Origin of the sequence: Mycobacterium intermedium (assembly GCF_002086275.1) — a bacterium.
GTDB lineage: Bacteria > Actinomycetota > Actinomycetes > Mycobacteriales > Mycobacteriaceae > Mycobacterium > Mycobacterium intermedium.
In genome coordinates this window covers 1-57,671 of record NZ_MVHT01000018.1, presented here as the reverse complement: position 1 = coordinate 57,671, position 57,671 = coordinate 1, and the positions used below count along the sequence as shown (strand labels likewise).

General features: G+C 66.2%; 36 protein-coding genes and 1 pseudogene (1 of these 37 running past the window's edge). 29 read left to right on the top strand and 8 right to left on the bottom strand.

The window, feature by feature from the left end; all coding sequences use genetic code 11:
• On the top strand, positions 1-469 hold the end of the coding sequence (locus BST27_RS09150; RefSeq protein WP_069417134.1) for an MFS transporter. 947 nt of this gene lie to the left of the window's left edge; only the last 469 of its 1,416 coding nucleotides appear in the window; its start codon lies off the left edge, out of view; its stop codon occupies positions 467-469.
• Here the strand turns inward: BST27_RS09150 and BST27_RS09145 are convergent.
• The gene (locus BST27_RS09145) at positions 458-2,242 is read right to left on the bottom strand and encodes a mannosyltransferase (protein ID WP_372515541.1); all 1,785 of its coding nucleotides are present in this window, start codon (positions 2,240-2,242) and stop codon (positions 458-460) included. The two genes, BST27_RS09150 and BST27_RS09145, sit on opposite strands and share 12 nt — an antisense overlap.
• A 146-nt stretch (positions 2,243-2,388) precedes the next feature.
• Here BST27_RS09145 and BST27_RS09140 point away from each other — a divergent pair, with 146 nt between their 5' ends.
• Positions 2,389-2,829, top strand: a complete 441-nt coding sequence (locus tag BST27_RS09140; RefSeq protein WP_069417135.1) for a universal stress protein — start codon at positions 2,389-2,391, stop codon at positions 2,827-2,829.
• A gap of 20 nt (positions 2,830-2,849) precedes the next feature.
• Here BST27_RS09140 and BST27_RS09135 read toward each other — a convergent pair whose 3' ends face one another.
• Positions 2,850-3,527, bottom strand: a complete 678-nt coding sequence (locus BST27_RS09135; RefSeq protein ID WP_069417235.1) for an MBL fold metallo-hydrolase — start codon at positions 3,525-3,527, stop codon at positions 2,850-2,852.
• A 95-nt stretch (positions 3,528-3,622) separates the two neighbouring features.
• Here BST27_RS09135 and uvrA point away from each other — a divergent pair, with 95 nt between their 5' ends.
• Positions 3,623-6,538 (top strand): excinuclease ABC subunit UvrA, encoded by a 2,916-nt coding sequence (gene uvrA, locus BST27_RS09130; RefSeq protein WP_069417136.1) that lies wholly within the window; start codon positions 3,623-3,625, stop codon positions 6,536-6,538.
• A 59-nt stretch (positions 6,539-6,597) separates the two neighbouring features.
• On the opposite strand, the gene BST27_RS09125 is transcribed toward uvrA, so the two are convergent.
• The 5 genes from BST27_RS09125 to lysX all read right to left on the bottom strand — a co-directional run bounded on the left by BST27_RS09125 (position 6,598) and on the right by lysX (position 13,649).
• Positions 6,598-7,680 carry a winged helix DNA-binding domain-containing protein gene (locus tag BST27_RS09125; RefSeq protein ID WP_232007118.1) on the bottom strand — a complete coding sequence of 361 codons (1,083 nt, stop codon included), beginning with the start codon at positions 7,678-7,680 and terminating at the stop codon, positions 6,598-6,600.
• 124 nt (positions 7,681-7,804) lie between these two features.
• Positions 7,805-9,565: a serine/threonine-protein kinase PknH/PknJ gene (locus BST27_RS09120; RefSeq protein WP_069417138.1), complete on the bottom strand. Its 1,761-nt coding sequence runs from the start codon at positions 9,563-9,565 to the stop codon at positions 7,805-7,807.
• Positions 9,558-9,836 (bottom strand): hypothetical protein, encoded by a 279-nt coding sequence (locus BST27_RS09115; RefSeq protein ID WP_069417139.1) that lies wholly within the window; start codon positions 9,834-9,836, stop codon positions 9,558-9,560. The genes BST27_RS09120 and BST27_RS09115 overlap by 8 nt, the downstream gene beginning before the upstream one ends.
• 9 nt (positions 9,837-9,845) lie before the next feature.
• Positions 9,846-10,286, bottom strand: coding sequence for a DUF6653 family protein (locus BST27_RS09110; RefSeq protein ID WP_346242998.1), 441 nt, complete (start codon positions 10,284-10,286; stop codon positions 9,846-9,848).
• 51 nt (positions 10,287-10,337) lie between these two features.
• Positions 10,338-13,649, bottom strand: coding sequence for a bifunctional lysylphosphatidylglycerol synthetase/lysine--tRNA ligase LysX (lysX, locus tag BST27_RS09105; protein ID WP_197518048.1), 3,312 nt, complete (start codon positions 13,647-13,649; stop codon positions 10,338-10,340).
• Positions 13,650-14,128: 479 nt separating this feature from the next.
• On the opposite strand from lysX, the gene infC reads away from it, so the two are divergent.
• From infC to BST27_RS09080, 5 genes are all read left to right on the top strand, one after another.
• Positions 14,129-14,719 (top strand): translation initiation factor IF-3, encoded by a 591-nt coding sequence (gene infC / locus BST27_RS09100; RefSeq protein WP_079219521.1) that lies wholly within the window; start codon positions 14,129-14,131, stop codon positions 14,717-14,719.
• Positions 14,720-14,755: 36 nt separating this feature from the next.
• On the top strand, positions 14,756-14,950 hold the full coding sequence (gene rpmI / locus BST27_RS09095; RefSeq protein WP_069417142.1) for a 50S ribosomal protein L35: 195 nt from the start codon (positions 14,756-14,758) through the stop codon (positions 14,948-14,950).
• Between the two features lie 83 nt (positions 14,951-15,033).
• Complete coding sequence (rplT, locus tag BST27_RS09090; RefSeq protein WP_069417143.1) at positions 15,034-15,423, top strand: 50S ribosomal protein L20; 390 nt, start codon at positions 15,034-15,036, stop codon at positions 15,421-15,423.
• A 19-nt stretch (positions 15,424-15,442) separates the two neighbouring features.
• Positions 15,443-16,228 carry a TrmH family RNA methyltransferase gene (locus tag BST27_RS09085; protein WP_069417144.1) on the top strand — a complete coding sequence of 262 codons (786 nt, stop codon included), beginning with the start codon at positions 15,443-15,445 and terminating at the stop codon, positions 16,226-16,228.
• A gap of 123 nt (positions 16,229-16,351) precedes the next feature.
• Entirely contained in the window at positions 16,352-17,269 is a 918-nt protein-coding gene (locus tag BST27_RS09080; RefSeq protein ID WP_079219516.1) for a PE family protein, read from the top strand.
• Between the two features lie 120 nt (positions 17,270-17,389).
• On the opposite strand, the gene BST27_RS09075 is transcribed toward BST27_RS09080, so the two are convergent.
• Entirely contained in the window at positions 17,390-18,433 is a 1,044-nt protein-coding gene (locus tag BST27_RS09075; RefSeq protein ID WP_069417146.1) for an oxygenase MpaB family protein, read from the bottom strand.
• Between the two features lie 252 nt (positions 18,434-18,685).
• Between BST27_RS09075 and BST27_RS09070 the strand changes: the two genes are divergently transcribed.
• The 21 genes and pseudogenes from BST27_RS09070 to BST27_RS08955 all read left to right on the top strand — a co-directional run.
• Positions 18,686-19,780: a PE family protein gene (locus BST27_RS09070; RefSeq protein ID WP_079219517.1), complete on the top strand. Its 1,095-nt coding sequence runs from the start codon at positions 18,686-18,688 to the stop codon at positions 19,778-19,780.
• Positions 19,781-20,024: 244 nt separating this feature from the next.
• Complete coding sequence (locus BST27_RS33580; protein ID WP_232007113.1) at positions 20,025-20,897, top strand: PE family protein; 873 nt, start codon at positions 20,025-20,027, stop codon at positions 20,895-20,897.
• A gap of 184 nt (positions 20,898-21,081) precedes the next feature.
• Entirely contained in the window at positions 21,082-21,960 is an 879-nt protein-coding gene (locus BST27_RS09060; RefSeq protein ID WP_269149696.1) for an adenylate/guanylate cyclase domain-containing protein, read from the top strand.
• Between the two features lie 9 nt (positions 21,961-21,969).
• Positions 21,970-22,746: a rhomboid-like protein gene (locus BST27_RS09055; RefSeq protein WP_069417149.1), complete on the top strand. Its 777-nt coding sequence runs from the start codon at positions 21,970-21,972 to the stop codon at positions 22,744-22,746.
• Between the two features lie 312 nt (positions 22,747-23,058).
• The gene (locus BST27_RS09050) at positions 23,059-25,158 is read left to right on the top strand and encodes a PE domain-containing protein (protein WP_083148440.1); all 2,100 of its coding nucleotides are present in this window, start codon (positions 23,059-23,061) and stop codon (positions 25,156-25,158) included.
• A 179-nt stretch (positions 25,159-25,337) separates the two neighbouring features.
• A complete protein-coding gene (pheS, locus tag BST27_RS09045) occupies positions 25,338-26,381 on the top strand; it encodes a phenylalanine--tRNA ligase subunit alpha (RefSeq protein WP_069417151.1) in 1,044 nt (347 codons plus the stop codon).
• Positions 26,381-28,867, top strand: coding sequence for a phenylalanine--tRNA ligase subunit beta (pheT, locus tag BST27_RS09040; RefSeq protein WP_069417152.1), 2,487 nt, complete (start codon positions 26,381-26,383; stop codon positions 28,865-28,867). Before pheS ends, pheT begins: the two co-directional genes overlap by 1 nt.
• Before the next feature lie 320 nt (positions 28,868-29,187).
• Entirely contained in the window at positions 29,188-30,660 is a 1,473-nt protein-coding gene (locus tag BST27_RS34455; RefSeq protein WP_069417238.1) for a PE family protein, read from the top strand.
• Between the two features lie 330 nt (positions 30,661-30,990).
• Positions 30,991-32,853 (top strand): PE family protein, encoded by a 1,863-nt coding sequence (locus BST27_RS09030; protein ID WP_069417153.1) that lies wholly within the window; start codon positions 30,991-30,993, stop codon positions 32,851-32,853.
• An 859-nt stretch (positions 32,854-33,712) separates the two neighbouring features.
• The gene (locus BST27_RS33100; RefSeq protein WP_197518053.1) at positions 33,713-40,411 is read left to right on the top strand and encodes a PE family protein; all 6,699 of its coding nucleotides are present in this window, start codon (positions 33,713-33,715) and stop codon (positions 40,409-40,411) included.
• 150 nt (positions 40,412-40,561) lie between these two features.
• Positions 40,562-41,621 (top strand): annotated as a pseudogene (gene argC, locus BST27_RS09005) (N-acetyl-gamma-glutamyl-phosphate reductase).
• A complete protein-coding gene (argJ, locus tag BST27_RS09000; protein WP_069417156.1) occupies positions 41,618-42,832 on the top strand; it encodes a bifunctional glutamate N-acetyltransferase/amino-acid acetyltransferase ArgJ in 1,215 nt (404 codons plus the stop codon). The pseudogene argC and the gene argJ overlap by 4 nt, the downstream one beginning before the upstream one ends.
• Complete coding sequence (argB, locus tag BST27_RS08995) at positions 42,829-43,710, top strand: acetylglutamate kinase (RefSeq protein WP_069417157.1); 882 nt, start codon at positions 42,829-42,831, stop codon at positions 43,708-43,710. The genes argJ and argB overlap by 4 nt, the downstream gene beginning before the upstream one ends.
• Complete coding sequence (locus tag BST27_RS08990) at positions 43,707-44,897, top strand: acetylornithine transaminase (RefSeq protein ID WP_069417158.1); 1,191 nt, start codon at positions 43,707-43,709, stop codon at positions 44,895-44,897. The genes argB and BST27_RS08990 overlap by 4 nt, the downstream gene beginning before the upstream one ends.
• A complete protein-coding gene (gene argF / locus BST27_RS08985) occupies positions 44,894-45,820 on the top strand; it encodes an ornithine carbamoyltransferase (RefSeq protein WP_069417159.1) in 927 nt (308 codons plus the stop codon). Before BST27_RS08990 ends, argF begins: the two co-directional genes overlap by 4 nt.
• Positions 45,817-46,326: an arginine repressor gene (locus tag BST27_RS08980; RefSeq protein ID WP_069417160.1), complete on the top strand. Its 510-nt coding sequence runs from the start codon at positions 45,817-45,819 to the stop codon at positions 46,324-46,326. Before argF ends, BST27_RS08980 begins: the two co-directional genes overlap by 4 nt.
• Before the next feature lie 50 nt (positions 46,327-46,376).
• The gene (locus BST27_RS08975; protein WP_069417161.1) at positions 46,377-47,573 is read left to right on the top strand and encodes an argininosuccinate synthase; all 1,197 of its coding nucleotides are present in this window, start codon (positions 46,377-46,379) and stop codon (positions 47,571-47,573) included.
• A 93-nt stretch (positions 47,574-47,666) separates the two neighbouring features.
• Positions 47,667-49,079, top strand: a complete 1,413-nt coding sequence (gene argH / locus BST27_RS08970; RefSeq protein WP_069417162.1) for an argininosuccinate lyase — start codon at positions 47,667-47,669, stop codon at positions 49,077-49,079.
• 112 nt (positions 49,080-49,191) lie between these two features.
• Positions 49,192-50,253, top strand: a complete 1,062-nt coding sequence (locus BST27_RS08965; protein WP_069417163.1) for a type III polyketide synthase — start codon at positions 49,192-49,194, stop codon at positions 50,251-50,253.
• Between the two features lie 57 nt (positions 50,254-50,310).
• The gene (locus tag BST27_RS08960; protein WP_069417164.1) at positions 50,311-56,706 is read left to right on the top strand and encodes a type I polyketide synthase; all 6,396 of its coding nucleotides are present in this window, start codon (positions 50,311-50,313) and stop codon (positions 56,704-56,706) included.
• A 20-nt stretch (positions 56,707-56,726) separates the two neighbouring features.
• Positions 56,727-57,671: beta-ketoacyl synthase N-terminal-like domain-containing protein (locus BST27_RS08955; protein WP_139805078.1), on the top strand; the 945-nt coding region annotated here is incomplete at its 3' end.

Here is a 57,671-nt window from a genome sequence, read left to right as displayed (position 1 = left end):
ATCGCTGGCCATCGGCTGGACGTTCAGCGAGATCGTCAGCGCATCATTGAACAGTCGCCGCGTCATCGGCTACGTCGTCTTGACGGCACCGCTGGTCATGGCGGCCGGACTTGGGCTCACCGCCGTCACGCAACGCGGCAACGCGCCGATCGAACTCGTCGTGCTCTGGACCCTCGGCTTGTTGGTGGCCGGGACCGGCATCGGCATGGCCTGGCCGCACCTCTCGGTACGCGCCATGGAAAGCGTTGACGACCCCGCGGAGGGCGGCGCCGCCGCCGCGGCCATCAACACGGTGCAGGTGATCTCGGCGGCCTTTGGCGCGGGGATTGCGGGCGTCGTGGTCAACACGACCAGGGGCGGCGAGGTCGCCGAAGCACGGTGGTTGTACGTCGTATTCACCGTGTTAGCCGCCGTCGGCGTCATCGCCTCCTCCCGGGCGACCCGCCGCGACCGGCTTTCAGCGCGTTGACTTGACCACCTGGGCACGGTTGAACTGCCAGCGCTCGACGATGTGGAACCCAAGGTAGCTCGGGAACTGGTAGACGGGGGCGCGCCCGAAAGCCGAACCTGGCGGCAACTTCTGGCCCACCTGATGCTCCGGCAGCGACTTATCCCGGTTGGTGATCGTCCACAGCGTGGAGCACTTGTTGATCTTGGCCGTCGTCAGCCAAACGGCCACGTGTCCGTCCCACAGCGCACCCACCTTGGGGCCGTAGAAGCCGCGTTCGACGTCGATCAGCGACCGGAATGAGTCCGGCCGCGTGGCCAGCAACGCGCGGATCGGTCCCGGGCGCCACGGCACGGTGTTGTCGACCAGCAGACAGTCCCCGGGAGCCGCATGCGCGCTGATGAGATCAGCCACCTGGCTGTAGTCCCAGCCCTCCTTGGCGTAGGGCCCGCGCTGGTTGAAGTAGTAATTGGGAAACGCCGCGGCGGCGAAAAGGGCCAGGACCACAGCGATTCCGGCTCGTGGCCACGGTTTGCGGGTGACGGTCACGACGCAGATCGCCAAGACGACGGCCGCCCCAGGCGAGGTCTGGATCAGGTACCGGGGGAAGTAGATCGGTTCGAAGAGCGCCGAATAGATCAGGACGATGGCAGTCGGAATGACGACCCACGCCACCGCGGCCAGCAACAGCCGGCGGCCGTCCGGGGTGCTCGTCCGTACCGAGCGTGTCGCAATGGCGGTGCCGATGGCGGCGAGCACCACTACCCCCGCCAGGATCGCGAACGGAACGCTGTAGTCGAAATACTGGCGGTGAACGACGTCGAGGAAGACGCTGCGGTGCAGCCCTTTGATCCACGCGACCTGGAAGATCTGCCCGTGGGCGAACAACACGAACGGCGTCATCGTCCCGAGCGCGACCGCGCAGCTGACAGCCCACCGAATGGCCGGCGATTTCCGAGATCCGGCGGGCGCGACCAGCGGCAGCAGGGCGCCATGAAACGGCACCAGTAGTCCCAGGTTGATGCTGATCAGGATCGACACCATCAGCAGCAGCGCGTAGCTCACCCACAGGCGCGGCCGGTTGCGCCGTACCGCGGCGATGAACAACACCGTCAACCAGGCCGCAGCGGTCACCGACAGCGCTGAGGAACGGGCCTCGATCCCGGCCCAGGTGATCCGGGGCAGGATGGCGAAAATCACCCCCGCGCACAGCGCGAGGGTCCGGGCGGATTCCGGCGGCGCCAACTGCTTGGCGAAGACCACAACGGCGGCCGCGGCCGCACCTACGGCCAGGGCACTGGGCGCCCGCGACCAGAACTCCGTCGGCGGGAAAATCGCGAACCACCCGTGCATCACCAGGTAGTAGAGGCCGTGCACCGCGTCGATGTGGCTCAGGAGCTTCCAGAGCTCCGGCAAGGTCCTGCTCGCCGCCGCCGAGATCGTTGCTCCCTCGTCGTACCAAAACGAGGGCCTGCCGGCCCACGCGCCGCTGATCAGCGTGGCCAGCACAGCAACTGCGAACGGGTCCAGCAGCCGGCCGCGCTGTGGCGACCGGGCGGACGCGCCCGTCTGCGCCGGTCCGGAGGCCGACTCCGGCTGCGCAAGGATCTCGGTCGACATGATGCTTGTCACCTTATTGTTTCCGCGGTGATCCTGATCGCCGCCGATATCCGGGGGCCCGTGGCGACCCTTTGGCGCGATATTGGGTCGGCCATGTGGGCGCTCCCGAAAAGCCCTGCACAGCAAAGCTTTCCGGGTCGGGCATGGCGACTTGAGCGTGCTGTCATCGGGCATATTGTCGGTTGGGCGCGCGCCACCCGGCAAATGCAGGGCGATTCAGGGTTGCGCCACGCCGTTGCTGTGTGGGTAATCTGACGCATCTTGGTCCGGGAACGCGATACTGTCTTGGGTTGGCTGAGCAACCGACACTTGGAGGGTCAATGGGCGCCTATTCGACCGTGGTGGTAGGAACCGACGGATCGGACTCGTCGCTGCGCGCGGTAGATCGGGCAGCCAAGATTGCGGGGGCAGACGCCAAGCTGATCATCGCTTCGGCGTACCTCCCTCAGCACGAGGATGGCCGGGCGGCCGACATCTTGAAGGATGAGAGCTACAAGGTGACGGGCACCGCCCCGATCTACGAGATCTTGCACGACGCCAAGGAGCGTGCCCATCTCGCCGGCGCCAAGAATGTCGAAGAGAAGGCCATCGTCGGCGCGCCCGTTGACGCGCTGGTGAACCTGGCCGAAGAGGAGAAGGCCGATCTGTTGGTGGTCGGCAACGTGGGCCTGAGCACGATCGCGGGCCGGCTCCTGGGTTCGGTTCCGGCGAACGTGTCGCGGCGCGCCAAGGTCGACGTGCTGATCGTGCACACCACGTAAAGGCGTCTAAACGCGGGCTTTCACCAGCCGCGTTCACGCCACTCGTCGAGGTGTGGGCGCTCGTTGCCGAGTACCGTGTCGTCCCCGTGCCCCGGGTAGATCACGGTGGAGTCGTCGTACACGTCGAACACCTTGGCGGTGACGTCGCCGAGCAATTGCTCGAAATCGCCGGGTTGCCAGGTTTTGCCGACGCCGCCCGGGAACAGGCAATCCCCAGTGAACAGCTGCGTCGTGCCACCGGCCGCCGGTCCCTGCAGAGCCAGCGCGACCGATCCTGGGGTGTGTCCGCGCAGGTGGATGACGTCGAACTTGAGCTCCCCGATCTGGATGGTGTCGCCGTCGGTCAGCAAACGCTCGGGCTTGACCGGCAGGGGACCGGCGTCGATCTCGTGGGCGGCGGTCGGTGCGCCGGTAGCCGCGGCAACCGCTTCCAGCGCCTGCCAGTGGTCGAAGTGCTGGTGGCTGGTGACGATCAGCGACAGCTTCGGGGCGTGCTTCCGGATCAGGTCAAGGAGGGTATCGGCGTCATTGGCCGCATCGATCAACAGCGTTTCCCCGGTCGCGGAACAGGTCACCAGGTAGGCGTTGTTGTCCATGGGGCCTACCGACGCCTTCACAATGGTGGCGCCGGGCAGGGTGCGGCGGGCCGCGGTGCCGGGCTCGACGTGCCCGGTGTAGTTGTCATCGACGACGGTCATGACGGTCACGTTACTTGGTTTGACTGCGGGCCCGGGGTGCTTGTCGGCGTGGCCACATAGCATGGGGAACGAGCTCTGTCTGTGAAGGGAATCCATTGGCTGATCGCCTAATCGTCAAGGGGGCGCGCGAGCACAACCTGCGCGGCGTCGACCTCGACTTACCCCGCGACGCACTGATCGTTTTCACCGGGCTGTCCGGCTCGGGCAAGTCGTCGCTGGCTTTCGACACCATTTTTGCCGAAGGCCAGCGACGCTACGTGGAATCGCTGTCGGCTTATGCCCGCCAGTTCCTGGGCCAGATGGACAAGCCCGACGTCGACTTCATCGAGGGTCTGTCCCCGGCGGTCTCGATCGACCAGAAGTCGACCAACCGCAACCCGCGGTCGACGGTCGGGACCATCACCGAGGTATACGACTACCTGCGCCTGCTGTACGCCCGTGCCGGCACCCCACACTGCCCTACCTGCGGTGAACGCATCGCCCGTCAGACGCCTCAGCAAATCGTCGACCAGGTGCTCGCGATGGAGGAGGGCACCCGATTTCTGGTGCTCGCGCCGGTGGTACGCACCCGTAAGGGCGAGTTCGCCGACCTATTCGACAAGCTCAACGCGCAGGGCTACAGCCGGGTGCGCGTCGACGGCGTGGTGCACTCGCTCACCGATCCGCCGAAGCTGAAGAAGCAGGAAAAGCACGACATCGAAGTGGTGGTCGACCGCCTCACGGTCAAGGCCTCCGCCAAGCAGCGACTCACCGATTCGGTGGAGACGGCGCTGAATCTCGCCGACGGCATCGTGGTGCTGGAATTCCCCGACGATCGCGAGCACGAGCACGACCGCCCCCGCGAGCAGCGGTTCTCGGAGAAGTTGGCCTGCCCCAACGGGCATTCTTTGGCCGTCGACGACCTGGAACCGCGCTCGTTCTCGTTCAACTCGCCGTACGGCGCCTGTCCCGAGTGCGTGGGCCTGGGCATCCGCAAAGAGGTCGACCCCGACCTGGTGGTGCCCGATCCGGACCTCACGCTGGCCGATGGGGCGATAGCCCCGTGGTCGACGGGACACACCGCGGAGTACTTCACCCGCATGCTCGCTGGTCTGGGCGATGCGATGGGCTTCGACGTCAATACCCCCTGGCGCAAGCTGCCGGCCAAGGCGCGCAAGGCGATTCTCGAAGGCTGCGACGAACAGGTGCACGTGCGTTACCGCAATCGATACGGACGCACGAGGTCGTACTACGCCGACTTCGAGGGTGTGTTGGCCTTCCTGCAGCGCAAGATGGCCCAGACCGAGTCCGAGCAGATGAAGGAGCGCTACGAGGGCTTCATGCGCGACGTGCCCTGCCCGGAGTGTCAGGGCACCCGGCTCAAGCCGGAGATCCTGGCCGTCACGCTGGCGGCGGGGGATCAGGGGCCGAAGTCCATCGCCGAGGTTTGTGAGTTGTCGATCGCGGAATGCGCCGACTTCTTGAACGCGCTGACCTTGGGCGTGCGCGAGCAGGCTATCGCCGGGCAGGTGCTCAAGGAGATCCAGTCGCGGCTCGGCTTCCTGCTGGATGTCGGGTTGGAGTATCTGTCGCTGTCGCGGGCGGCGGCCACGCTGTCCGGCGGTGAGGCGCAGCGCATCCGGCTGGCCACCCAGATCGGCTCCGGATTGGTCGGCGTGCTCTACGTGCTTGACGAGCCGTCCATCGGCCTGCACCAGCGCGACAACCGGCGGCTTATCGAAACCCTCACTCGCCTTAGGGCTTTGGGTAACACGCTGATCGTCGTCGAACACGACGAGGACACCATCGAGCACGCCGACTGGGTTGTCGACATCGGCCCGGGCGCCGGCGAACATGGCGGCACCATCGTGCACAGCGGGACATACGCCGACCTGCTGCGCAACAAGAATTCGATCACGGGCGCCTACTTGTCGGGACGGGAAAAAATCGAAATCCCGGCGATAAGGCGGCCCACCGACCCACGTCGTCAACTCACCGTCGTCGGGGCCCGGGAGCACAACCTGCGGGGAATCGACGTGTCCTTCCCGCTCGGCGTGCTGACCTCGGTGACCGGCGTGTCCGGTTCGGGCAAGTCGACCCTGGTCAACGACATCCTCGCCGCGGTACTGGCCAACCGGCTCAACGGCGCCCGTCAGGTGCCGGGTCGGCATACCCGGGTCACTGGGTTGGAGCACCTGGACAAGTTGGTGCGGGTCGATCAGTCACCCATCGGCCGCACGCCGCGGTCCAACCCCGCCACCTACACCGGCGTCTTCGACAAGATCCGCACCCTGTTCGCCGCCACCACCGAAGCCAAAGTCCGTGGCTACCAGCCGGGCCGATTCTCGTTCAATGTCAAGGGCGGTCGGTGCGAGGCGTGCACCGGCGACGGGACCATCAAGATCGAGATGAACTTCCTGCCCGATGTGTATGTGCCGTGCGAGGTGTGCCAGGGTGCCCGCTACAACCGGGAAACCCTGGAGGTGCACTACAAGGGCAAGACGATCTCCGAAGTGCTGGACATGTCGATCGAGGAGGCCGCGGAGTTCTTCGAACCGATCAGCGGCATTCATCGGTACTTACGCACCCTCGTCGACGTCGGCCTGGGCTACGTTCGGCTCGGGCAGCCCGCGCCGACGTTGTCCGGCGGTGAGGCGCAGCGGGTCAAGTTGGCCTCGGAGCTGCAGAAGCGCTCGACCGGACGCACCATCTACATCCTCGACGAGCCCACCACCGGGCTGCACTTCGACGACATTCGAAAGCTGCTCAATGTCATCAATGGTCTTGTCGACAAAGGCAATACGGTCATCGTCATCGAGCACAACCTGGACGTGATCAAGACTTCGGACTGGATCATCGACATGGGCCCGGAAGGCGGTGCCGGTGGTGGAACCGTCGTCGCCGAAGGGACCCCCGAGGACGTCGCCGCGGTGCCGCAGAGCTACACCGGGAAGTTTCTCGTCGACGTCGTCGGGACCGGTGAGCGGACCCCGGCCAGTTCGCCTCGTAAGCGCCGGAAGGTCAGTGCCTGACCCGTTGATGCTGCGCTGACGGCGGTGTCTTCTCGTACTTTTCCGCCCTAGACGCAGTGTCAATCGCAAAAAGGCCCGTATCCACCCAAGGATTTGGCCAATGGCGACGGGAAACGTGGCTTGATCCGGACACCGTCCAGCCACGACGTCAGCTCGTCGGCACGTCGCTGCAGGGCACGTCGCCCGTCGCGGCCAGGGTCTTCCAGGAGCTGCAACCGCACCCGAGCATCGTCGTCCTGGGTCCAGCCGCCCACGATGCGGCCGTTCCACCAGGCGGTGGGACCGGCATTGCCGTTGCTGTCGAAGACCTGAGCGCGGTGTTCGCCGACATACCAATCGCGGTCAAACCAGCCCATTGTCGTGGCGTCCAGCCCCGGCAGCAGCATGCCCCACGGCGGCGCGTCCGGTTCTGACTCCAGGTCGTCCGGCAGCACATAGCCAGGATTGCCGTCCAGATCGACCTCCACCGCGCCGATGGCGGACAAGGCCTTTCGGACAACGGTCAACGTCGTGCCGAACCACCACTTGACGTCGGCGACGGTCGCGGGCCCAAAGGTGCGCAACCACCGACGAATCAATTCGGCTTGAGCGTCGGCCGGCGCATCCAGCGCGCCGAGCCAGTCGGCGGTCGCGACCCAGCGTGGCCGCGACGTGGTCCAGGTTCCGTCATTGGGCCCCCGCACGATGTCGCCCCGCGCCGAAAGCACCGTCAGCACCCGCGGCGCGATCGGAGTCGCGCCGCCCCAACGCTTTCCGGGGGCGGGATCATAAGTGCCGGCCAGTTCGGGCAGCGCCGCCCGCAGTTCGGTGCTGCTGGCCGGCCCGTGCCCACTCAGGTGACGCAACACCACCGCGCAGGCCCGCTCCAGCCACTGTTCGCCATCGGTGGTCAGCCCTGCCTTCACCACGTCGGCGACCAGCCGACGACGTTCGTTGTCGGCAACCCGGTCGGCGGCCGCCGCCTGAACCATCGCCAGGTCATCGGTGTTGACCAGCCACAGGGTCCGACGCATCGCCAGATGCTTTACCGCGGAACGATTCTTGTAGAGCTCCTGCTCCAGGTGAGTGGTTGCGAAGTCCCCGCATCGCGCCCACAGCGACAGGTATGGAGTTGCGGGGTCGGTCGCGTGCAGTCCGACCAGTCCGGCCATGACTTGAGCGACAGGTCCGGTTTCAGCGAGAAAGTGCCTGCGCGCCAGGCGGTTACGCCGCTCCTCAACGGTGAATCGCCGCGGCCTCACGAAAGACTTTCTGACGGGCCGCGCATCAACGCGGCACCTTCGTGCCCATTTGGTTGGCGATCAGCCTGGCTTCATTGTTTGTCCCGGGACCGCAGACGTTGACGTCGAAGACGACGTTGGAAACTGCGGCCAGGTTGTGCTGGCATACCACCGGACTGTCGGCCAACGTCCGCTGCAGGGCGATATTGGGCGGATTTCCGCTCAGCTCGCGGAAGGTCCAGGTTGTGGACTTGCCGTTGTTGACCTGGGTCACGGTTTTTCCGGCGCAGTATCGCCACGATTCCGCTTGCGCGGCGATGAACGCATTGGCCTGGTCGGCGGATGTGAAGAGCACCGCCCCTTGGACCACGACGCGACCCGGGTCGGCGTTCGGCACCTTCAGCAACTGCGCAAACATCCCCGTGTAACCGCTGCTCTTATAGGTCGGAGTCTGAAAGCCGATGAGCGCTCCGAGGCACTTCTCGTCGGACAAGCTGTTTTGCGGGCTGCGGTCCGTCATTTCGGTGACGTTGTGGTCGACGACGAAGCCGGTGGTGCCGACGGTGATGTCGATCTGTCGCGCGCTGAGCAGGAACGATTCCAGTTGTGCGGCGGTCACCGTCGGCGCGGTTGCTGGCGCGGTACTTGTGCTGGCCGACGGGGACCGCGTGGCGGTGGTTGTGGTCGCGCCGATGGACCGCCCAGCGTCGCTCTTGTCCAGCACCAACCACAGCGTGGTCCCGACGACGAGGACGATCACCGCCGCGACCGCGCTCACGATGAGCCACGGACCGCGCCTGGACTTCCGGGCAGGGGGAGAGTGCCAGGGTGGCGGCGGCCCGGGTGTCCAGGGGCCGGACGGCATCGGACCCGACGGCAGCGGGCTGGACGGCAGCATCGGGCCCGACTGCGGTGGCGGCGGGAATCGCTCACTGTCCGCGATGATGGTGGTGGCACGGTCGCGGTCGGGAGCGCTGAGGGCGTCCTGGGCGGCACGCGCCAGTTCTCCTGCCGTTGCATGGCGCTGGCCCGGGTCCTTGGCCATGCCCCGGGCGATGACCTCGTCGAAAGCCGTCGGAATGCCCTGTCGTTGCAGACTTGGCCGCGGAATCGGCTTGTTGAGATGCGCGCCGACCAGCGTGCTCAGGTTTTGGCTCGGGTAAGGCGTTGTGCCGGTGAGGCATTCGTACAGCACGCACGCCAGGCCGTAAATGTCGGAGCGGTAGGTGACTTCGTCGTCGCCGAACCGTTCGGGCGCCATGTAGCTCCAGCTGCCCACGGCGTGGCCGGTCTTGGTGAGGTGTTGATCGGTGGCGGCCGCGGCGATTCCGAAGTCGACGAGGTACGCAAAGTCGTTGCCGGTGATCAGGATGTTCTCCGGCTTGATGTCGCGGTGGACCACCCCGGCGCGGTGAGCGGCATCGAGCGCCTCGGCAATCTGGCTGATGATGGCAACCGCGCGGGGCGGGGACAACGATTCCTCACGGCGCAACAAAGCGCTCAGGTCGGTGCCTTCGATGAAGCGCATGTCGATGAACAGTTGGCCGTCGATCTCACCGAAGTCGTGGATCGGCACCACGTGGGGTTCCTGCAGGCGGCCGGCGGTGTGCGCCTCGCGTCGCATGCGGCGACGGAATGCTTCGTCGGAGTTCAACTCCTGGGACATGAGTTTGAGGGCGACGGTGCGGTCCTTTACGGTGTCGTGCGCTTCGTAGACCTCGCCCATCCCACCGCGTCCCAGTAGCCGCAACAGGCGGTAGGGCCCGAACTGGGTGCCGGCCCGCGAGGTCGGCACCGTGTCACTCATCGGTGCGCATGGCCTCGCGGATCTGCGCCAGGCGCTCTGCCGCAGCGCGCTGACGCTCCTCGTACTGCTCCTCGACCGCGCGGCCCTCGGCGGTCTCGGCGGCGAGTTCACTCGCTCCCAGAGCCGTCGTGTACCGGTTCTCGATCTTCTCGCGGACCGATTCGAACGTCGGAACACCGCTCTCGTCGTAACTCGGGTCAGGCGCCGGGTCAGGCACTGCGGGCGGTGTGGCCTGCCGCGCCGGAAGGGGAGTCTTCTGTTCGTCGGGCATGCCGCCACGTTACTTTGGCCGCGCGTCACTCCGTTGCCGCGTGCGCTCGAAATAGCGCACCATCAGGGCCCAGTACACCATCGTCAGCGCCATCTGCAGTGCCGTCGCGATGACGGCAGGCCAGAGTCTTCGACGGCGAGCGGCAACCAGCCCACACAGCGAAATTGCCGAGGTCAGAATGCTGACAAGCATCGCCGCATCCTTGGGCCTCTGAATGATCCAGCGTTCTTCGCCGAGCATGGCGCGGGTGGCCCAACTGTTCTCGTCGGAAGGCTTGCCGAAGACGAACGGGTTCAGCGCCAGCCATAGTCCGACCCACACCGCATGGCTCGGCCGCCGGGTCCATACCGGAACCAACGTCAGCGGGGTGCTCGCCCAGCGCGTCCAGGCGCTCCAAGGATGGCAGTGGCGCGCGAACATGGCCCTGCGGACCCGAGCAACCGGCCGCACGGCACCACCTTAGTTCGACGGGCCGCACGCCCAGGCCGACTGAGGGAACAGCTAATGCGGCTTCGCCAACGGGAACGGCAGCGTCTCGCGGATGCTGCGTCCGGTGATCAGCATGACGACCCGGTCGATCCCCATGCCCAGGCCTCCGGTGGGCGGCATCGCGTACTCCATTGCCTGCAGGAAATCCTCGTCGAGCTGCATCGCCTCGGGGTCTCCACCGGCTGCCAGCAGGGATTGCTCATGCAGGCGGCGTCGCTGTTCGACCGGGTCGGTGAGTTCGCTGTAGGCGGTGCCGAGTTCCACACCCCAGGCCACCAGATCCCACCGCTCGGCCACCCCCGGGTTCTTCCGATGCGGGCGTGTCAGCGGGGACACCGAGGTGGGGAAATCGATGTAGAACGTCGGATACTCGGTCCGGTCCTCGACCAAGTGCTCGTACAGTTCCAGCACGATCGCGCCGGCGTCCCATTGCTCCCGATAGGGGATGCGTGCCGAGTCGGAGAGCTTGCGCAGGGTCGCCAGGCTGGTCTCGGCGTCGATGTGCTCACCGAGGGCTTCGGAAACCGCGTCGTGGACCGTCTTCACCGGCCAGACGCCCGAGATATCGACCGGTTCGAGACCGCCGTCGGTGTTGGAATCATCGCGAGTCTTCGGTCGCATCACGATGGGTGCGCCGTTCGCCGCCTCGGCCGCGTTTTGAATGAGCTCGCGGCAACCGTCCACCCACACCCGGTAGTCGGCGTGAGCCTGGTAGGCCTCGAGGAGGGTGAATTCCGGATTGTGGCTGAAGTCGACGCCCTCGTTACGGAAGGCGCGCCCCAACTCGAAGACCCGTTCCACACCGCCGACGCACAGCCGCTTCAGGTACAGCTCCGGCGCGATGCGCAGGAACAGGTCCATGTCATAGGCATTGATGTGGGTGATGAACGGCCGGGCCGTGGCTCCGCCGTGGATCTGCTGCAGGATCGGCGTTTCGACCTCGACGAAGCCCTTGGCAAACAACGTGTCTCGCACGGAGCGCAGGACGGCACTGCGGGCGGTGATCAGCGATCGGGACTCGGCGTTGACCGCGAGATCGACGTAGCGGGTCCGCACCCGGGCCTCGGGGTCGGTCAGCCCTTTCCACTTGTTTGGTAGGGGCCGCAGACACTTACCGATCAAGCGCCAGTTCGTCACGATCAACGAACGGGTCCCGGCCTTGCTCGAGCCCATGTGCCCGGTCACTTCCACCAGGTCGCCGAGATCGATGGCCTTGTTGAAGTCCGCGGCACGTCCCTGCTCGAGCTGCGAGTTATCCAGCAACAGTTGCATTTCGCGCGTCCAGTCCCGCAGGTGCGCGAACAGGACGCCACCGTAATTGCGGATCCGCAGGATGCGGCCGGACACCGAAATGGTTGCCTGGTCGTCGGCGTCCATTGCCTGCGCAACCGTGTGACTTGGTGGCCGGCCAACGGGATATGCGTCAATACCGTTGTCGCGCAGCTTCTTCAGCTTCGCCATACGGACCCGCACCTGTTCGGGCAGGCGACGCCCGTTCCCGTCGTGCGTAGCCGGTTCGTCCTGCTGCAGCCCACTCACATCCGGCGCCGAACCGTCGGCATGCAGGAGGCCGGTGGCCACTAGACGTTCGGGCACCGCGGAATGGTGGCCGGTATGCACTTTGTTGCGTCGACTGAACGGCAAGACCAGGAAGCCTTCGGCGATCACCGAGGCGACACCCACCTTGGGCATCAACCGCGCGTCGTCGTAACAGGCGTAGCGGGGCACCCATTCGGGCTGATACTTCTGGTTGGAGCGATACAGCGTTTCCAGCTGCCACCAACGTGAGAAGAACACCAGCAGCCCCCGCCACAACCGGGCGATCGGACCGGCTCCCAGCTGCGCACCCTGCTCGAACGCGGCCCGGAACACCGCGAAGTTCAGCGAGATACGGCTGATACCAAGGTTTTCGGCGTGCAGGACGAGTTCGCTGACCATCAGCTCGATGGTGCCGTTGGGTGATTGCGGGGATCGGCGCATGACATCGAGGGACACACCCGTGTTCCCCCACGGCACCAGCGAGAGCAACGCCACGACCTGGTTGTCGGGCGTGACCGCCTCCACTAGCAGGCAGTCGGAATCGGCCGGGTCACCCAGCCGACCCAGTGCCATCGAGAAGCCGCGCTCGGATTCGGTGTCGCGCCAGGTATCAGCACGTTCGATGGTTTGCGACATTTCCTCCTCGGAAATGTCGCGGTGCCGACGGATGCGCACCGTCAGACCCGCTCTGCGGGCACGTGTCACGGCTTGGCGCACCGCCCGCATGTCGGGACCCGACAGCTTGAATTCGGCGGGTCGCAGGATCGCCTCGTCGCCTAATTCCAGTGCGTTCAGGCCCGCTTCGCGATAAACCTGGGCGCCTCGTGAACTGGCTCCCATCACGCCGGGTGACCAACCGTAGGTCTGGCACAGCTCCAGCCATGCGTCGACCGCCTGGCGCCACGCTCTGGGATCGCCGACGGGGTCGCCGCTGGCCAGACACACACCGATTTCGACGCGGTAGGTGACGGCGGCACGACCGCTGGGGGCGAACACGACGGACTTGTCACGCCGGGTCGCGAAATAGCCCAGAGAGTCGTCTTTTCCGTACAGCTCGAGCAATCCGCGGATAGCCGATTCGTCCTCACCGGTCAGTGCGTTGTCGGCGCGCTGGGATTGGAACAGCACGATCGCCGCGGCGATGAGAGCGAATGCGCCGAACAATCCGAAGACAGCATTGAGGAAAACGTGCGGCTTGCCGGTGAACAGCTCGGGATCGGCGATGGCGAATCCGATCACCCGGTCGGCGACGTACGGCAACCGGTCCGACGGGGCAAGGGATCCCGGGAAGAGCTCGACCAGGCCCCACGACACCAAGATCCCGATGGCGCCGCCCACTAGGAGGACACCGGCGGCCTTGAACAGCGCGCCGCGGCGAACCTTCGCCCAGAATTGCCGGTAGCTGAGGATCAGCACAATGCTGCCCGCCACATGGAAGGCCGCTCCGAGGTTCTCGCCGAAATTCTCGGCTGGTGTGTTATCGCCGGCGGCGATATCGGCGATGTTCAGAGCCGCACCAAGGATCATGTTGCCTAGCAGCACCAGCCAGGCAATCCGCTTACGAGCCGCCAGCGCCCCGGCCAGCAATGCCAGCACGAACGACCACGCGAAACTGGTATCGGGAAAGTTGAACAGGTAGCTGTTGATGAATTCCCGCGGCACCTTGATGAGCCACCGGATCAGCGGCGAGACGCTTGCCAGCAGCGACAAGGTCGCGATGACTCCGACCACCCAGCCCGCGGCGGCCGGGACCCAGTAAAACCGGGAGGTGGCCCTGCTCGGCATCGAGCGAGGCTTTGCAAGTGTCACAGACCGCGAGGATATTCGCTTAACCCAGGAAAATCCCGGCAAGGGGGCGCCGCACGGCAGGTTTATGGCAGGTTCACAGCGGGTTTGTGGACGGAATCCGCGCGGCTCTGTGGCGCCCGGGGCGCTGCCGGAGGCGGAGCGATGCCCGATTTGGGAGTTATGGCTGTTAAACTGACTCCTGCGACCATCCCGGCGAAAGCCAGGGACAGTTAAGTGGAGTCCCACTCCCACCGTTAGCCACGAAGATTTTCACGGCGAAACGGTCCGGTCACAGGCATAGTGAAATGCCTGTTCTGCGCGTGGCGCAGGTGCCCTGAGCACTTCAAGGCACGATCGGTCGGCATTGGGCCCTGCTTGTGCAGGGCTTTTTTGCTCACGGTTGGGTGTCTCTCCCGCTGCCCCGGTTGGATTCAGGCTCTGGTTGCGCCGAAACATCAGCCAACAAGGGAGGCCCCATCAGCACTGAGACCCGCGTCAACGAGCGCATTCGCGTACCTGAAGTCCGTTTGATCGGCCCAGGGGGAGAGCAGGTAGGCATAGTGCGTATCGAAGACGCACTCCGCGTTGCCGCGGACGCCGATCTCGACCTTGTCGAAGTTGCGCCGAACGCCAGACCACCGGTCTGCAAGATCATGGACTACGGCAAATACAAGTACGAGGCGGCTCAGAAAGCGCGCGAATCCCGCAGGAACCAGCAGCAGACCGTCGTCAAGGAACAAAAGCTGCGTCCCAAGATCGACGATCATGACTACGAGACCAAGAAGGGCCACGTCGTCCGCTTCCTAGAAGCGGGTTCGAAGGTCAAGGTCACCATCATGTTTCGCGGCCGGGAGCAGTCGCGGCCGGAGTTGGGTTACCGACTCCTGCAACGCCTTGGTGCAGACGTCGCCGAATACGGATTCGTCGAGACGTCGGCCAAGCAGGACGGACGCAACATGACGATGGTGCTGGCACCGCATCGCGGCGCGAAGACTCGCGCCAAGGCGCGGCACGAGGGTGAAGCTGGGGCGAAACCGGCCGGCGAAACGAAGCCGACGGCCAACTGACCTGCACCGAACGAAGAACTGAGAGAACGAGGAAATATGCCCAAGGCCAAGACCCATAGCGGAGCCTCCAAGCGGTTCCGGCGCACCGGAACCGGCAAGATCGTCCGGCAGAAGGCCAACCGTCGGCACCTGTTAGAGCACAAGCCCTCCAAGCGCACCCGGCGACTGGACGGCCGAACGACAGTGGCGGCCAACGACACCAAGCGCGTCAAAGCGCTGCTGAACGGCTGACCAGCGCCGCTGTAAAGCCCGGTATTGAAAGACCGGTCGGCACCCCGACCATCGACGTACGAACGAAGAATAGGAACTAGTCCATGGCACGCGTAAAGCGGGCAGTAAACGCCCACAAGAAGCGGCGCTCGATCCTGAAGGCTTCCAAAGGCTACCGCGGTCAGCGATCCCGGCTCTACCGCAAAGCCAAAGAGCAGCAACTGCATTCGCTCAACTACGCCTACCGCGACCGTCGCGCACGCAAGGGCGAGTTCCGCAAGCTGTGGATCTCGCGAATCAACGCCGCCGCGCGTGCCAACGACATCACCTACAACCGCCTGATCCAGGGCCTCAAGGCCGCCGGGGTGGAAGTGGACCGCAAGAACCTCGCCGACATTGCGATCAGCGACCCGGCGGCGTTCACTGCGCTCGTCGACGTCGCACGGGCTGCACTGCCCGAGGACGTCAACGCCCCGTCCGGAGAGGCTGCCTAACTCGGCGACCGGGCCCGCGGTGCTCACCGAACGCTCCGGCCGGGTGGTCGCGGCGGTCAAATTGCATCGTCACGTCGGCCGGCGGCGCAGCGGAACGTTCCTCGCGGAGGGTCCTAACCTGGTCGAAGCCGCCGCTGCGTGCGGCCTGGTTCGGGATGTGTTCGTCACCGAGGCGGCATCGGAGCGGTACCGATCCTTGCTCGCGGTGCAGCAGGCGCCGACGCATCTGGTGACCGAGCGGGCGGCCAAAGCGTTGTCCGACACGGTGACCCCGTCCGGGTTGGTAGCTGTCTGCGAGATGCCGTCGACCGGCCTCGACGATGTGCTGAGGGGCTCACCTCACCTCGTCGCGGTGGCCGTCGAGATCAACGAACCGGGTAATGCGGGCACATTGATCCGCATCGCGGACGCCATGGGCGCGGCTGCCGTAGTCCTGGCCGGGCACAGCGTCGATCCCTACAACGGAAAGTGTCTGCGAGCGTCGACGGGCAGCATCTTCACGATCCCGGTCGTCGTTGTCCCCGACACCTACGTCGCGGTGACGGCCCTGCAGGGGGCGGGTCTGCAGGTGCTGGCCACCACCTTGGACGGTGAGATGTCGTTGGATGAAGCCGACCTCGCCCCGCCGACCGCGTGGCTGTTCGGACCCGAAGCGCACGGTCTGCCGGCCGATATCGGTGCCAAGGCCGATCACCGCGTGCACATCCCGATGGCCGGTAATGCCGAGAGCCTGAACGTCGCCGCCGCCGCGGCGATCTGCCTGTATCAAAGCGCCCGGGCGATGCGGATCGAGTCCCGAGGCTGACGTCTGACCCTGCGATCTCTACCCCTGCCCGAAAAGATCTGAGAAGTCGTCTCTGGCAATATCGCTGGTTGCTACTATTCGGCTCTCGCCTAATAGCGACCGCTCTTCTGCAGGGGGAAGGCCATGTCATCATTCCCGGTGGGACCTGAGGCTCTGGCCGCGGCCAGGGCTACTTTGGAAGATCTCGGGTCCGCGCTCCGGGGGGCGAGCGTTTCGGCGGTGCACCAAGCAGCCGCGATTACGCCGCCCGCAGCCGACGACGTTTCTGTAGCGATCACGGCGCTCTTCGCTTCGCACGTTGACGAATTTTCCGCGGTGAACGCAAAGGCGTCGGCTTTTCACACCGAGTTCGTGAAGATGCTGAGCGGTGGCGCGGGCCTGCATATCGAGGTCGCCAACCCGCAGCAAAGGCTGGTGGCAATCGACGGGCAAGCTCGGGCGTTGCTCGGCAATCCGCTGTCCGGACTTGGCGGCGTAGCACCGGTAGCCGCCATGACTGAAGTTAGTTATTTAGATACTCCCTTCGGCCGACTCGAGGTGGTGCGGAAGGTAACCGCGTCCGCCGACGACGGCACCGGACCGGTGAGTGTGCTCATATCTGCGACCACTCCCTTCGGGGACGCGTCGTGGTCGATAACTGGCTTTGCCCCCGCCGGTGAGACAGAGGCGACAATTGGTGTCACTGGTGGAAGCAACCAACTTTCACCTCGATTCCGGCTACTTGTCGCCGCAGGGGGATCAATGTTCACCGGGGGGTTCTCCCTACTCGATGGTGTCAGCGAATTTTCTTCCGCGTTGGGCAGCGGTGATTTCCTGGGCAACGCAGCCGACGGCACCGACACGGTCGAGCGGCCGATTGGGTCGTTCGCAGACTCTGACGGGCCAACCGTCAGCATGCACCCTCCGTTTGGCGGTTTCGCCATGCCTCCTGCGCCGGTGATGTTGTCCATGCAGGGTTGCCCCAGCACCGACGACAGCGGCTCACTGATGACCTACCCAGTGGCAACTCCGCCTTCCAGGGCTAGCGGATCTGCGGGTTGACTGCCGATTTCTGCGACGTCTTCACCGCCCAGTTGTAGGCCGGATGCCGTGGGCTGAAGCCCTTGGGTGTGTGGGTCGAGATTTCGGGACCGGAGAGTTACGACGTGTACCGTCCGGCCGTCAAGCGGCTCGGCCTCGACCTCGGTTCGGACGCAGGCCGGCCAATGAAAGCGTGCCGTGCACCAGCGATCCCGCGCGTTCCATCATGACGCGGGCGGGTTCGAGCGGTGACTTCGGGCGCGGTGGGAAGTAGTGCATCGGCAGTCCGCGGCGATCCCGGGGCGGCGCCACGAACGCGGGCGCTTCGACCAACGGAGCGTCGCTGGGAATGCGTCCCTGCGCACGCCGGTAGGCGGCCAGCGCGCGAGGGTGCAGCCGGATCTCGTCGGGAACCGCCACAAAAGCCAACTCGACCAGTTTTCCGAACAGCCGCAACAGGATCTCGTCGCCCGGCGTCCAACGCATACCCGCCTTCTCGCGGACCGCGGGTTCGAACAGGCCCGCCGCGATCCAGCGTTGACCTGCCACCAGCGGCTTGAACATCTGGTCCCAAATGGGCGTCGGCATGAGGACGAACTTCGGCTTAGGGATCCGCATGTTGAAGATGTCCAGGGTCGCTTGATTGATCTCAAGCTCCTCGCGACCGACGCGTTCCCAGTACTCCTGGAACTCTTCCCATGATTTGGGCACCGGACGCATGCTCATGCCGTACATCCGGTACCACTGCACGTGTTCGTCGAATAACTGGCGTTTTTCTGCTTCGGTCAGACCGCCGCAGAAGTACTCGGCCAGCTTGATGACGAGCATGAAGAACGTCGCATGTGCCCAGTAGAACGTCTCCGGATTCAACGCGTGGTAGCGGCGTCCCTCGGCGTCGGTTCCTTTGATGGTGCGGTGGTAACTCTTAATCTGCTCGCCGGTATGGGCGGCTCGTTCGCCGTCGTAAACGACGCCCATGATCGGGTACACCGAGCGCGCGACCCGTTGCAGGGGTTCGCGCAGCAAGATCGAATGTTCCTCAACGCCCGCGCCCAGTTCCGGGTACATGTTCTGGATCGCGCCGATCCACACACCCATCATCCCGGTGCGCAAGTCGCCGAAGTATTTCCAGGTCAGCGAATCGGGCCCGAGCGGGTCAGCCGATGTCGTCGATGTGCCAGTCATCACGGCCTCCAGGCTCTTTATTTGCGCTCACGATAAGCGTTGACAACGCGCGTTGTCTACGGTTTTGGCCTCTGCGTCGGCATCGTGTTATCGACTGTCGATTTCGCCGTGGCAAGCGCGTGATCAGCGTTTTGTATTTCGTTGCGGCACGGGAAAGTCGGTCGGCCAGGTTTGAGACATGTGTTGACTAGTGGGGGTACGCTTTCCTTCTCGAGCGGCTCAGAGTTTTACCCTGCGTAAAGGAGACCGGCTGTGTCCTTCGTTAGCGTGGTTCCAGACATCATCTCGTCGGCAGCTGGAAATCTGGCCAGTATTGGCAACGCGATAACCGAAGCCAATGGCGCCGCGGCGATACCCATGTCCGGCCTCGGTGTCATGGGCGCGGATGAAATATCCGCCGCGATAAAAGCGGCTTTCGCCGCCCACGCGGAGCAATACCAGGCGGTCAGCGCCAGGGCGGCAGCATTCCATGCGGAGTTCGTGCGCACGTTGAGCAGTGGTCTCAACGCCTACGTCACCACCGAGCTCGCCAACGTCGAGCAGGGTCTGGCCGCAGCGGTGAATGCGCCCGTGCAGTCGTTGTTGGGAGGCGGTCCGGGTGCCGCTGCGGCGGCCGCGGCCGAGGAAGTCACGCGGAGTTTCAATCTTCCGCTGGGCCCGTTGCAACTGTCGGGGAGCTACACGGCAACCACGCTCACGGACGGATCGGCGTTCGCCAGTGGGAGTGCCGCCGCGACCCTCACGACACCGATTGGTCAGCAGGTGCTGTTTTCAGCAAGCGGGACCGGAGGCATTGACGCCAGCGGCCCGCTCTTCGCATCCATCAATGCAACCACCCCGTATGGTCCTGTGGGACTGTCGCTGAACGGGACCAGCGTGACGGGGTTGGGCCACCCGGCATACCAAATCACCGGGGGGAGCGTCACATTGCCACCCTCGCTGCCGCTGCTGCTTGCTGCCCAATATGGTCCCGCCGCCACCGGTACCGCTTCGCTGATGAACAGCACCAATAGCTTTTTCAGTGCGCTGAGCAGCGGCAACCTAATCAGTGCCGCTCAAATCGCGGTGAATTTCCCGTTCAGTTACAGCGAAGCGGTGTTGTTCGGCCACACCACTGTGTCGTTCCCGGACACGTCGCTCGCCGCGGCGTTGGGCCTTCCCCCAGTAGTGCCCCAAGTGCACATTCCGTTCGGTGGAGTGTTCGCCGATCCGCAGCCCATAACCGTGACGATCCCGACGTACAACTTCGGCGGGGCGACTCTCGTCGGTTCGACATTCGCGCTCCAAGGGACTCAGTTCGGCGGCGTGGTACCGCTCTTTAAGAACGCGCTCGGCCTGCCCTTCTAGCCCTTCTAGGCTTCGAACAGTCGCGGCCGCTCGACGTCGTCGAGACCGGGGGCGACCACCCTCTTCAGGTCCGGGTGGGGGACAGCTATTGTCTGCTCAGCGCCTCGGGCACGCCTGCCCGAGGCGAGGTTTCTGCTTTTTAAGGTCATCAAATATTTCTTAGCTAAGACACCATTGCTCGCCAGTACAGTCTGTGTTTTCATGGGTACCTGGTGATAGCTGGGGTCGGTCAGAGGGGACGGCTGTGTCATTCCTGAACGTAGCGACAGACGGGCTGTCTGCTGCGGCCAGGAGTTTGAAAAAGGTTGGCGCTGCACTGAATTCGGCCAACAAGGCCGCAGAGGCGCCGACCGTCGGGATAACGGCCCCGGCCGCGGACCAGGTTTCTGCGGCCGTGATTGCGGTGTTTGGCAAGCACGCCAGCGAGTTTCAAATCCTCGGTGCTCAAACGGTGGCGTTCAACGAGCAATTCGTCGGGGCGTTGAACAAGGGCGCGGCGGCCTACCGCAGGGCGGAGGTGGCCAATGCCCAGCAGGTTTCGGCCGAGGCAGCGGAAGCATCAGCCATGGCGCTGGGGCACCCTCTCGTTGACCCTGCGGGCGCTGCGGCACCCAAACCTCCGACGATTGATGCACCGTTGGCCGGCGCGGCGGTTGAGGTCGGCGACACCGTCAGCGTCAGCGTGCCCCTGTTCTCCGGGGGCGCCGCTACCGGAGAGCTGTGGCTGACCGGCACCGTGACGCCGACGGGCGGAATCCTGGTCAACTCGGCAACCAGCCTCACGGCCCCGCCGATCATGTACGGCGTCGGCCTGATCAATCCGTTAGGTACGGCGCTGGCGGCCGCACAAGGCAGCGGCGTGGCGTACCCGGGCACCTTTGGCGGTAGCGCTTTCGCCCAGGCGCTCGGCTCACTGCTGCGGGCTCCGGGAACCGCTGTCGGCGCCGTGGCCCTCGGTCACGGCCCGTTGGCGTGGTTGCTTCCACCCGCGGCGGATGTGGTGGACGGACTACCGGCAACCGGCGTCGCCCCCGGCCTTCGGGGTGGCTTTGGTCCCCTTCGTCCAGCAGCTGTGGCCTGGACCACTTCCGGCAGGCCGCAAACGCAATCGGTCTGAGCCGACCCGTTCACTAGCCCTGCAGACCGTCGTCATCCTGCCTGTTAGCCGACTTGTGATTGCTTGCCGGCCGGGCCCCATTGATGTGACTTGCGACAGAAGTGGGGCCACCGTCGTTGCCCGTTGCGCCCTCACCACCTACCCTTGCCACGTGGAGGTCGGGCCTGATGATTCGGAGTCCGGCGTGTCCGAGGAAACGACGACAGCGGTTGCTGAGCGCAGTTCGCCGCGACGTTCCGCCACGGAGTGGCTGCGCAGCAGGAATCGCAGTCCCGGTCTGATCTCGCTCGTTCGTAAGGCACGCCGATTATTGCCGGGTGATCCCGAATTCGGTGACCCGTTGTCTACAGCCGGCGACGACGGGCCGAGTGTTGCTGCGCGCGCTGCCGACCGGTTACTGGCCGATCGCGAAGCGGCATCGCGCGAGGTCAGCCTGGGTTTATTACAGGTTTGGCAAGCATTGTCGGAGTCCGTGTCCCGGCGGCCGGCCAACCAAGAGGTGACGTTGGTGTTCACCGATCTGGTCGGTTTCTCGACGTGGGCGCTGGAGGCTGGGGACGACGCTGCGCTGGTTCTGCTGAGGAAGGTGGCGCGCGCGGTCGAGACCCCGTTGCTCGACGCGGGCGGGCACATCGTCAAGCGGATGGGCGACGGGATCATGGCGGTGTTCCGTGATCCGACGGTCGCCGTGCGGGCCGTCGTCGCCGCCAAGGAGGAGCTGAAGTCCGTTGATGTGGACGGTTATACGCCGCGAATGCGGGTAGGCATCCACACCGGCCGGCCACAGCGGCTGGGTGCGGACTGGCTGGGTGTCGATGTCAACATCGCCGCTCGGGTTATGGAGCGGGCCAGCAAAGGCGGGATCATGATCTCCAGCCCTACCCTGGATCTCATTCCCCAACGCGAGTTGGACGAAATCGGCGTGGTCGTCAAGCGGGCACGCAGACCCATATTCGCCAGCAAACTCACCGGAATCCCTCCGGACCTCGCGATCTACCGCCTCAAGACTGGTAGGGACTTGACAGCTGGCGATAACACAGACGTGACCAATGACGATGCATAGTGGACGACGATGATTTACGGTTTCCTATCCCGGCTTACCCGGGTCCGATTCACCGTGGGTTACGTGGCCGCCCTCATCTCGGTCAGCGCCGTCGCCGTGATGCTCACCCCCGCCGAACACGAGCGCTTGATCCGGCATGCGAGCACCAACCTGCACAATCTGTCTCATGGACGCCTAGGCACCCTGCTGGGTAGCGCATTCGTCGTGGAAGCCGGGCCGATCTACTTCTGGTTGCCCTTCCTGACCTGCCTGCTCGTGCTTGCCGAACTGCAACTGCACAGCATCCGGTTGTTGGTTGCGTTTCTGGTCGGCCACATTGGGGCGACGCTGGTGGTGGCGGCGGCACTGGCCGCCGCGGTCGAACTGGGTTGGATGCCGTGGTCGATCACCCACGCCACCGACGTCGGGATGAGCTACGGCGCGTTGGCAACGCTTGGTGCGCTGACGGCAGCCATCCCGCGCCGCTGGAGGCCGGCGTGGATCGGTTGGTGGGTAACGGTAAGTGTGACCGCCGGGTTGATTGGTGGCGAATTCACCAACGGCGGTCACGCGGTCGCGGTCGTGTTGGGAGTATTGGCGTCCACCCGCTTCCGTGCGTCGGCGCACTGGACACCGGTGCGTTGCGTGATGCTGCTGCTGTCTTCCGGCTTCGGATTCCTGATCCTGGGGCACAGCTGGTTGGCAATGGGCGCCGGGTTGGCGTTCGGCGCGGCGGGCGCCCTGCTCGCTGAGATCATTGCGCACCGGAATGGCCGCCGGGACGCGGTGGTTAGTCAGCCGGCGTGACGCGGCGGTCCCGAAACAGTTGTGGAAACTGACTATTGCTTTGATCAACTTCTGGACGAATTGATGAGAATGTCAAATGAGTCCGGGTGCAACTATTTCGGTAATTAAGTGTCGATCCCGAGCTGGACGCGGGCCATAAACCCAATCGGGCCGACCGCGAATCCCATTCTGCTGCAATGTATCTCAGTGAACTAGCGGAGCGGGGTCCGGTGCGGGCCGGCGTCGTCGCGCATACTCATAGATTTCCAAATTGAATTGCCGCATATTTTCGTGTAACTCTGATCGGACCTGATTGGCCACGCGGAGGATGGCATGTCTTTTCTGGTCGCTAATTCGGAGATAGTGGTTGCCGCGGCGACCGAATTGGAAGGCATACGTTCGACGCTGGAGGCGGCGAATGCGGCCGCGCCGACAACGCGGATCGCGGCCGCCGCCGCCGATGAGGTGTCGACCGCCATCGCATCCTTTTTCGCTACGTATGCGCAGGAATACCGTGCCCTGAGCTGGCAGGCGGCGGCCTTCCACGCGCAATTTATCCAATCGTTGACGTCGAGCGTTAATTGGTATGCCAGCGCCGAAGCGTCCAACGTGTCCTTCTTGCAGGGCCTGGAGCAGCAGGCTCTCAGCCTGCTGAATGCGCCCACCCAGGCAATGCTGGGCCGGCCGTTGATCGGTGATGGGGTTGACGCGACGGTGCCCGGCGCTCGCGGCGGAGATGGTGGGCTGCTGTTCGGAAACGGCGGCAATGGCGCGGCAGGCGCAGAAGCCGGGCAAGCCGGGGGAGCGGGCGGTAACGCCGGGTTGTTTGGAAACGGCGGCGTCGGCGGTGCCGGAGGTGCCGGCGCGCCTGGTGGAAGCGGGGGCCGCGGCGGTCTGGTAGCGGGGAACGGCGGCGCCGGCGGACAAGGCGGGGTGGGCGTCGCGGGCGTCAACGGTGGCCTTCCCGGGCGCGGCGGTAGCGGAGGTCTGGCTGGGGCATTCGGGCAAGCCGGAGCCCACGGGCCAGACGGCGCCGCTGAGAGCGGTGGCACGCCCACCGATCCTGGTGGGTCTACCGATCCGGGTGGGTCTACCGATCCCGGTGGCCCTGGTGGGGGCGGCGGAGTAGCGGCGACCTTGGAGACGACGCGTTGGGATGGCGGTTACCGCGCCAACTACCACGTCACCAACCCGGGCTCGACGGCGACGACCTGGAAGATCGAATTCGACTTGCCGAGCGGGTCGATCGGCGACATCTGGAATGCCGAACTGTCGCAGTCGGGCACTCACTACGTGCTCACCCCGAAGTATTCGCCCACGCTAGACCCGGGCGCCTCGCTCGAAGTCGGCTTCATCGTCACGCAGCCTGGCGAGTACTCGCCGCCGACGAACATCGTCATCAACGGCGAGCCCGTCACGGGTGGCTCCACGCCTACGACGCCGCCGACAGACCCACCGCCGGTAATCCCGCCCATCGTCCCGCCGCCGCACACGCCTAGCTCCACGACGGGGTTGTTCGCTCCGTACGTCGACATGACGCTGTGGCCCCAGTTCGACTTCGCCGGGGCCGCGAGCCTCGGGGACGTAGACCACGTCGTGCTTGGTTTCATCACCAGCAATTCGCAGGGCATGCCCGCGTGGGGAGGCTTTGACGCATACACGATCGGTACCGGCAACCTGCTTTACCAGATCAACGACCAGATCAATGCGATGCACAACGCCGGTATCACCGCCACCATCTCGTTCGGCGGTGCGGCGAACCAGGAACTCGCCCTGACCGAAACGAGCGTGACCGCACTGGCGGCGAAGTACCAGTCGGTGATCGACGCCTACGGGATCCGTAACCTCGACTTCGACATCGAAGGCGCGGCTCAGGGTGACGTTGCGTCCTTGACACGTCGCGCGCAGGCGATCCGAATGATCCAGGAGGCTGGGTTGGCCAGCGGCAAGCCGGTCGAGGTCACCTTCACCGTTCCGGTGCTGCCGTCGGGTCTGACCGCAGACGGCATGCGGGTCATCACGAACGCCATCGCCAATGGTGTGGATATCAGCCGCGTCAATGTGATGGCCATGGACTACTTCGACCCCAGTCTGCCGGTGGCCGGCAAGATGGGCGACTACGCGATCCAGGCAGCAACGGCCGTCCACGATCAACTCGTGCCGCTGTATCCGAACAAGACCGACGCCGAGATCTGGGAGATGGTGGCCGTGACGCCGATGATCGGCGTCAATGACAACCCGGTCGAAATCTTCACTCTGGAGGACGCCCAGAAGTTGCTTGACTTTGCCGAGGCAAAGGGATTGGGCGGCCTGCACATGTGGTCGATCAACCGCGACTACCCGGGTCCGCTGGGCACGCTGTCGAACACCAGCAGCGGAGTGGACCAAACCCCGTGGGCTTTCTCTCAGATCTTTGAGAAGTTCGACGACTGATCCCGTCCCTGACCTGGGGTCATCGGGCCACCTTGGCGATGACCTATGATCGGCACTTGCGTCATACCCGTGCCGTGAACCCACGAGCTTGGCCTGGGGGACGGACCGAGGTGCGGTATCCCCTGATCGGGGAAGCCGGACAGCCCGATCAGCCTCGTCAGCAAGGAGAGTGTCGCCGCGTGGGTGATCAACCCGTCGACTTGTCCCCGGAAGCTCTGGCAACAGCGGTCAACGAAGCCCAGCAGGCCATCGCATCAGCCGACAGTCTGGAGGCGCTGGCGAAGATCAAGACCGAGTATCTGGGCGACCGGTCGCGGCTGGCGCTTGCCCGACAGGCGTTGGGCACCCTTCCCAAGGAACAGCGCGCCGACGCTGGCAAGCGGGTCAATATCGCCCGCGCGGAGGCCCAGCGCAGCTACGAAGAACGTCTCGCGACGTTGCGTGCCGAGCGCGACGCGGCAGTTCTGGTCGCCGAACGGATCGACGTCACCCTGCCGTCGACTCGGCAACCCATTGGCGCCCGGCATCCGATCACGATTTTGGCCAATCACATCGCCGACACCTTCATCGCGATGGGGTGGGAGCTGGCCGAGGGGCCCGAAGTCGAAACCGAACAGTTCAACTTCGACGCGCTGAACTTCCCGCCCGATCACCCCGCCCGCAGCGAGCAGGACACCTTCTACATCGCCCCGGAAAACTCTCGCCAACTGCTGCGCACCCACACCTCGCCGGTGCAGGTCCGCACCCTGCTGCAGCGGGAGTTGCCCGTCTACATCATTTCGATCGGCCGCACCTTCCGCACCGACGAACTCGATGCCACCCACACCCCGGTTTTCCATCAGGTCGAAGGGCTGGCCGTCGATCGCGGCCTGAACATGTCGCATCTGCGGGGCACGCTCGACGCCTTCGCGCGCGCCGAGTTCGGGCCGTTGGCCCGGACTCGGATCCGGCCGCACTTCTTCCCGTTCACCGAACCTTCGGCGGAAGTCGATGTGTGGTTTGCCAACAAGAAGGGGGGCGCCGACTGGGTCGAGTGGGGCGGTTGCGGCATGGTGCATCCAAACGTGTTGCGGGCAGCTGGTATTGACCCGGAGGTTTACTCCGGATTCGCGTTCGGGATGGGACTGGAACGGACTCTGCAGTTCCGCAACGGAATTCCCGACATGCGCGACATGGTCGAGGGCGACATCCGCTTCTCGCTGCCGTTCGGGGTGGGTGCCTGATGCGCGTGCCCTACAGCTGGCTGCGCGAGGTTGTCTCAGCCGGAGCACCGGACTGGGACGTCGCACCAAGCGATCTCGAACAGGCCTTGGTGAACATCGGCCACGAGGTGGAGGAAGTCATCCCCCTCGGCCCGGTCGAAGGTCCGCTAACCGTGGGACGGGTAGCCGACATCGAAGAGCTCACCGGCTTCAAAAAGCCCATCCGCGCTTGCCTGGTGCATATCGGACAGGACAAACCGCAAGAAATCATCTGCGGTGCAACTAATTTCGAGGTTGGCGACCTGGTTGTGGTGGCACTGCCGGGCACCACGCTGCCCGGTGGCTTCACCATCACTTCCCGCAAGACCTATGGCCGCACCTCCGACGGGATGATCTGCTCTGCGGCCGAACTCGGTTTGGGCGCAGACCATTCCGGCATCCTGGTGCTACCGCCCAGAACCGCCGAGCCGGGAGCCGACGGCGCCGCGGTGCTCGGGTTGGACGACGTAGTTTTTCACCTGGCCATCACACCGGACCGCGGCTACTGCATGTCCGTGCGCGGCCTGGCGCGCGAGATCGCTTGCGCCTACGGCCTGGATTTCATCGACCCCGCCGATATCCCGCCGCTGCCGGTCGAGGGGGAGGCGTGGCCGCTGACGGTGCAACCCGAGACCGGAGTGCTTCGGTTCGCATTACGACCCGTCAGCGGAATCGACCCCACCGCCGTGTCGCCGTGGTGGCTGCAACGACGGCTGCTGCTGTGCGGCATTCGCGCCACTTCGCCGGCTGTCGACGTGACCAACTACGTGATGCTCGAACTGGGTCACCCCATGCACGCGCATGACCGCAAGCGAATTAGCGGCGGCTTCGCGGTCCGCTTCGCCCGCCCCGGCGAGACCGTCGTCACCCTTGACGACATCGAACGCAAGCTCGATCCGGCCGATGTCCTGATCGTCGACGACGTCGCAACCACCGCCATCGGCGGTGTGATGGGCGCCGCCAGCACCGAGGTGCGTGGCGACTCCACCGACATCCTCCTCGAGGCAGCGGTGTGGGACTCGGCCGCGGTGTCGCGCACTCAGCGGCGGTTACACCTGCCCAGTGAGGCCGCGCGTCGCTACGAGCGCACGGTGGACCCTGCGGTCTCGGTCGCCGCGCTGGACCGCTGTGCAACCTTGCTCGCCGAGATCGCCGGGGGGACGGTCGATCCGACGTTGACCGACTGGCGGGGCGACCCGCCCCGCGAGGACTGGTCCCAGCCGCCGATCCGGATTGCGCCCGACCTGCCGGACCGCTTCGCGGGCGTGGCCTATGCCCCGGGCACCACCACGCGACGCCTTGGTCAGATCGGCGCGACGGTGCACGAAGAGGGCGAGACGCTCACCGTGACTCCGCCGAGTTGGCGACCCGATCTGCGACAACCCGCTGACCTGGTCGAAGAGGTGCTGCGACTGGAGGGGCTTGAGGTCATCCCGTCGGTGTTGCCGTCGGCGCCCGCGGGTCGTGGGCTCACAGCCACGCAGAAACGCCGTCGGGCCATCGGCAAGTCGCTGGCGCTGTCGGGTTATGTCGAGATCCTGCCCACGCCGTTCTTGCCAGCCGGGGTGTTCGACCAGTGGGGGTTGTCGGCCGACGACCCGCGACGCTTCACCACTGACGTGCTCAACCCGCTCGAAGCCGACCGTCCCCAACTCGCCACCACGCTGCTGCCCGCGATGCTGGAAGCGTTGTCGCGCAACGTATCCCGTGGTTTGGTCGACGCCGCCCTGTTTGCCGTCGCGCAGGTCGTTCAGCCCACCGAGCAGACCCGCGGTATCGGCCTGATCCCGGTCGACCGCAGGCCCACCGACGAAGAGATCGCCACGCTGGACGCCTCCCTGCCGCGCCAGCCCCAACACGTCGCCGCGGTCTTGGCCGGGCTGCGGGAACAGCGCGGGCCCTGGGGGCCCGGCCGCCCGGTCGAAGCCGCCGATGCGTTTGAGGCGGTGCGAATCATCGCGCGCGCCTGCGGGGTCGACGTGACACTCCGGGCGACGCAGTACCTGCCATGGCATCCGGGCCGGTGCGCCGAGGTATTCATCGGCGAAACATCCGTCGGCCACGCCGGGCAGTTGCATCCCGCGGTTATCGAGCGCGCCGGACTGCCCAAGGGCACCTGCGCAATCGAACTCGACCTGGACGCGATTCCTGTGGTCGAGGTGCTCGTCGCGCCCCGGGTATCGCCGTTTCCCGCGGTGTTCCAGGACGTCAGCCTGGTGGTCGCCGACGATGTGCCCGCCCGGGCGGTGGAGGACGCTGTCCGCGAAGGGGCCGGCGACCTGCTGGAGCACATTCAACTGTTCGACGTCTTCGTCGGGCCGCAGATCGGCGAGAACCGCAAGTCGCTGACGTTCGCGCTGCGGTTCCGCGCGCCCGATCGGACCTTGACCGAGGACGACGCCAGCGCGGCCCGTGATGCTGCGGTACGGCGCGCCGCCGAACTCGTCGGCGCCGTCCTGCGCGGCTGACCGCGCGGCCTCAGCGAGACACGGCTGTCTGAGCCCTGGCTGGCTCTGGTCCGGGAAGTAAACGCGCGGATCGGGCGTTACAGGTCGTCGAAGCCATGTCGCAGACGGCTTGACGGTATCCATAATTTCGGTCAATTTAGATTCATCCTGTGGTTGCCTGACGCTGCCATCTTGGGATTTCTGGTGGAAAACGTATCGAATCCTGCCAGTTACCTGTGACTATCCGCCACAGCTTGGATGGGCGGAATGCCGCAAATTAGATTCATGTTCGATAGCGTGACCGGTGGTCACTGCGCGTGTCAGTCACTGAGAGGATGGAAATGTCGTTTGTCATCGCGGCGCCCGAACTAGTCGAGGCGGCAGCTCAACAGCTGGCCGGTATTCAGTCGGCGCTTGCCGAAGTAACGGCGGCCGCGGCGGCTCCGACGACTGGCATCTTGTCGGCGGGTGCCGACGAGGTATCTGCGGCCATCGCGCAAGCGTTCGGCTTGCATGGCCAAGAATTCCAGGCGCTGAGCGCCCAGGCGGCGGCGTTCCACAGCGAGTTCGTCGGCATGCTCAACGCAGGCGCGAGCGCCTACGCCAGCGCCGAGGCGAGTGCACAGTCGCTGCTGAGCCCACCTGCTCAGGCGCTGGTTGACGGCATCGTTGCTCCCTACCAGGCGCTGGTCGCGAACACCACTGCCAACCTGCAGACCCTCGGGGCGCAGATCTCGGCTAACCCGGCGCCAATCCTGCAACAGCTCATGATCAACCAGTCGGCCTACGCCCAGGCCATCCAGACCGGGTTCCAATCGGCCGTCCAGAACCTTCCGGCCGAGGTGGCCAACCTCCCAGCAAGCATCCAAGCCGGTGTCCAGGGGCTATTGTCAGCCAACCCCGGTGCCGTAGTGCAAGGCATTATCAACAACCAGATCGGCTACGCCCAGCTCATCGCGGGCTCGCTGCAAAAGGCCGGCAGTGACCTCGTGACCGGGTTCCAGGCATTGCCGGCGAGCTTCCAGGCCGCGTCCCAGGCGTTCGCCGCGGGCGACGTGACTGGTGGGTTGCTCCAGATCGGCGGCGGCTTCCTCAACCCGTTCTTCTCCGGCTTCAACGTCGTGACCGGTGCTGACGGCGTGCTCACGATCACGCCGGTCGGCGCCTTGGGTGACCTGCTGCCGATCCTGTCGATCCCGGGCCAGATGGCGCAGAACTTCACCAACCTGCTGCCTGCCGGTTCCATCCCCGCCCAAATGGCGCAGAACTTCACCAACGTGGTGAAGACGCTCACCGACGCCAGCGTCACCTCATCGGCGAGCCTGGTCATCGACGGGTCCCCTCCGGCCGGTTTCAGCCTGGACCTCAACACTCATATGGGTCTGCCCCTCGCGCTTGCGATCGGTGCGATCGGCGGCCCGGCCAACGCGCTGCATGCTTTGGGTTCCAGCGCGACCGCATTCGTCAATGCGGCCCAATCCGGAAACGCGATCGGCGCGGCCACAGCACTGCTCGACGCCCCGGCCGCAGCTACCAACGCCTTCCTAAACGGTCAGATCACGGTGCCATTGCAGCTCACGGCATTAGGGTTCCCGACCACTCTCAACCTGCCGTTGTCAGGAATCCTCGTCAATCCGACCGCCTACACCGGGTCGGCCGACCTCGGCGGGGGCTTATTGGCACCAGCGACGGTCACCGGCACGCCCCTGGGCGGCATCGTTTCAGGCCTGCTGAACTTCCTGCCGCAGTCGATCGGGGCGGCGCTCGGTGGCCCCGTTCCGGTGATGATCCCCCCGGTCGCGCAGCCGCTCTAAGAGCGGCTCCGCTGCGGCCCTCGTGGCCGATGCGGTCGTCCCGCGCATTTGGGCCTCATTTGCGCCTATGTCCATCACGGTTGGCCGTACACCCGCTGGCGGCCTTGTACCTCCTACTGACCTATGCGTGAACTCCGCGCCCGGGCAGCTTGAAGCGGCTATCGGGCCGGTAACACGAGATGGGGGGCAGCGCGGAAGCCGGTTTTCGACGTCTTCGCAAATTGAATGTTTGAACCGACCTAGGCGCGGGTAAAGAGGCGGCAATGCCGCCGTCCTGCTGGGGGGGCGATTTTTAGGCATTTGGCAGCGACGGGTCGAAAAGGGGCTGAGATGTCGTTCGTTATCACTCCGGAGTTGGTTGGCGCCGCAGCTGGGCAGTTGGCCAGCATCAACTCGGCACTAAGTGAGGCAGCGGCCGCAGCGTCGGCCCCTACCAGCACCGTCGCCACTGCGGCTGCCGACGAGGTATCGGCGGCAATCTCCCAACTTTTCGGCGCGTACGGACGGGAATTCCAAGCGGCCAACGCGCAGGCGACGGCGTTCCACGCTGAGTTCGTGCGGTTGCTGAACGGCGGTGCCGCCGCCTACGTCAGCACCGAGATCGCCAACGCCGAACGGAACCTGCTCAACGCGATCAACGCTCCCGCGCAGACGCTGTTCGGCCCGGCCGGTGGGCTGCCGCCCGCCGAGCCACTCATCCCCGGCATTTCCTTACCTATACCGCTGCCGTCTGGGCCCCTACCGGGTCTTCCCATCCCACCGATATTCGGCAGTGGCGGCTTGGGCGGCCTGCTCGGCGGCGACGGTGGACTGCTGGGACCGATCCTTTTCGGCGGCACCGGCGGACTACTTGGCCCGCTCATCGGCGGCAACGGCGTCCTGACCTCGCTTCTCGCCAGCAGTCCTTTGGCTCCCTACTTCGCCGGCGCCGGCCAGCAGTTCGGCAACATTGTGTCCTCGATACTCGGCGGCACCTTCCTTTCCAACCCGCTCGGAGTACTGCTGCCCGGCCTCTTCCCGCCGACCGGCGGCACTCCGACAACACCTACCTCTTACGTGCCGGGCAACGCGTGGGCACGGCTCTTCGCGAACACCGGCAACAACCTGGTGGCCCTGAACAACGCGATCGCAGCCGACCCGTTCCCGTTGCTGCGGCAGGTCATCGAAAACCAGCAGGGCTATGCGGCCGCGACCGCCAGCGACTTCGCGCGGACCTTCGCGAACCTGGACACCGAGATCGCCTACCTGCCACTGACCATCGAGAACGGCATCGAGGGCCTCGCTTCCTTCAATGCACTTCACTACGCCCAGGTCTTCGCCAACGGCACTGCCGGCGCCTACCAGACGATCGGTTCGTCACTGACGGCCTTTAACAGCGACTTCCAGGCCAACCTGGTGAACTTCCCGGCCGACTGGTCGAAGGTCGGCCAGGCGATCGCGGCGGGTAACTACCACCTGGCGGTCACCGACGGAACGTCCGCCGTACTCAACCTCTTCCTGAACGGCTTCGACACCAGCAACTTGTCGGACATCAAGCTGTTGGGGCCCGTCGGGGACCTGTTCCCGATCCTGAGCCTTCCAGGCCAGCAGGCAATCGGTTTGAGCACCCTCATGACGCCGCACTCCGTTCCGCAGCAGATGACCGCGAACCTCGGGAAGTTCTACACCGCGCTGGCGAATACCGCCGTCTCGACGACGATCTCGACGGAGATCACCATCCTGCCGCCCAATGTGGAACTGGTCATGGCGGCGAACTTCGGACTGCCGCTATCGCTACTCTTCGGCATCGGTGGTGCGCCGGTCGCTGCGATCGATGGCCTGGCCACCGCTGGGACGGTCATCGGCGACGGCATTGTGACCGGAAACCCGGTGCAGATCGTCGGCGGTTTCTTCGACGCGCCTGCCTTCGTCCTGGATGGCTTGCTCAACGGTGAGACCATCGTCGATGTACCGCTGCCGGTGTCCATCGCCTTGCCGCAACCGCTCGGCACCCTCAACATTCCGGTGGTGGCGCACTTGCCGTTCAACGGGCTGCTTGTGCCGCCGCACGCCCTGACGGCGACCGTTCCGATCCAGATTCTCGGCAACGACATCCCGATCAACCTGACGCTCGGGGGCACGAAGTTCGGCGGTCTCTTCCAACTGCTCGTCAACACCGGATTCCGGACCCTCGCGGACTCGATCGCCAACTAGTCAAGTCGCGCAACTGCCGGCTGCCCGACCGGCGAGATGTTTCGGCACCGCCTCGCTCGGTAGGGCTGGCAAACATTCCGATGTCGTGCGGCGAGTCGGGAGCGCCTCGTGATGGACGCGGGCGCCCACCCTGGCTCGTCCGTCGAAGCTCGCCCGTTGGGCGTGCGTTGGGTGCGACTGGACACGCCGGAAGCCGTAGCCAAAGTGTTATGGAGCCCCGATGTTTGACTCGTTGGCAGGTCGGGTACTCGACTGCCAACGGAGCCGCGTGGGGGTGGGCTTCTCCAGGGCATGAGCCAGTCGGGCAGGGTTCTTTTCGCGTTTGCTAAATATGCTGTACTGAACGTGAACGTCTCTAATATTTCGTTGTGTGGATGAACGGCGACGGCTAATCCGTATCTGCGCCGACAGCGTTTTCTGCGCTGCTCAATGTTGGGTTATATGCAGCATTTCAAGTCGGCATGCAGCGAATATCATGCATCGCCGAGACCAGTCAAATCGCCAGGGCCCAGGCGGTCCAGCCGGGTGAATCTGGCTGTTATACACCAATCTAGCTGGATATCGGTGCAGCGACGCGCCGATGTCGTCGGCATCACGACGCTGTTGTACACATGCACAGCAAATTCAGAAGCGCTCTTGGGTGGCGCTGTTAGATCGAAGTCAAATAACTCTGGAAACCGCCCGATGGGTATAGCGAACCGCCCCGTAGAAGGCGTGCCACAGTTCGACACAAGATAAATACTAAAAATTTTCTCAATTTGCTGCATGGGCGTGCGCGAGGCCTTACAGTCGAATCAGTGGGGGCGTGCGGGCGCCGTCAAATCAAAGACCGGTGTTTGTCTATTCGTGGGGGATGGACATGTCTTTTGTCATTGCGGTGCCGGAGCTCTTTCAGTCGGCGGCACAAGATCTAGCAGGCATCCAAGCGGCGCTGAGCGAAGCCGCCGCGGCAGCGGCAGCCCCAACAACGGGGCTGCTCGCGGCGGCGGAGGACGAGGTGTCGATCGCCGTAGCAAAGCTGTTCGGCAGCTTCGGTGAGGAGTACCAGGCCGCCAGCGCGAAGGCCGCAGCGTTCCATGAGTCGTTCGTCGCGACGTTGAGCCGCAACGCGGCTTCCTACGCCGCCGCCGAGTTGTTCAACGGCGCCGCACTCGTGACTCCGGCCGCTGCGGCCGCGGTAGGCGGTGAGGTCGGGCTGTCCGCCACCATCAGCGCCGAAATCGCCGCGGCTCTCCGCGCTTTCGCGAACGCCATCGGTGCGGGCATATCCGGCCTCGCATTGCAGGGTGGCGGCGCCCTTGCGTCCGGCCTGGGCGCCGGAGTGGCGCAGACCGGCGAGGCTATCGTCGCGGCTGGCACCTCGCTGCAGAGCCTCGGCGCCGGCATGTCGACCCTGGGGGCGAACCTCAGCGCCCAGGCAACCGCCGCATTGGCCGATGCAGCGAACTTGGGCGCGTCGGTGAGCGCGCAGCTTGCCCTGAACTTGTCGGGCAACCTCGACCTTGGTCTGCCTGAGTTGGTCGCGGCCCTCAACGGCGGCTTCAATGGCCTGCTTCAAGCTGGACAAACCGTGACGGCCAACGTCATCACGAACCTCGGTGGGTCGTTGGGCACAGCGCTGCAAACCGGCGGGACCCTACTGGCCAACTTCGGCGGCAGCCTGCCCACTTTGGCGGCCCAGTTGAACGCAGCCATCTCCGCCAGCTTCGGCAACGGTCTGCCTGGATTGGTCGCCGCATTCAACGGTGGCTTGAACGGCCTGGTGCAGACGGGCGCGACGTTGGCGTCAAACCTGGCGGCCAATTTCGGCGGGGGGATCGAGGCGATCATCCAGACCGGCGAGACCATCGCCGCCACCCTCGCCGCCGGCTTCACGGCTCCGGAACTGGCCGCACAACTTACTGCGGCGCTGCAAGCCAGCCTGGGCGCATCGTTCCCACAGCTCGTTGCCGCACTCTCCGGTGGGTTCAACGGGGTGGCCGAACTGGGTCAGGAGTTTGCGGCCAACCTCGCATCCGCTTTCAGTGGCGGCTTCGGCGGCCTCATCGAACTCGGCCAAGACTTCGCGGCCAACCTGGTGGCCAGCTTCAGTGCTCCAGAACTGGCAGCGCAGATCAGTGCGGCCCTGCAGGCCAGCCTGGGCGCGTCGCTCCCGGAGTTGGTCGCGGCGCTCAATGGTGGCGTGAACGGCTTGGTGCAGACGGGCGCGACGCTGGCGTCGAACTTTGGCGGGTCCCTCAACGCGCTGATCCAGACCGGCCAGACGGTCGTCGCCAACCTGGCGGGCAGTTTCAGCATCCCGGCAGTGGCAGCACAGATCAGTGCGGCCCTGCAGGCCAGCCTCGGTGCGTCGTTCCCGCAATTGGTGGCGGCGTTCAACGGCGGTCTCGAGGGCTTGCTGCAAACCGGGGCATCGCTGGCCAGCAACCTGGCGACGAACTTCGGTGGTTCCCTCAACGCGTTGATCCAGACCGGAGAGACGTTGGCCGCGAACCTGGCGGCCAGTTTCAGTGCGCCGGTGCTGGCGACGCAGATCAGCGCGGCGTTGCAGGCCAGCCTGGGTGCGTCGTTCCCGCAATTGGTGGCCGCGTTGAACGGTGGTCTCAATGGCTTGTTGCAAGGCGGGGCGACGCTGGCCAGCAACTTGGCGGCCAACCTCGGTGGCGGGCTCAACGGATTGATTCAGCTGGGCCAGACGTTCGCGGGCACCCTGGCGGGGAGCTTCACCCTGCCCGAGCTGGCGGCGTCGATCAGTGCGGCGTTGCAGGCCAGCCTGGGTGCGTCGTTCCCGGAGCTGGTGGCGGCGTTCAGCGGTGGGCTCAACGGATTTGCGCAGGTGGCGCAGGAGTTGGCGGCCAACCTGGCCGCGAACTTTGGCGGCGGGCTGGAAGGCCTGATCGAGGCCGGCCAAACCTTCGCGGCCAACCTCGTCGCAGTATTCAATGCGCCGTCGCTGTCCGCGGCGATCACCGCGGCGTTGCAGGCCAGCCTCGGCGGATCCTTCCCAGAGTTGGTGGCGGCGTTCAGCGGCGGGCTCAATGGCTTGATCGAGACCGGTCAGGAGCTGGTCGCCAGCCTGGCGTCGAACTTCGGTGGCAGCCTCGAAGGCTTCATCGAGCTAGGTCAGACGTTGGCGGCCAACCTGTCGGGCAGCCTCAGCCTGCCGCAGTTGGCCGCGTCGCTCAGTGCGGCGCTGCAGGCCAGCCTGGGTGCCTCGTTCCCGGAGTTGGTGGCGGCCTTCAGTGGTTCGCTCAGCGGTTTTGCGGAAGTGGCGCAGGAGTTGGCGGCCAGCCTGGCGGCCAACTTCGGTGGTGGGCTGGAGGGTCTGATCGAGGCCGGCCAGACGTTGTTGGCGAACCTGGGTGCGAGCTTCACCTTGCCGGAGTTGGCGGCGTCGCTCAGCGCGGCGCTGCAGGCCAGCCTGGGCGCGTCGTTCCCCGAGCTGGTGGTGGCCGTCAACGGTGGGTTCAGTGGTTTTGCCGAGTTGGCTCAGCAGTTGGCGGCCAACCTGGCGGCCAACTTCGGTGGCGGGCTCGAGGGTCTGATCGAGGCCGGCCAGACGTTCCTGGCAACCCTGGGCGCCAGCTTCAGCCTGCCGGAGTTGGCGGCGTCGCTCAGCGCGGCGCTGGAGGCCAGCTTCGGGGCGTCGTTCCCGGAGTTGGTGGCGGCGTTCACCGGTGGCCTCAACGGCTTGTTTGAGAGCGGGCAGGAGCTGTTCGCCAACCTGGCGTCGAACTTCGGCGGCAGCCTCGAAGGCTTCATTGAGCTGGGGCAGACGCTCGTGGCCAACCTCGCGGGCAGCCTCAGCCTGCCGGAGCTGGCCGCCTCGCTCAGTCTGGCGCTGCAGGCCAGCCTGGGTGCGTCGTTCCCCGAGTTGGTGGCGGCCTTCAGCGGTTCGCTCAACGGCCTGGCCGAACTGGGCCAGCAGCTGGCGGCCAACCTGGCGGCCAACTTCGGTGGCGGGCTTGAGGGCCTGATCGAAGCGGGTCAGACGCTCGCGGCGAACCTGGCCGCCGCCTTCAACGCTCCGGCCCTGGCCGCGCAGATCAGTGCGGCGCTGTCGGCCACCCTGGGCGCCTCGTTCCCGCAGCTGGTGGCTGCCCTGAACGGCGGATTCAGCGGATTTGCGCAGCTAGCTCAGCAGGTGGGGGCCAATCTGGCGGCCAACCTCAGCGGCGGCCTGAGCGGGTTCATCGAGGCCGGCGAAAACTTCGTGGCCAGCCTTGCCGCCGCCCTCAACGCTCCGACGCTGGTCGCGGCCATCAACGCGGCCTTGCAGGCCAGTTTCGGCGCGTCGTTCCCAGAGTTGGTGGCGGCATTCACCGGCGGCCTGAACGGATTGGCCCAGGTCGGTGCCGAGTTGGCGGCCGATCTCTCGTCCGCCTTCGGCGGCAGCCTGGAAGGGCTGATCGAGGTTGGTCAGACGTTCTTCGCGAACCTGGCGGCCAGCCTCAGCCTGCCGGAGCTGGCGGCGTCGCTCAGCGCGGCGTTGCAGGCCAGCCTGAGTGCGTCGTTCCCCGAGTTGGTGGCGGCCTTCACCGGTGGGCTCAACGGTTTTGCACAGGTGGCTCAGCAGCTGGCGGCCAACCTGGCGGCGAACTTCGGTGGCGGGCTGGAAGGCTTCATCCAGGCCGGCCAGACGCTGTTGGCGAACCTGGGTGCGAGCTTCAGCCTGCCGGAGCTGGCGGCGTCGCTCAGCGCGGCACTGGAGGCCAGCTTCGGGGCGTCGTTCCCCGAGTTGGTGGCGGCGTTCACCGGCAGCCTCAACGGCTTGATCGAGACCGGTCAGGAGCTGTTCGCCAACCTGGCGGCGAACCTCGGTGGCAGCTTCGAAGGTTTCATCGAGCTGGGGCAGACGTTCGCGGCCAACCTGGCGGGCAGCCTCAGCTTGCCGTCGTTGGCGGCTTCGATCACCGCGGCGTTGCAGGCCAGCCTGGGCGCGTCGTTCCCGGAGTTGGTGGCGGCGTTCAGTGGTTCGCTCAGCGGGTTTGCGCAGGCGGCTCAGCAATTGGCGGCCAACCTGGCGGCCAACTTCGGTGGTGGGCTCGAGGGTTTGATCGAGGCCGGACAGACGTTGTTGGCGAACCTGGGTGCCAGCTTCAGCTTGCCGGAGTTGGCGGCGTCGATCACGGCTGCGCTTCAGGCCAGCTTCGGCGCGTCGTTCCCGGAGTTGGTGGCGGCGTTCAACGGCGGCCTCAACGGCCTGATTGAGAGTGGGCAGGAGTTGTTCGCCAACCTGGCGGCGAACCTCGGCGGCAGCTTCGAGGGCTTCATCGAGCTGGGGCAGAACTTGGTGGCCAACTTGGCGGGCAGCCTCAGCCTGCCGGAGCTGGCGGCGTCGCTCAGTTTGGCGTTGCAGGCCAGCCTGGGCGCGTCGTTCCCCGAGTTGGTGGCGGCCTTCAGCGGATCGCTCAGCGGGTTCGCGGAGGTGGCTCAGCAGTTGGCGGCCAACCTGGCGGCAAATTTCGGTGGCGGGCTGGAGGGCCTGATCGAGGCCGGCCAGAACTTTGTGGCCAACCTGGCCGCCGCCTTCAACGCCCCGACCCTGGCCGCGCAGATCAGTGCGGCTCTGTCCGCCGCCTTCGGTGCCTCGTTCCCGCAGCTGGTGGCCGCCCTGAGCGGTGGATTCAACGGCTTTGCGCAGTTGGCTCAACAGCTGGCCGGCAGTCTGGCGGCGAACTTCGGCGGCAGCCTGGAGGGCTTCCTCGAGGCCGGTCAGACGTTCCTGGCCAACCTGGCGGGCAGCTTCAGCCTGCCGGAGTTGGCGGCGTCGATCAGCGCGGCGTTGCAGGCCAGCTTCGGGGCGAGTTTCCCGGAGTTGGTGGCGGCGATCAGCGGTGGGCTCAACGGTCTGGGTGAGTTGGGTGCGCAGTTGGCGGCCAACCTGGCGGCGACGTTCGGTGGCGGGTTGGAGGGCTTCCTCGAGGCCGGTCAGACGTTCCTGGCCAACCTGGCGGGCAGCTTCAGCCTGCCGGAGTTGGCGGCCTCGATCAGCGCGGCGTTGCAGGCCAGCTTCGGGGCGAGTTTCCCGGAGTTGGTGGCGGCGATCAGCGGTGGGCTCAACGGTCTGGGTGAGTTGGGTGCGCAGTTGGCGGCCAACCTGGCGGCGACGTTCGGTGGCGGGTTGGAGGGCTTCATCGAGGCCGGTCAGACGTTCCTGGCCAACCTGGCGGGCAGCTTCAGCCTGCCGCAGTTGGCGGCCTCGATCAGCGCGGCCCTGCAGGCCAGCTTCGGCGCCAGCCTGCCGGCGCTGGTGGCGGCCTTCAATGCCAGCCTCAGCGGTCTCGCCGCGAATGCTCAACAGCTTGCGGCCAACCTGGCCGCGACCTTCGGTGGTGGCCTGGAGGGCTTCATCGAGGCCGGCCAGACGCTCGTGGCCAACCTGGCCGGCAGCTTCAGCCTGCCCGAGTTGGCGGCCTCGATCAGCGCGGCGCTGCAGGCCAGCCTCGGCGCATCCTTCCCCGCCGTGGTCGCAGCGTTCAACGGTGGCATCAATGGCCTGATCCAGACCGGACAGACCTTTGCGGCCAACCTCGCCGGCACTTTTGGCGGCGGGCTGAACGGGCTGATCCAGACCGGGGAGAACTTCATCGCCAACCTGGCGGGCAGCTTCAACGCTCCGGCGTTGGCGGCGCAGATCAGCGCGGCGTTGCAGGCCAGTCTCGGCGCATCCTTCCCCGCCCTGGTTGCTGCCTTCAACGGCGGGCTCAACGGCCTCATTCAGACCGGCGAAAACCTGGCCGGCAGTCTCGCAGGCAGCTTGGGCGGCAGCCTCAATGGACTGATCCAGACCGGAGAGAGCCTGGTCGCCAACCTGGCGGGCAGCTTCAACGCTCCGGCGTTGGCGGCGCAGATCAGCGCGGCGCTCCAGGCGAGCCTCGGCGGATCATTCCCCGCCTTGGTCGCTGCTTTCAACGGCGGACTGAACGGCCTGATACAGACCGGCCAATCGCTGGCCCTGAGCCTGGCCTCCAACTTCGGCGGCGGCCTCGAGGGGCTGATCCAGACCGGCCAGACATTGGCCGGAAACCTGGGTGCCCAACTGGCGGCGCTGCTGGACACCAGCCTGAGCGGCAGCCTGTCGGCGCAACTCAGTGCGGCATTGTCGGCGGGTCTTGGGGGCACCTTGAACGGGGTGCTGGATGCCGCGCAGTCCCTGGCAGCCAACTTGGCAACGGGGTTGGGTACCGGATTCGAGGGGCTGATCGACGGCGGGGCAATCCTGTTGAACAGCCTTGGCGCCGGATTCGGCAGCCTGCTCGGCACCGGGCAGTCGTTGGCAACGATTTGGGCCGACGCCGTGGCGGAGGTCGTCGGGTCGCTGACCAGCGCCCTGGGCGCGAGCCTCGGCGTCGGCTTCCCCGGGCTTGCGCAGACCGGCGCGGCCATAGTGAACGGGATCGCAAACGCATCCCTGGCGCTGTCGCAGACCGGTGGTGCCCTCCTGGTTGGCCTCGGCGAGTCGGCGGTGGACTTCGTGGCCAACATCAGCCTGGCCCTGCTCAACCTGCAGCTCGCCATTCAAGCCGCACTGAACATCAGCGGCTCGGTCGGTTGATCCCCGGACCGATCCGGGCATTTCCAGACGTTGCCGGGATGGGCGAGAAGACAACCCCACGCAGTCAGACTCGCCCATCCCGGTAACTTGGCACACTAGGCCGCAGAACGACCCGCGACTAGGAATAAAGTTGCAAACTGTCGCATAAACATGCAGAATCGGCCGAATGGCCGAGGTAATAAGGGTGGCTGTCGCCGGTGCTAGCGGCTACGCGGGCGGTGAGGTGCTGCGACTGCTGCTCGGGCATCCGGCGTACACGTCAGGTCGCCTCACCATCGGCTCGCTGACCGCTGCGGCGAGTGCCGGCACCGCGCTCGGTGAGCACCACCCGCACCTCCTTCCGTTGGCGCCGCGAGTCGTCGAGCCCACGGATCTAGAGGTCCTTCGCGGCCATGACGTCGTCTTTCTGGGCCTGCCGCACGGTCATTCGGCAGCATTGGCACAAGAACTCGGCCCGGAGACGCTCATCATCGACTGCGGCGCGGACTTCCGGCTCACCGATGCCGGCGCGTGGGAGCGCTTCTATGGTTCTCCGCACGCCGGCAGCTGGCCTTACGGTCTGCCCGAGCTGCCCGGAGGCCGTGACCGCCTCCAAGGTGCCCGCCGCATCGCTGTCCCGGGCTGCTACCCGACCGCGGCGCTGCTGGCATTGGTGCCCGCGATGGCGGCGGGCCTCATCGAACCCGCGGTCACCGTCGTCGCCGTCAGCGGAACCTCAGGGGCCGGCCGCGCGGCCAAGGTCGATCTGCTCGGGGCGGAAGTCATCGGATCGGCACGTGCCTACAACATCGGCGGCGTCCATCGCCACACGCCGGAAATCGCCCAGGGGCTGCGGGCCGTCGCCGACGGTGACGTGACGGTGTCGTTTACGCCGGTGCTCATTCCGACCTCTCGCGGCATCCTGGCCACCTGCACCGCGCGTACCCGCGCGCCCCTCTCGCAAATTCGCGAAGCCTATGAAAAGGCTTACCACGCTGAGCCTTTCGTCTACCTCATGCCCGAAGGGCAGCTGCCCCGAACCGGCTCGGTGATCGGCAGCAACGCCGCACACATTGCCGTGGCCGTGGACGAGGCCGCCGAGACATTCGTGGCGATCTCGGCGATCGACAATCTGGTCAAAGGAACGGCGGGTGCCGCGATCCAATCGATGAACATCGCATTGGGCTGGCCCGAAACCGAGGGCCTGTCGGTGGTTGGGGTGGCGCCGTGACCGATACCGCAAATACCACCAGGCTGATTCGGGCCCAAGGAGTTACGGCACCGGCGGGCTTTCGCGCCGCCGGTATCGCCGCCGGGATCAAGGCATCCGGAGCGCCCGATCTCGCGCTCGTCTTCAATGAAGGACCCGACTACGCAGCCGCCGGGGTGCTGACTCGCAACAAAGTCAAGGCCGCACCGGTGCTGTGGACCCAGCAGGTGCTCAAGACCGGGCAACTTCGCGCAGTGATCCTCAATTCCGGTGGTGCCAATGCGTGCACCGGACCCGCGGGCTTCCAAGACACCCACGCCACCGCGGAGGCGGTGGCTGCGGCGCTGTCTGACTGGGGGACCGAGACCGGGGCAATTGAAGTGGCTGTCTGCTCCACCGGCCTGATCGGCGATCGGCTGCCGATGGACAAAGTGCTGGCCGGCGTTCGCAACATCGTGCACGAGATGCATGGCGGGCTGACCGGTGGCGACGACGCCGCTCACGCCATCATGACAACCGACACGGTCCCCAAACAGGTTGCTCTGCACCACCAGAACAACTGGACGGTCGGCGGGATGGCCAAAGGGGCGGGGATGCTGGCGCCATCACTGGCCACCATGCTGGTCGTGCTTACCACCGACGCGGTTGCCGAGCCCGCGGCCCTGGATCAGGCCCTGCGCCGCGCCGCCGCCTTGACCTTCGACCGGCTCGACGTGGACGGCAGCTGCTCCACCAACGACACGGTCCTTCTGCTGGCCTCGGGCGCCAGTGAAATCGCGCCGCCGCAGAGCGATCTGGACGACGCAGTCCTTCGCGTCTGTGACGATCTGTGCGCTCAGCTTCAGGCTGACGCCGAGGGCGTCACCAAGCGCGTCACGGTAACGGTGGTCGGGGCGGTCACAGACGACGATGCCCTCGTTGCCGCACGGGCAATCGCCCGCGACAGCCTGGTCAAGACCGCGCTATTTGGCTCGGATCCCAACTGGGGACGGGTGCTGGCCGCCGTCGGGATGGCGCCGATCACCCTAGAACCAGATCGAATCACGGTGTCGTTCAACGGCTCTGCGGTCTGCATTGACGGAGTTGGAGCTCCGGGCGCGCGCGAGGTCGACCTGTCTGCGCCGGACATCGACATCACCGTCGACCTGGCCCTTGGAGACGGTCAGGCGGCTATCCGCACCACGGACTTGTCGCACGGTTATGTCGAAGAGAACTCGGCGTACAGCTCGTGAGCACCGAAGGGCTGTCCACCCAGGTCAAGGCCGAGGTGCTGGCCGAGGCGTTGCCCTGGCTCAAGCAGTTGCACGGCAAGATCGTCGTCATCAAGTACGGCGGCAACGCCATGACCGACGATGTATTGCGCAAAGCCTTCGCCGCCGACATGGCCTTTCTGCGCAACTGCGGCATCCATCCCGTCGTCGTGCATGGCGGCGGACCGCAAATCACCGCCATGCTGCGCAGGCTCGGCATCGAAGGTGACTTCAAGGGCGGGTTCCGGGTCACCACACCGGAAGTGCTCGACGTGGCACGGATGGTGCTGTTCGGGCAGGTCGGTCGCGAACTGGTGAACATGATCAATGCGCACGGACCGTACGCCGTCGGGATCACCGGCGAGGATGCACAATTGTTCACCGCCGTGCGACGCAGCGTCACCGTCGACGGCGTCGCCACCGACATCGGCCTGGTCGGTGACGTCGACCTGGTCAACACCGACGCCATACTCGACCTCATTGCGGCAGGCCGCATTCCGGTGGTATCGACGTTGGCGCCGGACGCCGACGGCGTGGTGCACAACATCAACGCCGACACTGCCGCCGCGGCATTGGCCGAAGCGCTGGGAGCCGAGAAGCTGTTGATGCTTACCGACGTCGAGGGCCTGTACACCAGTTGGCCCGACAAGGGTTCGCTGGTCAGCGAAATCGATTCGGCCACACTGTCGCAACTCCTGCCCACGCTGGAGGCGGGCATGATCCCCAAGGTGGAAGCCTGTTTGCGGGCCGTCTCCGGGGGTGTGCCGAGCGCGCACGTCATCGACGGACGAGTCAAACATTGTGTGCTGGTGGAACTTTTGACCGATGCGGGCACCGGTACCAAGGTGGTGAGCGCGTGACCAACACCGAAGCGATCCAGCAGCGCTGGCAAGCCGTGATGATGAACAACTACGGCACTCCGCCGATGGCGCTAGTCAGCGGTGACGGCGCCGTCGTCACCGATGCGGACGGCAAGACCTACGTCGACCTGCTCGCCGGCATCGCCGTCAACATCCTGGGCCATCGGCATCCGGCGATCATCGAGGCTGTCACCCAGCAGATGTCGACGCTCGGACACACTTCCAACTTGTACGCCACCGAACCCGGCATCGCGCTGGCCGAAGAGTTGGTTGCGCTCCTGGGCGCCGAGAAACCGGCCCGAGTGTTCTTCTGCAACTCCGGAGCCGAGGCCAACGAAGCCGCGTTCAAACTGACCCGCCTCACGGGCCGCACGAAACTGGTTGCCGCGCAGGAAGGTTTCCACGGCCGCACCATGGGGTCATTGGCGCTGACCGGGCAGCCTGCGAAGCGGACGCCGTTCGAACCGCTACCCGGCGACGTCACGTACGTCCCGTACGGTGACACCGACGCATTGGCCGAGGCCGTCGACGATCAGACCGCGGCAGTATTTCTCGAGCCGATCATGGGGGAGAGCGGTGTCGTGGTTCCTCCGGAGGGCTACCTGGCGGCCGCCCGCGAGATCACCTCCCGCCACGGTGCCTTGCTGGTGCTCGATGAGGTGCAGACCGGAATTGGGCGCACCGGAACGTTTTACGCACATCAGCACGAAGGCATTACGCCCGACGTGGTCACGCTGGCCAAGGGACTCGGCGGCGGCTTGCCGATCGGGGCGTGCCTGGCCGTCGGGCCGGCGTCAGAGCTGCTGACCCCTGGCCTGCACGGCAGCACGTTCGGCGGCAACCCTATCTGCACCGCGGCGGCCCTGGCGGTGCTGCGGGTGCTGGCCGCCGACGACTTGGTGCGCCGTGCCGAGGTATTGGGCAAGTCGCTGCAACACGGCATCGAAGCGCTGGGCCATCCCCTGATCGATCATGTGCGCGGCCGCGGACTACTGCGGGGCATCGTGCTGACCGAACAGGTCGCGAAGGCCGCCGAGGCGGCCGCCCGGCAGGCCGGCTATCTCGTGAATGGCGCCGCTCCCAACGTGATTCGCCTGGCGCCGCCGTTGATCATCAGCGAATCCCAGCTCGACAGTTTCGTCGCGGCGCTGCCAGAGATCCTCGACCAGGCCGGAGCATCGGCATGACGCGACACTTTCTGCGTGACGACGACCTGACGCCCGCCGAGCAGGCCGAGATCCTCGAACTGGCGGCCGAACTGAAAAAGGACCCGTTCAGCCGTCGTCCCCTCGAGGGCCCCCGCGGGGTCGCGGTCATCTTCGACAAGAACTCCACGCGGACCCGGTTCTCGTTCGAGCTGGGCGTCGCGCAACTCGGTGGCCACGCCGTCGTGGTCGACAGCCGCAGCACTCAGCTGGGTCGTGACGAAACGCTGCACGACACGGCAAAGGTGCTGTCCCGCTACGTCGATGCCATCGTCTGGCGAACGTTCGGCCAAGAGCGGCTGACTGCCATGGCAGCAGCCGCGACGGTGCCCGTCGTCAACGCGTTGTCCGACGAGTTCCATCCCTGCCAGGTCCTGGCCGACCTGCAGACCATCGCCGAACGCAAGGGGTCGCTGCGCGGCTTGCGGCTGTCCTATTTCGGTGATGGCGCCAACAACATGGCCCATTCGCTGATGCTCGGCGGCGTGACGGCGGGCATCCACGTGACCGTCGCCGGTCCCGAGGGCTTCCTGCCTGATCCCGCCGTCCTCGCAGCGGCCCGCGAACGCGCCGAAGTCACCGGTGCATCGGTGACGGTGACCGAAAACGCCGACGAGGCCGCCAGCGGCGCCGATGTCTTGGTGACCGACACCTGGACGTCGATGGGCCAGGAAGATGACGGCCTGGACCGGGTCAAGCCATTCCGGCCGTTCCAGGTCAACCAGCGACTGCTGTCCCTGGCCGACTCCGAAGCCATTGTGCTGCATTGTCTTCCAGCTCACCGCGGCGATGAGATCACCGACGAGGTGATGGACGGCCCGGCCAGCGCGGTGTGGGACGAGGCCGAGAACCGGTTGCACGCCCAGAAGGCGTTGTTGGTGTGGTTGCTGGAGCGATCACGATGAGCGAAGCGAAGCACGCCGTTTCGGGCCCAGATGTCAGCGTTACCCGCGCCGGCCGGCAGGCCCGCATCGTGGCCATCCTGGCGACCGAATCCGTGAGCAGCCAAAGCGAACTGGCGGCGTTGTTGGCTGCCGAGGGCATCGAGGTCACCCAGGCGACGTTGTCGCGGGATCTGGAAGAACTTGGTGCGGTGAAACTGCGCGGTGCCGACGGCGGAGTCGGCGTCTACGTCGTGCCCGAAGACGGCAGTCCGGTCCGCGGGGTCACCGGCGGCACCGGACGACTGTCCCGACTGCTCAACGAGCTGCTGGTCTCCACCGACGCCAGCGCGAACCTGGCGGTACTGCGGACGCCACCAGGAGGAGCGCACTATTTGGCCAGCGCGATCGATCGCGCGGCGTTACCGTACGTTGTCGGCACCATCGCCGGCGATGACACGGTGTTTGTGGCCGCCCGCGAGCCCATGACCGGCACTGATGTCGCGTCTGCCTTGGAAAAGTTGAAGTAAGCCTCGAATAAACTGCTGCCGGTTCGGCAAAAGCTGTAAGGAGATTGTTCATGTCAGATCGCGTCATCCTGGCGTATTCCGGCGGTCTGGACACCTCGGTGGCCATCAGCTGGATAGGCAAGGAGACCGGCCGCGAGGTCGTGGCGGTGGCGATAGACCTTGGCCAGGGCGGCGAGGACATGGAGGTGGTGCGTCAGCGGGCGCTGGACTGCGGCGCCGTCGAAGCCGTCGTCGTCGATGCCCGTGACGAGTTCGCCGAGGGCTACTGCCTGCCGACAGTGCTCAACAACGCGCTGTACATGGACCGCTATCCGCTGGTGTCGGCGATCAGCCGGCCGCTCATCGTCAAGCATCTCGTCGCGGCCGCGCGCGAGCACGGCGGCAGCATCGTCGCCCACGGCTGCACCGGAAAGGGCAACGACCAAGTCCGCTTCGAAGTCGGATTCGCTTCGCTGGCACCGGATCTGGAAGTGCTGGCACCCGTCCGGGACTACGCGTGGACGCGGGAGAAGGCGATCCAGTTCGCCGAAGAGAACGCGATCCCGATCAATGTCACCAAGCGCTCGCCGTTCTCCATCGACCAGAACGTGTGGGGCCGCGCGGTGGAAACCGGCTTCCTCGAGCACCTGTGGAACGCGCCCACCAAGGACGTCTACGACTACACCGAAGACCCCACCGTCAACTGGAACACCCCAGACGAGGTGATCGTCGGATTTGAGCGGGGCGTGCCGGTATCGATCGACGGCAAGCGGGTGACAATGCTGCAGGCCATCGAGGAGCTCAATCGCCGCGCCGGCGCCCAGGGCGTCGGGAGACTCGACGTCGTCGAGGACCGGTTGGTGGGCATCAAGAGCCGCGAGATCTACGAGGCGCCCGGCGCGATGGTGCTGATCACCGCACACACCGAACTCGAGCACGTCACCCTGGAGCGCGACCTGGGCCGGTTCAAGCGGCACACCGACCAGCGGTGGGCGGAGCTGGTGTACGACGGCCTCTGGTACTCGCCGCTGAAGATAGCGCTGGAATCGTTCGTCGAAAAGACCCAGGAGCACGTCACCGGTGAAGTCCGGCTGGTGCTGCACGGCGGGCACATCGCGGTCAACGGCCGCCGCAGCGCGGAGTCGTTGTACGACTTCAACCTGGCCACCTACGACGAGGGCGACACCTTCGACCAGTCGGCCGCGAAAGGCTTCGTCCACATCCACGGGCTGTCGTCCAAGATCGCCGCCCGCCGGGATCTGAAGTGAGTCTCACCTTCTCCCGCCGAGCAGACCCAAAGTCGTACGAATCCGCCCTCATGAGTACGACTTTGCGTCTGCTCGCGGGGAGTCGGTGACCCCGTGAGCACCAACGAGGGGTCCCTGTGGGGCGGGCGGTTCTCCGGCGGGCCGTCCGATGCGCTGGCCGCGCTGAGCAAATCCACCCACTTCGACTGGGTGCTGGCACCCTACGACATCGTCGCGTCGCGCGCCCACACCGTCGTGCTGTACCGGGCCGGAGTGCTCACCGAGGAGCAGCGCGACGGCCTGCTGGCCGGCCTGGACAGCCTCGCCGAGGACGTCGCCGACGGCAGCTTCCGGCCGCTGGTGACCGACGAGGACGTGCACGCGGCACTCGAGCGGGGACTGATCGACCGCGTCGGGCCGGACCTCGGTGGCCGGTTGCGGGCGGGCCGGTCACGCAACGACCAGGTGGCCACGCTGTTCCGGATGTGGCTGCGCGACGCGGTGCGCCGGGTGGCCGCCGGGGTGCTCGACGTAGTCGCGGCCCTGGCCGACCAGGCCGCCGCCCATCCGACGGCGATCATGCCCGGCAAGACCCACCTGCAGTCGGCCCAACCCGTCCTGCTGGCCCATCACCTGCTCGCGCACGCGCATCCATTACTGCGCGATGTGGACCGCATCGTGGACTTCGACGCCCGCGCGGCGGTGTCACCGTACGGCTCCGGAGCCCTGGCCGGTTCCTCGCTGGGCCTCGACCCGGACGCCATTGCCGCGGACTTGGGTTTCTCGGCCGCCGCCGACAATTCCATCGACGCCACCGCCGCCCGCGATTTCGCCGCCGAGGCGGCGTTCGTGTTTGCCATGATCAGCGTCGACCTGTCCCGGCTGGCCGAGGACATCATCATTTGGAGTTCGACGGAGTTCGGCTACGTCACGTTGCACGATTCGTGGTCCACCGGTAGCTCGATCATGCCCCAGAAGAAAAATCCGGACATCGCCGAACTGGCCCGGGGCAAGTCGGGCCGGTTGATCGGCAACCTGGCCGGGCTCCTGGCGACGCTCAAGGCTCAGCCCTTGGCGTACAACCGTGACCTGCAGGAAGACAAGGAACCGGTGTTCGATTCGGTGGCTCAGCTGGAACTGCTGCTCCCGGCGATGGCCGGGCTGGTAGGGAGCCTGACCTTCGACACCGAGCGCATGGCCGCACTGGCGCCCGCCGGTTACACGCTGGCCACCGACGTTGCTGAATGGCTGGTGCGGCAAGGTGTTCCGTTCCGATCCGCCCACGAAGCGGCCGGTGCCGCCGTACGGGCCGCCGAGCAGCGCCAGGTCGGGCTGCAGGACCTGACCGACGACGAACTGGCGGCCATCAGTCCCGAGTTGACCCCGGAGGTCCGTGAGGTGTTGACCATCGAGGGGTCGGTCGCATCGCGCGACTCCCGTGGCGGCACCGCGCCCTCGCAAGTTGCTACCCAACTGGCGGCGGTCAAGGCAAAGGCCGACGAACTGCGCCATAGCTTGACCAGCTAACAAACCGGCACGGTCTTTGCCCGAGATCCCGCCAAGCCTCACACCGGGCTAAACTTTGACGACCGGAGCTGAACCCTTCGGCCCGACTGTTCGTCACATAGGGGTGGGGCGTATGAGTGTCATCGCAGGCGTGTTCGGTGCGCTGCCCCCACACCGGTACCAGCAGCGAGAGCTCACCGACTTTTTCGTCAGCATCCCTGAGTTTGCTGGTTACGAAGACATCGTCCGGCAGTTGCATACCAGCGCCAAGGTCAACAGTCGCCACTTGACTTTGCCGCTGGACCGCTATCCGACGCTCAAGGACTTCGGTACGGCCAACCGGATCTTCGTCGAGCACGCCGTCGATCTCGCCTGCGAGGCACTGGTCGGCGCACTCGACGAGGCCGGTCTGCGCCCGCAGGACCTCGACGTGCTCATCACCACGACGGTCACCGGCCTCGCCGCGCCTTCGCTGGACGCCCGCGTCGCCGCGCGCCTGGGCCTGCGCCCGGACATTCGGCGGGTGCCGCTGTTCGGGCTGGGCTGCGTGGCCGGGGCGGCCGGCGTCGCGCGGCTACACGACTACCTGCGCGGCGCGCCCGACGGTGTAGCGGCGCTGATTTCGGTGGAACTGTGTTCGCTCACGTACCCGGGTTACAAGCCGTCGCTGGCGGGCCTGGTGGGCAGCGCGCTCTTTGCGGACGGCGCCGCCGCGGTGGTGGGTGTCGGGGCGCGGCGCGCCGAACAACTCGACGCCGGCGGTCCGGACATCCTCGACTCCCGCAGCCACCTGTACCCGGACTCACTGCGCACGATGGGCTACGACGTGGGCAAGACCGGCTTCGAGCTCGTGTTGTCCAAGGACCTGGCGGCCGTGGTCGAGCAATACATCGCCGACGACGTGAACACCTTCCTGGCCGACCACGGCCTGACCACCACCGACATCGGTGCCTGGGTCAGTCACCCCGGTGGCCCCAAGATCATCGACGCGATCAACGCCAGTCTAGACCTGCCGCCCGAAGCCCTGGAACTGACCTGGCGCTCGCTGGGCGAGATCGGCAACCTGTCGTCCGCGTCGGTACTGCACGTACTTCGGGACACCATCGCTAAGCCCCCGCCGAGCGGAAGCCCGGGTCTGATGATCGCCATGGGCCCAGGCTTCTGCTCCGAACTGGTGCTGTTGCGCTGGCATTGATGCGCATCGGACGACTCGCTGACCCGTTCGTTCGTGGGAGAGGGAAGGCCGGGTTGGATGAACAGCTCTGAGCAAGACCTCGTGCGGGCCTTGCGGACATCGCTCAAGGAAGTCGAACGCCTCAAGCAGGAAAACAGGCAACTGCTCGGCGGCAGCACCGAGCCGGTGGCGGTGGTGGGGATGGCCTGCCGCTACCCGGGCGGGGTGGACTCGCCGGAGTCCTTGTGGGAGATGGTTGTTCAGGGCCGCGACGTGGTCTCCGAGTTCCCGGCTGACCGGGGTTGGGACTTGACCGGATTGTTCGATCCCGATCCCGACGCGATCGGCAAGTCGGTCACCCGCTGCGGCGGATTCTTGACCGACGTGGCCGATTTCGACGCGGCCTTCTTCGGGATCGCACCGAGCGAGGCGCTGGCCATGGATCCCCAGCAGCGGCTGTTGTTGGAGGTGTCGTGGGAAGCCCTGGAACGGGCCGGGATCGACCCGGCGACACTGCGCGGCTCCGCGACGGGCGTGTTCGCCGGGGTGTTCCACGGTTCCTACGGAGGCCAGGGGCGGGTGCCCGGTGACCTTGAGCGGTACGGGTTGCGCGGCTCGACGTTGAGTGTGGCATCGGGACGGGTGGCGTATTCGCTGGGTTTGGAAGGCCCGGCGATCTCGGTGGATACGGCGTGTTCGTCGTCGTTGGTGGCGCTGCACCTGGCGACGCAGTCGTTGCGGTCGGGGGAGTGCGACCTGGCGCTGGTCGGCGGCGTCACCGTGATGGCCACTCCGGCGATGTTCGTGGAGTTCAGTCGGCAGCGGGCGCTCGCGGCCGACGGCCGGTGCAAGGCCTACGCCGGGGCGGCCGACGGAACCGGTTTCTCCGAGGGCGTCGGGGTGTTGGTGGTGGAACGGCTGTCCGACGCGCAGCGGCTGGGGCATTCGGTGCTGGCGGTGGTGCGGGGCTCGGCGGTCAATCAGGATGGGGCATCCAACGGACTGGCCACTCCCAATGGGCCTGCGCAGCAACGGGTAATCCGCGCCGCGCTGGCCAGCGCCCGGCTGCACGCGGATGACGTCGACGTGGTCGAGGGGCACGGGACCGGCACCACCCTGGGGGATCCGATCGAAGCCCAGGCGCTGGTGGCGACATACGGGCAGGGTCGGCCGGCCGACCGGCCGCTGTGGCTGGGATCCATCAAGTCGAACATGGGTCACACCTCGGCCGCCGCAGGGGTTGGCGGTGTGATCAAGATGGTGCAGGCCATCCGCCATCAAGTGATGCCCAAGACGCTGCACGTGGATGTGCCCACGCCGCACGTGGATTGGTCGGCGGGGGCGGTGTCGTTGTTGACCGAACCGCGGCCGTGGCCGGACGGCGAGCGGCCCCGCCGCGCGGGGGTGTCGTCGTTCGGGATCAGCGGGACGAACGCCCACGTCATTCTGGAACAGGCGCCAGCGTCGGCGGTGCGGCCGGCAACCTCGGAAAATGCTGTCGCTGAACATGAACGACCGCTGCCGTGGGTGTTGTCCGCGCGCTCCTCCGAGGCGTTGGCGGGGCAGGCAGAGCGATTGCTAGCCCACCTCAATACACATCCGGGACTGAGGGCGACCGACGTCGGCTGGTCGCTGATCAAGACCCGCTCGTTGTTTGAGCATCGCGCGGTGGTGGTAGGTGCCGATCTCGGCGAGTTCACCGCTGGGCTGGCCGGGTTGGCCGCCGGCGCGCCCGGCGCCAACGTCGTGGTGGGACGCGCCCGAACCACCGGCCGGACCGTGTTCGTGTTTCCCGGGCAAGGCTCCCAATGGCTGGGGATGGGCGTCCAGTTGCTCGACAGCTCAACGGTGTTCGCCGAACAGATGCACTGGTGCGGAAAGGCCCTCGGTGAACATGTCGACTGGTCGTTGATCGACGTCATCCGCGGGGTGCCGGGCGCGCCCGGTCTGGATCGCGTGGATGTGGTGCAGCCGGTGCTGTGGGCGATGATGGTGTCGTTGGCCGCATTGTGGCGCTCCGTGGGTGTGGTCCCGGATGCGGTGATCGGGCATTCGCAGGGCGAGATCGCCGCCGCCTACGTGGCGGGGGCCTTGACGCTGGAAGACGCCGCCCGGGTGGTGGCGCTGCGCAGCCAACTGCTGGTCAAGCTCGCCGGCACGGGCGGCATGGCGTCGCTGGCATGCGGACCGGAACGCGCTCGAGAGTTGCTGGCGCCGTGGGGAGACCAGCTCAGCGTCGCCGCGATCAACGGCATCTCGGCCGTCGTCGTAGCCGGTGAGGTCGACGCGCTGGAAAAGCTGGTGGTGCACAGCGAAGCCGCCGGCGTGCGGGCCCGCAGAATCGACGTCGACTATGCCTCGCACTCCGCCCAAGTCGACGTGATCCGCGAACCACTCACCAAGGCGCTGGCCGACATCGAGCCGCAATCCGCGCCGGTGGCGTTTTTCTCGACGACCACCGGCGAACTCATGGACACCGCCGGCTTGAGCGCTGAGTATTGGTTCCAAAGCATCCGGAAGACAGTGCAATTCGAGCGCGCTGTGCGAAACGCATGCGACGCTGGGTATCGAGTGTTCATCGAATCCAGTCCGCACCCGGTGTTGGTCCCCGGCATCGAGGAAACCTGCGCGCAACGAGATGCCTTGAACGCCATCACCCTTCCGTCGCTGGGACGTGACGACGGCGGGCTGGAGCGGTTCTGGTTATCGGTGGCGCAGGCGCACGTGGCGGGCGTGGCCGTGGACTTCGGTACGGCCTTCGGCGATCCTTCCCGGGTTTCTCGGGTCGAGTTGCCCACCTATGCGTTTCAGCGCCGACGGTTCTGGTTACCGGGGGCGGGGGCCGGTGCCGGTGAACTCGGCGGCGTGGGACTGAGCGGAGCCGAGCACGGTCTGCTGGGTGCGGTGGTGCGGCGCGCGGATTCCGGCGAGGTGGTGCTGACGGGCCGGTTGTCGCTGGCCGCGCAGCCATGGCTCGCCGATCACGCGGTGGCCGGGGTGGTGCTTTTCCCCGGGGCCGGCTTTGTGGAACTGGCGCTACGGGCCGGCGACGAGGTCGGTTGTTCGGTCGTCGAGGAGCTGACCCTTTCGGCACCGCTGCCGTTGTCCGCGACCGACGCCGTGCGCGTACAGGTGGTGGTGGGTGCCCCGGGCGCGTCGGGCCTACGGGCCGTCTCGATGTATTCCTCTGGCGTCCAGTCTGATTCGGATTGGACGCTGCACGCCGAGGGCGTGTTGAGCGTCGGCTCGGTTCCCCCGGGTGCGGACCTGTCGGTGTGGCCGCCGGTGGGAGCGGCGCCGGCGGAGATCAGCGGTGCCTATCAGCGACTTGCGGAGCGCGGCTACGAGTACGGCCCGGCGTTCGCGGGCTTGCGGGCGATGTGGCGTTTGGGCAATGAGGTGTTCGCGGAGGTCGCTGTCCCGGAAGCGGTTGGACCCCAAGGGTTCGGGATTCATCCGGTGCTGATCGATGCGGCGCTGCATGCGATGGGAGTGGCCGGCGAGCAGACCGAGACGATGCTGCCGTTTTCCTGGCAGGGAGTGTGCCTGCACGCGGCGGGCGCGTCTCGCGCCCGGGTTCGGATAGCGCCCATCGGGGTGGGTGCCGTGTCGATCGAACTGGCCGACGGGACCGGGTTGCCGATCCTGTCGGTACGCGAGCTGGTGGTCCGCCCGGTGTCGGTTGCGCAGTTGTCCGCGGCCACGGCTCCCCAGGCCAATCGTGCGGGGAGCGGACTGTTGGAGGTGGCGTGGTCGCCGGTGTCGGTGCCGCCCGACGGTCTCGGTGACAGCGGCAGTGGGGTCTCCGTGTGGCGACCAGACGCCGCCGGCGACGGCGCGCCGAGGTCGGTGTACGAGTCGACCCACGCGGCCCTGCAGACGCTGCAGTCGTGGTTGTCCGGCGCCGAGTCTGGGGTGCTGGTCGTGTTGACCCGCGGCGCGGTGGGCCTGCCGGGTGAAGACGTGACCGACCTGGCCGGCGCGGCGGTCTGGGGTCTGGTGCGCTCGGCGCAGGCCGAGCACCCGGGTCGGGTGGTCCTGGTGGACTCGGATGGGTCAGTGGCTGTCGAAGCGGTTATCGGTTGTGGCGAGCCGCAGTTGGTGGTTCGTTCCGGTGTTGCCTACGCCGCACGCCTGACGCCGGCGGGTTCGGGGTCGGCGCTCGAACTGCCGGCCGGGGCCTGGCGGATCGACGCGGGCGGCGCCGGAACTCTAGAGGACCTGGTGGTTCGATCGTCTCCCCGCGCGGCACTTGCCGCCGGGCAGGTGCGGGTGGCGGTGGCCGCGGTTGGGGTGAATTTCCGCGACGTCTTGGTGGCGTTGGGAATGTATCCGGGCGGCGGCGAATTGGGTGTCGAGGGCGCCGGCGTGGTCGTCGAGGTCGGGCCCGGGGTAACGGAATACGCCGTCGGTGATCCGGTGATGGGCTTGTTCGGGGTGGTGGGTTCCGAGGCCGTCGTGGATGCGCGGTTGGTGACCGCGGTGCCTGCCGACTGGTCGCTGGTGCAGGCCGCCGGTGTGCCGGTGGTGTTCTTGACAGCGCTCTACGGGCTGTCGGTGCTGGCGGGTCTGCGGGCCGGCGAGCGGGTGTTGGTGCATGCAGCTACCGGTGGGGTGGGGATGGCCGCGGTTCAGCTGGCCCGTCATTGGGGCGCGGAGGTGTTCGCCACCGCCAGCCAGGGCAAGTGGGACACGTTGCGCGCGATGGGCTTTGACGACGACCATATCGGCGATTCGCGCACGTTGGAGTTCGAGCACAAATTCTTGACGGCCACCGGCGGGCGCGGGGTCGATGTCGTGCTCAACTCACTGGCCGGCGACTTCGTGGACGCGTCACTGCGCTTGCTGGTCGCCGGTGGCCGGTTCATCGAAATGGGCAAAACCGATATCCGCGACCCCCAGCGGGTGGCGGCCGACCATCCGGGCGTGGCCTATCGGGCGTTCGACCTGATCGAGGCCGGCCCGGACCGCACTGCGGCCATGCTCGCGGAAATCGTCGGTTTGTTCGCTGCCGGGGCGATAAACCCGCTGCCGGTCAAGACATTCGACGTGCGCAGCGCCTCGGCCGCGTACCGGTTCGTCAGCCAGGCACGGCACGTCGGCAAGGTGGTTCTGGCCGTCCCGAGCCTGGCCGGTTCCACGGTGCTGATCACTGGCGGCACCGGGATGGCGGGTTCGGCGGTGGCCACTCACCTGGTGGCCCGGTACGGCGTGGCCCACGTGGTGTTGATCAGCCGCCGCGGTGGCGACGCGGAGGGCGTCGCCGAGCTGGTGGCGCGGCTGCAGGACGCCGGGGCGCAGGTGTCCGTGGCGGCCTGCGACGTTGCCGACCGCGATGCGGTCGCCGCGTTGCTCGCGCAGCTGCCGTCGCAATATCCGCTTCGGGGCGTCTTCCACCTCGCGGGAGTCCTCGATGACGGCCTGATCGGATCCCTGACTCCCGAGCGGATCGACACGGTGTTGCGCGCCAAGGTCGACGGGGCCTGGAACCTGCACGCACTCACCAAGCACCTGGATTTGTCGGCGTTCGTGATGTTTTCGTCGATGGCGGGGATCGTCGGGACTGCGGGACAGGGCAATTACGCGGCGGCCAACAGCTTCCTGGACGGACTGGCCGCCTACCGCCGCTCCCGCGGTCTGGCCGGCCTGTCGGTCGCCTGGGGTCTATGGGAACAGGCCAGCGCGATGACGCAACACCTGGCGGACCGTGACAAGGCCCGCATGACCCGCGTCGGGCTGGCACCCCTTGCAACGGAACAGGCACTGGCATTGTTCGACGCCGCCATGCGCACCGACCGCGCCGTGGTGGTAGCGGCCCGCGTCGACGCCGCCGCGCTGGCAACCGCAGATGCGCTGCCGCCGTTGCTGAGTCAGCTGGCCACCCGCCCGGTCCGACGTGTTGTCGAGGACTCCGATACCGGAACGGCATCGATGACAAGCCTTGTCGCACGGTTGCACGGCCTGCCCCTTGAGCACCGACAGCGCGAACTGATTGATCTGGTTCGCGACAGCGCGGCGACCGTGCTGGGACGACCCAGTGCTGCAGACATCAACGCCGACAGTGTTTTCCAAGACCTCGGGTTCGACTCGCTCACCGCCGTCGAGTTGCGCAATCGCCTGAAGACGGCCACGGGGCTTCATCTTTCGCCCACCCTGATCTTCGACTACCCGACGCCGTCCACGCTCGCCGAGCACCTTGACGCCCGCCTGGACCTCGCTGCTCCGGCTGCGGATCGCCCGGACCTGATGGCCCGCTTCAACGACATCACCCGCGAGTTGCAGACGCTGCTCAATCAACCCGGCTGGCAGCCGGAAGACAAAGCACATCTCAACGCCCGCGTGCTGGGGTTGCTGACGACCCTGGCGACCCAAGCGGATGCGTCCGATAACGCCGTCGCCCCTGACGACGCCGATCTGCAGAACGCCACCGAGAGCGAACTCTTCGCGATCCTCGACGAAGAACTGGGGTCGTGATGGACCACGAGGACCCGACAGTGCCGAGCACCACCAAGCATCTGGACTACCTCAAGCGGTTGACCACCGATCTGCGCCGGACCCGGCGGCGGGTGGCCGAGTTGGAAGGCAGGCTGTCCGAGCCGGTGGCGATCGTGGGCATGGCGTGCCGCTACCCGGGTGGTGTCGATTCACCGGAAAGCCTGTGGGACTTGGTGGTCGACGGCCGCGACGCGGTGTCCGACTTCCCGGCGGATCGAGGGTGGGATGTCGCGGGACTCTACGATCCGGACCCGGACGCCAAGGGCAAGATGTATGTGCGGCAAGGATCCTTCCTGCATGACGCGGGGGACTTCGACGCCGGATTCTTCGGGATCGGCCCCAGCGAAGCGCTGGCGATGGATCCGCAGCAGCGCCTGATGCTGGAGCTGTCCTGGGAAGCCTTGGAGCGAGCGGGGATTGACCCGCATGGGTTGCGGGGTTCGGCGACAGGCGTGTTCGCCGGGGTGATTCACGCCGGCTACGGCGGCGAAGTGAAAGGGGAGTTGGAGGGCTACGGGCTGACCGGCTCGACCTTGAGCGTGGCGTCGGGGCGGACGTCATACGTACTGGGCCTGGAAGGCCCCGCGGTGTCGGTGGATACCGCATGTTCGTCGTCATTGGTTGCGATGCACCTGGCGGCGCAGTCGCTGCGCTCGGGGGAGACCGATCTGGCGTTGGCCGGGGGTGTCACGGTGATGGCCACCATCGCCGCCTTCGTGGAGTTCTGCCGGCAGCGAGCCCTGGCCGCGGACGGCCGGTGCAAGGTGTATGCGGGTAGCGCCGACGGGACCGCCTGGTCGGAAGGCGGCGGAGTGCTTGTCTTGGAACGGCTGGCCGATGCGCAGCGACTGGGTCATCCCGTGCTGGCGCTGCTGCGCGGGACCGTTCGGGGCGGTCAATCCGTTGGAAGCACCGTCCTGATTCACCGCGGAACCGCGCAGCAG

Coding starts and splice junctions, on each gene's coding strand:
- BST27_RS09120 (WP_069417138.1), bottom strand. CDS start 9,565: ATGAGTGACACGGTGCCGACCTCGCGGGCCGGCACCCAGTTCGGGCCC.
- rpmI (WP_069417142.1), top strand. CDS start 14,756: ATGCCCAAGGCCAAGACCCATAGCGGAGCCTCCAAGCGGTTCCGGCGC.
- BST27_RS09135 (WP_069417235.1), bottom strand. CDS start 3,527: ATGACCGTCGTCGATGACAACTACACCGGGCACGTCGAGCCCGGCACC.
- argF (WP_069417159.1), top strand. CDS start 44,894: ATGACGCGACACTTTCTGCGTGACGACGACCTGACGCCCGCCGAGCAG.
- BST27_RS09145 (WP_372515541.1), bottom strand. CDS start 2,242: ATGCCCGATGACAGCACGCTCAAGTCGCCATGCCCGACCCGGAAAGCT.
- rplT (WP_069417143.1), top strand. CDS start 15,034: ATGGCACGCGTAAAGCGGGCAGTAAACGCCCACAAGAAGCGGCGCTCG.
- BST27_RS09140 (WP_069417135.1), top strand. CDS start 2,389: ATGGGCGCCTATTCGACCGTGGTGGTAGGAACCGACGGATCGGACTCG.
- BST27_RS09030 (WP_069417153.1), top strand. CDS start 30,991: ATGTCGTTCGTTATCACTCCGGAGTTGGTTGGCGCCGCAGCTGGGCAG.
- BST27_RS09115 (WP_069417139.1), bottom strand. CDS start 9,836: ATGCCCGACGAACAGAAGACTCCCCTTCCGGCGCGGCAGGCCACACCG.
- BST27_RS09075 (WP_069417146.1), bottom strand. CDS start 18,433: ATGACTGGCACATCGACGACATCGGCTGACCCGCTCGGGCCCGATTCG.
- BST27_RS33100 (WP_197518053.1), top strand. CDS start 33,713: ATGTCTTTTGTCATTGCGGTGCCGGAGCTCTTTCAGTCGGCGGCACAA.
- BST27_RS08980 (WP_069417160.1), top strand. CDS start 45,817: ATGAGCGAAGCGAAGCACGCCGTTTCGGGCCCAGATGTCAGCGTTACC.
- lysX (WP_197518048.1), bottom strand. CDS start 13,649: ATGCCGAGCAGGGCCACCTCCCGGTTTTACTGGGTCCCGGCCGCCGCG.
- BST27_RS08960 (WP_069417164.1), top strand. CDS start 50,311: ATGAACAGCTCTGAGCAAGACCTCGTGCGGGCCTTGCGGACATCGCTC.
- pheT (WP_069417152.1), top strand. CDS start 26,381: ATGCGCGTGCCCTACAGCTGGCTGCGCGAGGTTGTCTCAGCCGGAGCA.
- BST27_RS09050 (WP_083148440.1), top strand. CDS start 23,059: ATGTCTTTTCTGGTCGCTAATTCGGAGATAGTGGTTGCCGCGGCGACC.
- BST27_RS08965 (WP_069417163.1), top strand. CDS start 49,192: ATGAGTGTCATCGCAGGCGTGTTCGGTGCGCTGCCCCCACACCGGTAC.
- BST27_RS08975 (WP_069417161.1), top strand. CDS start 46,377: ATGTCAGATCGCGTCATCCTGGCGTATTCCGGCGGTCTGGACACCTCG.
- BST27_RS09080 (WP_079219516.1), top strand. CDS start 16,352: ATGTCATCATTCCCGGTGGGACCTGAGGCTCTGGCCGCGGCCAGGGCT.
- BST27_RS09055 (WP_069417149.1), top strand. CDS start 21,970: ATGATTTACGGTTTCCTATCCCGGCTTACCCGGGTCCGATTCACCGTG.
- BST27_RS34455 (WP_069417238.1), top strand. CDS start 29,188: ATGTCGTTTGTCATCGCGGCGCCCGAACTAGTCGAGGCGGCAGCTCAA.